This window comes from Mesorhizobium silamurunense (assembly GCF_014843905.1).
Taxonomy (GTDB): Bacteria; Pseudomonadota; Alphaproteobacteria; order Rhizobiales; family Rhizobiaceae; genus Mesorhizobium; species Mesorhizobium silamurunense.
In genome coordinates, this window is record NZ_LPVS01000039.1 from 1 (window position 1) to 50,290 (window position 50,290).

Consider the following 50,290-nt stretch of genomic DNA (forward strand, 5'->3'; position numbering starts at 1 on the left):
GGTGATTTCGCCGCCGCTACCGTTGACACAACTCGCCTCATATGAGGGGGCGGACCGAGACCGTCGGCCGGTAGCTGACCAATGAGTGCTCTTGGCGCGGAGGAGGCATTGGGTAAGCTAAGTTCGACTGTACGGTTCGCGGAACCATACGGAACGATACGGAAAGGATGTCTGACCTGTGCCCACAAAAAAGACAATAAAATCAAATATTTGAGGACGTCCTCCGGGCCCACCATTGTCGTTATTTATCAATCACTTAGCGGCTATTTCTCCTTCGGTTAACCAAGTCCGAGGTGGCGAACCTCCGCGCATCGCTTTGATTTTGTTGACTTACGGTGGGCTGCTGAAGCCCACCAAACGTCGTAGAAGGATCGCGGCGGGCACGCGGACCGCCACCGTGGTTCCTATCCCGTATGGAGGAACAGTCAGAACGTGCAGCGGATCGTCAACGATCTGCACGACGAGGGCATCGTCGCGTTCGAACCGAACCCGCATCACCGTCGCGCGCAACTCGTCGTCCTGACCGCTCGCGCCAGAGCGGCCTATGACGCGGCCTTGCGGCTGTGGAGCCCTCTGGTCGAGGAGCTTGCGGCAGGACTCTCCGCGAGCGAGGTCGCGGTCGTGCGCACGGGGATAATGGCGTTCCGCCAAAAGCTGGAAAAGCTTATCGGCGACGAACCCAATGAACTTCGGTGACACGCAGGGTCGTTTTGCGGGAGGCAGGTATGAGCGCGCGGTTGATCTTCAACATTCAAGCCATATTAGGGCCCGCTGCGCTGCCAGCAACGCAAGAGCCGTGAGTGCATGAGCGTCCAGCTATTCCACGCAACAGGAGAGCAGGCGCACACGATCCGGGTCCGGCGCCTGGTGAAGATCCACCGGGAAAGGCGGGTGACCTGGCGAGACGAGACATAGCTGAACGACTTGGGCGCCGAGCACCCAAGCTCGGCGCCGGCTTCGATTACCCGCGCACGTCAGCAAAGCGGCTGTCAGGCCATCTTTGCCAATATCTTGGTCATATCTGCCGTGTCGAATGCCCTCAGCGTCTCAGTTCTGATGTTGCCCATTGAAATGGCAGTTCGTTTCGCCCTGCCGCCCCGTCCAAGCGCAGCGTCGCGCGCATCGTAGCCAGTGATGGCAAGGCTGTGATACCATTGCACAAGGTGCGCCGCGGTTGGCAATTGCCACTCCCGCGCAGCCTGACACCGTGCAGTGCTGATCGGGTCGCGGGTCTCGTCCCGTCGAACGAGTGGCCTCGGATCATGGAACTCGTCGTTGCTCTTGGGCTGATCGTCTTCAAGGTCGCGTTGCTGATTGCGATCCTGCTGCTGCTGCCCTTGCCGCTGACGTGGCTGGAACGCAAGATCGCGGGGCACATCCAGCAGAGGATGGGGCCGATGCGTGTGGGATGGCATGGGCTGCTGCAGCCGGTGGCGGACGGGGTCAAGCTCTTGACCAAAGAGGACCACATCCCGGCCGAGGCCGACCGCTTCCTGTTCAAACTGGCGCCAATCCTAGCGCTCGCCCCGCCCTTCGTGGTGTTCGTCGCGGTCCCTTTCGGCGAATCCGTATCGGTCCTCGGCACCGAGATCACCCTCTACGTCTCCAACATGAACGTGGCGCTGCTTTTTGTCTTCGCGGTGATCGGGATCGAGGTCTATGGCGTCATCTTCGGCGGCTGGGCGGCGAACAGCAAATACGCTGTCCTGGGCAGCCTCAGGACCTGCGCGCAGATGATCAGCTACGAGATCCCGATGGGGTTCGCGGTCATCGGCGTGGTCATGCTGGCGCAATCCATGAGCCTGCTCGACATCGTGCGGGCGCAAGCCAATGTCTGGAACATCGTCTACCAACCGGTCGGGTTCTTCGTATTCTTCGTCGCCGGGCTGGCTGAATCTCAGCGCATTCCCTTCGACCTGGCGGAAGCGGAAGGCGATCTTGGGGCCGGGTTCCATACCGAATACAGCGGTATCCGCTTTGCGTTCTTCATGGTCAGTGAATACGCCGTCATGCTTCTGACGTCGGTCCTGGCGGTGATCCTGTTCTTCGGCGGCTGGAACGGCGTGCTGGTCCCGTTGCCACCGCTCCTCTGGTTCGCGCTCAAGGTCGCGTGCTTCGTCTATGTGTTTATCTGGTTCCGCTTCACTTTCCCGCGCTATCGCTACGACCAACTGATGGCGATCGGGTGGAAAGTCTTGCTTCCTCTGTCGATGGCGAACATAATCATAACCGGTGTTGCTTTCCTTTAGGGGCTGCAACGAGGCGACGATGTCGCGCGCACTGGACAGAACTGGAATATGGATCGGCTGGGCGTTCTTCGCCGATCTGGCGAACGCCTTGGCGCTGACCTTCGGCTACATGTTCTCCAGACCCGTGACCATGCAGTATCCGGACAAGGAAAAATGGTTGCCCTATTCGCGTTACCGCGGGCATCACTTCCTAAAGCGCGACGACGAGGGCGAGATCAAATGCGTAGCCTGCGAACTCTGCGCGCGGATCTGTCCCTGCGACTGCATCGAGGTCATCCCTTATGAGGACGAGAAGGGCAACCGACACCCGGCAAAATTCGAGATCGACATGGCCCGGTGCCTGTTCTGCGGGCTGTGCGAGGACGCCTGTCCGGCGGACGCGATCGCGCTTGGCCAACAGTACGAATTCTCGAGTTTTTCCTCGCGTGACCTGGTGATCGGGCGTGACGATCTGCTCGGCAAGCCGGGCAAAGCAACGACCGGCGGCGGCGTGGTCGCTGCACGCCTGAACACCGAGCAGGACGTGCTGGTCGAGACGAGCGAGCCACGGGGGTACAACTGGTGGCGGAATATCCGACGAACGTGAAGGCGCGCCAGCTGGCAAGCCGGAGCGCGCAGACAGGAGGCTCATATGCTGGTCTGCCAAATCTTGAGGACCAAGGCTCCCGAGGTCGTCACAGTCACTCCAGGTCAGACGATGGTGGAAGTGCTACGGCTGTTTAGGGAGAACAACATCGGCTTCGTGGTCGTCAGCCGTTTCCCCGGGCAATGCCTGGGCACGCTGTCGGAGCGCGACTGCTGCAATGCGGTGGCTGAACACGGAACCAAGGCGCCCATGATGCGGGTCGCCGACATCATGAACCGCAGTGTGGCGACCTGTTCGGCACAGGATTTGCTGCCCTCGGTGATGGCGACAATGACCAACCGGCGTACGCGCCATGTGCTGGTCATGGATGGCGACGCTACTGTCGGCGTGGTGAGCATCGGCGACGTGGTCAAGCACCGGCTCGACGAATTGCAGAACAACGAGCAGGTGCTGTACGATTACATCGCGGGGACCGGTTATCACTGACGACGTCGGCTGAAGGGTGCAGGGTCAGGGCAGGCTGCCACGGAGAAGTCCGTGGTGCCTCAGCCCAGATTCTCAGGCCGCGCCTCGACCCCGGCGACAGTGGCGATCTCGAAGGCCGCGTGCGCCATTTGAACTTCCACCGGACATGGGTATTCGCCCCGCCGCATCAGGCTGTTGAGACGCAAGGATTTGTAGTTCTCGGGAACGAACACGAGGCCCCTGGGAAAACGCTTGTTGACCTTGAGCTTCGCCGTCAGTTCGCCTTGGGCCGATCGCACGACCACCTGATCGCCATCCGCAAGGCCAAGCTGCACTGCATCCCGCGCGCTCATCTCGACATATGGGTCATCCGCGACCGTATTCAGGATCTCCGAGCGCTCGGAAAGATATCCGTTGTGGAACAGGCAGTTGCCGGTGACCAGCATGAGCCGGTCGGCTGCAATGGGGGCAGGCGGGAGGGCGAAGAACTCGCCAACGGGTGGCGCAAGGGCCGCCTTCGTGAAGGCTCCGTCGGCGCCAAGCCCATCCTGCGTCAACCCCTGGTAGGCCGGAACCAGCCGGGCAATCTCGCCGAAGATTTCGCCTTGGATCGACGGCCGCAACGCCTGCCCGCGAAGCGCCGCAACGAAGTCGAAAATCGACAGATTGTCCCGCGCCTCGAGCGCGGGTTCGCGGAATTTGCAGACCTTTTGGGCCCGGCCTTCGTTGTTGGTGAACGTGCCGGATTCCTCGCCATAGCTTGCCGCGGGCAGCACGACATCCGCCAGGCCCGCCGTATCCGTGAGGAACGCGTCCTGCACGATCAGGAGATCGGCGGCACCAAGCGCCCGCTGCACGAATCCCCGGTCGGGATAGGACATCACTGGATCGCTTCCGGCGATATAGAGCGCGCCCATTCGCTTCCTGTCGCAGAGTTCCAGCATGGCGTCGAAATCCACGCCCGGTTCAGACGGGATTTCGGCGCCCCAGGCCCGTTCGAGAGTTGTGCGCGCCGCATCATCGGCGAGCCCGCGCAGCCCCGGCAGCGCCGTCGGCAGAACGCCCATGTCCCAGGCGCCCAGTTGGTTGGCACGGTCGAAGAGGAACCGCATCGCCAGGCCCTTACCGAGCGCGCGCACAACCTGCAAAAGGTTGTTGAGTTGCTGCAACGTCGCGCGCGCCAGGGGCGATCTCAAGAGGTCAGCGCTGACAAGCACGGTGATGGTCCGGCCTTCCAGCAACGCTGCGGCGAGGCGGTCCGGACCGTCACCGCCGGTGACCGCTGCCGGCCGGCCGGTTGTTGCGCCGATGTCAGCAAAAACGTCGCCCGGCAATGCCTGACCAGCCGCCCCCAGTCCGGTCACCACCGCGGCAAGGCCCTGAGCCTCGCCGCCCGGCGGCACGCGAACGACCGCCCGCGCATCGGCGTCCAGACGGGATGGCCGCGCCGAGAGCATGAGCAACCTGGTCCGTCGCCGCCGTGCACAGTCCCGCAGCAAATATTCGGTGACTGGGTTTTCGTCCGTCACGTTGCCACCGACGACGAGCACACAGTCGTTGCCGATCACCTCCTCCAGCGGTGCGCGGGTGTAGAAGGCGGCCACCAATGGGCCGAGCGTATCAAAGGGCGTGGACCAGCGCGAGGAGCAGTCGATATTGTTGGTCCGGAATGCTGTCCGCATCAGCTTCTGGAACTGATAAAGCACCTCGTTGGGCAGGCGCGGCGAGGCTAGCCCGCCCGCAGCCTTGCTGGCAACGACCGACAGCCGCCGGCGGAAGTAGTCCCCCGCTTCGTCCCAGGAAACTGGGACCAGGACCCCGTCACGACGGATCATCGGCCGCTTGATCCGGTCCTGACTCCGGACGAAGTCGAGGCCGAAGCGCCCGCGCACGCAGAGCGTTTCGCGGTTTATGCCATGCTCCACCTTCGAGCGGACCCGCATGAACTCGCCCTTGCGTGTGCCGACGGTCAGTTGGCAGCCGGTGCCGCAATGCGGGCAGACCGTGTCGGTCTCGACCAGATCCCAGGGCCGCGCCTTGTAGCGATAGGGGAAGCTCATCAACGCGCCGACCGGGCAGACCTCGACGCAATTGCCGCATTGATCGCAACTCGCAAGACTGCCCTCGAAGCCAGTGACGGCAGTGTCCATGCCTTTTTCAACGGTGCCCAAGGCGACCGCGCCGACGACTTCTTCGCACATCCGGACACAGCGCTGGCACTGGATGCAGCGGTTGACGTTCATGATGATGACCGGGCTGAGACGGATGTCCTCGGAGTGGAACACACGCTTGGCATCGCGGAACCGGCTTGTACGGGGCCCGTATGCCATCACCATGTCTTGCAACTCGCACTCGCCACCCTTGTCGCAGATCGGGCAGTCGAGAGGGTGGTTGGCAAGCAGCATGTCGAGCATGGAAGAGCGCGTTTCGTCGATCAGCTGCGTGTTCGTCCGCACCACCATGCCGTCGGTGACCGCAGTGGCGCAAGAAGGCTGCAGCCGTCGCTGCCCCTCAATCTCCACCAGGCACATGCGGCAGGAGGCCAGCGCCGGCAGCCGCTTCAGATAGCAGAAAGTCGGGATGTTGATGCCCAAACGCTCGGCGGCCTGGAGCACCGTGGAGCCCGGCTCCACTTCCAGCGTTCGTTCATCGATTGTGACGCGAACCATTGGCTTCCTCGCCGTTCCCTTACAGCGTCCTCATCAGTGAAACGGGCACCTCCGCTCTTCGATGTGCGCGACGAATTCATGCTCGAAATGCGCCAGTGCTGCCCGCAGGCCCATCGCCGCGCCGTCGCCCAGAGCGCAGAACGTGTTGCCGAAAATGCCTTTGCAGAGCGCCTCCAGCTGTTCCAGATCGCCCGGCGCGCCCTGGCCCGCCTCGACCCGGCGCAGCACTTTCACGACCCAGTTCAGCCCTTCGCGGCAGGGGGTGCACTTGCCGCAGGATTCGTGGTGGAAGAACTCGATGATCCGCGTGGCGACTTTGACGATGCAGGTCGAGTCGTCGATCACGATCACCCCGGCCGAGCCGAGCATCGAGCCGGCGGCGGCCAGCGAGTCGAAGTCCATCCCCACGTCCAGCCCGCGCTCCGGGATCAGCGGCGCCGAGACTCCGCCTGGGATCACTGCCTTGAGCGTGCGCCCCGGCAGCGGCCCGCCGGCATAGTCACAGACCAGTTCGCGCAGCGGTATCCCCATCGGCAGCTCGTAAAGGCCCGGTTTCCGCACCTGTCCGCTGAGGCAATAGAGCTTCGGGCCGGGGCTCTTGTCCGGGCCGATGCCGCGGAACCAGTCGGCCCCTCGCACCACGATATGCGGTACGCAGGCCAGTGTCTCGACATTGTTGATCACGGTCGGGCTGGCGTAGAGCCCTTCGACCGCCGGAAACGGCGGTTTCAGACGCGGCTGCGCCCGCTTGCCTTCGAGCGAGTCGAGCATCGCGGTCTCCTCGCCGCAGATATAGGCGCCGGCGCCGCAATGGATGTGCACGACGAAGTTGAAATCCGAGCCCAGGATCCGTGTTCCCAGATAACCCTTCGCATAGGCCTCGGCGATCGCCTGCTCCAGCCGGCAGATCGCCAGCGTGTATTCCCCGCGGATGTAGACATAGGCGGTTTCCGCTCCTATCGCGTAGGCGCTGATCGCCATGCCTTCGATCAGTTGGTGCGGGTCACGCTCCATGATGATCCGGTCCTTGAAGGTGCCCGGCTCGCCCTCATCGGCGTTGCAGCACAGGTATTTCGGCTTGCCGGCGCGCTTGGGCACGAAGCTCCATTTCATGCCCGTAGGGAATCCGGCTCCGCCGCGCCCGCGCAGGTTGGATGTCTTGACGAGGTCGATAATCTCGTCGGGCGTGTGCTCCCGCAGCGCCTTGGCCAGCGCCCGGTAGCCGCCGCCGGCCTCATAGGTCGCGAGCAGATGGCCGTCCGCCACGTCAACGTTCCTGAGAAGGACCGGTTCGAACATGGCGCTATTCTCCCGGCGGTCCTGCGGCGGCAAGATCGGCGCCAGTCGCCTGCCGTACCGTCGCGCGCAGCCTGTCCAGGAGCGCATCGATCCGCGTGATGTCGAGGTCGCCGTGATAGTCGTCGCCAACCTGCATCACCGGGGCCATCTCGCAAGCGCCGAGGCATTCGACGGTCGAAAGCGTGAACAGCCCGTCCGGGGTCGTGTCGCCCTTCTTGATGCCGAGCACCTCCTCCAGGTGCCTCAGCAGCTCATCGGATCGGCGCAGCATGCAGGAGACATTGTCGCAGAGCTGCAGGTGGAAAATGCCGACCGGCTCGGTATGGAAGAGGGTGTAGAAGGTCGCCAGTTCGTAGACCCAGATGCGCTCGACGCCGAGGATGTCGGCGACCTCTTCCAACACCAGTCCGGGCAGATGGCCATGTTCCCTCTGTGCGATCAGAAGCGCGGGCATGATCGCCGAGCGCTGATCGGGATATCGCGCCGCCGCCTCTTCGATCTTTTCGCGCATGGTCATCGCGCCCAAATCCCTGCTACTTGTCCACCTCCGCCATCACGGGGTCGAGGCTGCCGAGCACTGCGATCATGTCCGCCAGGTAGCGCGCGTTGGTGACCCCGAAGAGCGCCTGAAGGTTGACGAACGAGGGTGCCCGGACCTTCATGCGGAACGGTTTTGGCGACCCGTCGCTGATGATGTAGAAGCCGAGCTCGCCCTTTGGCGCCTCGATCGCCGAGTAGACCTCGCCCTTCGGCACCTTGAAGCCATAGGCCGACAGGTCGAAATGCTGGATCAGCGCCTCCATCGAGCAGTGCACCCGATCCTTGTCCACCGGGAAGGCGATTGTCGGCATGTCGATCTGGAACGGCCCGTCGGGCATCTGGTCGAGACATTGCTCGATGATCCGGACGCTCTCGCGCATTTCCTCGACGCGGCATCGCCAGCGCGCGTAGCAATCGCCTTCATCGCGGGTAATAACGTTGAAAGCTAGCCGGTCATAGATCTCATAGGGCTCGTCGCGGCGGATGTCCCAGTCGACGCCCGAGGCGCGCAGGTTCGGGCCGCTCAGGCCCAGATCGATGCCGTCCGCGGCAGAGATCACGCCGATCCCCTGCGTGCGCTTCAGGAACACCCGGTTGTTATCGACCAGCCGTTCATAGTCGCGGATCCGGTTCGGGAAGATGTCGCAGAACTCCCGGATCTTGGGGAAGAATCCGTCGGGCAGATCCTCACGCACACCGCCGACCCGGCAGAAGGAGGTGTGCATCCGCGCCCCGCTGATCATCTCCAACAGGTCCATGATCATTTCGCGCTCGCGCATGGCGTAAAGGAGCGCGGTCATCGCGCCCAGGTCCAGCGGGAGTGCGCCGGTGATCAGAAGATGACCGGAGATCCGCGCCAGTTCGGCCATCAGCACGCGGATATATTGCGCGCGGATCGGCGCTTCGATGCCCAGGAGCTTCTCCACCGCCAGTGCGAAGGCTAGGTTGTTCGAGGGCGGGCAGAGGTAGTCGAGCCGGTCGGTCAGCGGGAAGATCTGGGTGTAGGTGAAGCTCTCGGCCAGTTTCTCGGTGCCGCGGTGGAGGTAGCCGATATGCGGGTCCACGCGTGCGACATATTCGCCGTCCAGCTCGAGGACGAGCCGCAGCACCCCATGCGTGCTGGGATGCTGCGGGCCGAGGTTGAGAAGCACCTCCTTGGTGTGGGGCGCATCGGCTTCCGGCCAGCTCAGTTCCGTGACTTCGGTCATCTCAAGTCCCCGGTGTGGAACGGCCTCCCTGTGGAATGTCCTCGGTGGCAAGGTCGGGCTGCGTCGGCGGCGGGCCTTCGGCGCCAAACGGGTTCAGCTTGTCCTTGTAGCCCCGCAGCGGAAAGTCCTTGCGCTGCGGGAAGCCCTCGAACCCTTCCCACATATAGATCCGGCGCAGGTCGGGGTGGCCCTCGAACCTGATCCCGTACATGTCCCAGGCCTCGCGCTCATGCCAATTGGCGGTGCGCCAGACCCCCGTCACCGACGGGACCCGCGGCGGATCGCCGAGGCGGCACTTGATCCGCACGCGCCATTTGTTCGGCAGCGAACAGAGGTGGTACACCGCCTCGTAGCGCGGCATCTCGGGGTAGTGATCGACCCCACAGATGTCGGACAGGAAATCGAACCGCAGCGCCGGGTGTTCCTTTAGGAACCGGCAAAGCTCGACGATCCTGTCAGGCGAAGCGGCGAAAGCGTGAACCCCATGCGAGAAGCCGAGCTCCTCGATTGCCTCCCCGAAACGTTCCGCGATCAGGGCGCGGATGAGGGACGTCTCCGCGCTCATGGCACCGCAACCCGATCCAGGGGTGTCCCGGCCAGCGCCCTGGATTTCTTGATCTTCTCCTGAAGCAGAAGGAAGCCGTGCATCAGCGCCTCGGGCCGAGGTGGGCAACCCGGCACATGCACGTCCACCGGCACGAAGGTCTCCGCCCCTTGCACCACGGCGTAGGTGTTGTAGACCCCGCCCGAGATGGCACAGGTGCCCATGGCGATGACCCAGCGCGGCTCCGGCATCTGGTCGTAGAGCCGGCGCACCACGGGCGCGAATTTCCGCGTTATGGTGCCGGCGATGATCATTACGTCGGACTGCCGCGGCGAAGGCCGGAACACCACGCCGAAGCGGTCGAGATCGTAACGGGCACACCCCGCCGAGATCATCTCGATGGCGCAGCAGGCGATGCCGAAGGTTTCGGGCCACAGCGCCGATCTTCGGCTCCAGCTGATCAGGCTGTCGGCCGTGGTGAACAGCACGCTGTCGCGGATCGCGTTGTTTACGCCTCCCATTCCAGCGCCCCCTTCAGCCAGGCGTAGGCGAAGCCCACGAGAAGCAGCAAAATGAAGACGAACATCTCGACATAGCCGACCGGCCCGATCTCTTTCAGGACAACGGCCCAGGGAAAGAGGAACATCGTCTCGACATCGAAGACGACAAACAGGATCGCGAGGATGAAGAACTGCACCCTGAAGCGGCCTCCGGCAGCTTCGCCCGCCGGGTCCATGCCGCACTCATATGGCATGTTCTTCGCGGGATAAGGATTGGACGGGCGCAGTAGCGAGGAAACAAAAAGCGTAACCATCGCCACCAGGACAATTCCGGCGACCATGAAAAGAACCGGCAGGAACTCCATTCCGGTCACGTCGCGTAGCCCCGGTCACCTGCCGAGGGCTTTGCTCAGGCCGCTACCGACCCCTTTGGGACCGGTGATGCGGGCGCCCTTGGAAGCAACTTGGGCATTCCTTTCTTGCACGGCAAGAGTATTCCGTCGGCCAGATCATTGCAAATCCAATCGATCAGCCGCCAATTGCGGCATGTTGAGCAAGCTTCAGAAACCACGCCGGAAACAGGCCGATGCCGATGGTGCCGGCAGCGGTGAAGGCGAGTGTGGCGCGGAGCGCGGGCGTCAGCGCCGGATCGAACGCGCCCTCCGGCTCGCGCATGTAGATCACCATCACGATGCGGATGTAGAAGTAGGCGGCAACGGCGCTCAGCAGCACTGCGATCACCGCCAGCATGACGAAACCCCGCTCGACGAGCGCGACCAGCACGTAGAACTTGGCGAAGAACCCGGCTGTCGGCGGAATGCCGGCCAACGAGAACAGATAAAGCAGCATCAGAAGCGCCAGCCCGCGATGCGACTTGGCAAAGCCAGCATAGTTCTCGATGACCTCGCCCGAGAAATCGCCGTTCCGCATCATGATGACGATGCCGAAGATGCCGAGATTCATGAACGCATAGATCAGCAAATAGAGCATCACGCTGGCGACCCCGTCCGCACCGCCGGCCGCCACGCCGAACATGGCGAACCCGGCGTGGGCGATGCTGGAATAGGCCAAGAGGCGCTTGAAATTGTCCTGCACCAGCGCCACGAAACTACCGAGCGCCATCGTCACTGCTGCAATGACCGCAACGATGATCCAGACGTTCGAGGCCGCGACCAGTGGGTTGAGGAACACCCGCAGGATCACAGCGAACCCCGCTGCCTTGGGCCCAACCGACATGAAGGCGGTGATCGTCGTCGGCGCGCCTTCATAGACGTCCGGCACCCACATGTGGAACGGCACCGCGCCGACCTTGAATACCAGCCCCGCGACGATAAAGACCACAGCCAGGAGCAATCCGGGATCGAGCGGATCACCGGTCACCGCCGCAGCCATCCTGTCCAACTGCGTCGTGCCGGTGAGCCCGTAGATCAGCGAAACGCCGTAAAGGAAAATCCCGGTCGAGACCCCGCCGAGGATCACGTATTTCAGCGCCGCTTCGTTCGACCGCTGCTGCTGCCGCAGGAAGCCGGTCAGCACATAGGTGCAGAGCACCGTCAGTTCGAGACCTACATAGATCGACAGGAGGTCGGTCGCTGAGGCCATGATCATCATTCCCGAGAGCGCCAGGAGCAGCAGTACAAAGTATTCACTGCTCCCGATCCCTTCGATCTCGGCATATTTTCGCGAAAGAAGGAATGTCAGAACTGTGACCAGGTAGAACACGACCTTGAAGAAGACCGCGAAGCGGTCGGCGACGAACATGCCCGAGTAGGCCGGCCGCACCTCGCCCGCCAGCATGAGCGTCCCCAAGGCGGCAATCAGCACGACCGCGACTGAAGCCCAGACAAGGAAATGTTGCTGCCCCTTCCGCACCAACTGCCCCAGGATCAGCAGGATACAGGCCCCGGTAACCACGACGATCTCTGGCAGGCTCGCCAGAATCGACTGGAAAAGCGCGGCGGCGGTCATTGGGCGCCCCCCTTACCCTGCACCTGCGCCAGTAGATGCTTCACCGAGGCGTCGATGATTTCGAGAAAGGGCTTCGGATAGAGCCCGATCCAAAGAACGAAGACGGCTAGCGGCAGGATCGCCGCCATTTCGCGGGCGTTCACGTCGCGGATCTTGAACCGCATGCCGATGCTGGCCGGTCCAAGCGCGACTTTCCTATACATGCCAAGCAGATAGGCCGCTCCCAGCAAGGCGCCCAGAACGGCAGCGGCACCGACAGCCAGGTTGGCTGCGAACGCGCCCGACAGCACCAGCAACTCGCCCACGAACGAATTCGTTCCCGGCAGCGCCATCGACGACAGGGCAAACAGTGCAAGAAACGCTGTATAGACCGGCGCCGCCTTCATCAGCCCGCCATAATCCGCGATGCTGCGGGTATGGGTCCGCTCGTAGATAAGGCCCACGGACAGGAACAACGCGCCGGTCGTCACGCCATGATTGAACATCTGCAGGATGCCGCCCTCGAGCCCACGCAGGTTGAGAGTGAAAATCCCCAGCGTCACCAAGCCCATGTGGCTGATGCTGGAATAGGCCACCAGCTTCTTCAGGTCGTCCTGCGCCAAGGCGAGCAACCCGCCATAGACGATGGCAACCGCCGAAAGGACCAGCATCAGCGTCGAATAGTGCACCGTCGCCTCGGGCAGCATTGGCAGCGAGAACCGCAGGAACCCGTAGGCACCCATCTTCAGGAGCACGGCGGCGAGGATGATGCTGCCGGCCGTCGGCGCCTGCACATGGGCATCCGGCAGCCAGGTATGGACCGGGACCATCGGCACCTTGACCGCGAAGGCGATCAGAAAGGCGAAGAACAGCCATGACTGGACCTGGAACGGCAAATCATGCGCCATCAGGGTGCGGATATCGAAGGTCTCGCCACCGTGGAGATAGAGCACGATGACGCCGATCAGGAACATCAGGCTGCCCGCCAGCGTGTAGAGGAAGAACTTGAACGCTGCATAGACCCGGCCGTCGCCACCCCAGACGCCGATGATCACATACATCGGAATCAGCATCGCCTCCCAGAAGACGTAGAACAGGAACAGGTCCAGCGCGCAGAACACACCCAGCATCAGCGCCTGCATGGCCAGCAGGCTGACCATGAACTCCTTCACCTTGCGGTCGATCGCGACCCACGAGGCGAGCACGCAGATCCAGCCCAAAAGCGCGGTCAGGAACACGAAGAGTGCGCTGATTCCGTCGACGCCAAGTGTGTAAGTGATCCCCAGCGCGGGCACCCACGGGTGCGTCTCGGTGAATTGCATCTCGTGGGTAGAGGTGTCGAAGCCGCCCAGCATGGCGATGCAAAGCGCGAAGTCGAGGATAGTGACAGCCAGTGCTATCCATCGCACCGCATCGTCGTTGCGGATAAACATCAGCGCCGCCGCCCCGACGGCTGGCGTGAAGACGATGAGGCTAAGCAGAGGGACCGCCATGGCGCCCCCTACTGCCACGCCACAGCGAATACGGCGATGGCCGCGATCACACCGGCGATCATAGCCAGCGCGTAGTGGGTCACGACGCCGGTCTGGAGCCGCCGCAACGCTCCGCCGCCGGCCAGGATCGTGCGAGCGACGGCGTTCACGAAGGCGTCCACGCCGTGCAGATCGATCCGCAGTCCTGCCCGTGCCATCCCGTGCAGAAAGGGCAGCGCCGCGGTCTCGGACACGTCACTCACCGCCTTCTCGTAGCGCGCCAATGGTTTTTCGGCGAGCCACATGAAGCGCCGCGCGCCCATGCGGTAGAACCAGTCGGTATCGATGCTGATCGTATTCTCGGGGTCGAGCGCCCTGAGGAAGATGACGAAGCCCAAGGCGGTGAACATCAGCACGCCAAGGCTCTCTGTGACATGGACGCCGGTGTAGGGTTCGAAGTCGACCGGGTAGGGCAGAAGCGCGTAGAGCGTCTGGGGGAACACTCCGATCGCAATGCAGAGCACGGCTGCCATGCCCATCGCAACCAGCATGTTGCGCGGCGGTTCTCGCGCTTCCAGCCCTTGGTCCGTGCCGAAGAACATGTAGTACGGGAGCTTGAGCCCGGTGTGCAGGAACGTCCCCGATGACGCCATTGTCAGCGCCAGCACCACCAGCGCGCGATGATCCTGTCCGGCGGCAGCCACCACCATCGACTTGGTGACGAAGCCTGATAAGAACGGGAATGCCGAGATCGCAAAGGCGCCAACCATGTAGAGCGCAAGGGTTACCGGCAGGGTTTTGTAGAGCCCTCCGAGTTCGGTGAGCTTGCGCCGCCCGGTGACGTGGATCACCGCCCCCGCGCCCATGAAGAGGAGCGCCTTGTAGAGGATATGCGCGAAGGCATGGCTGACGGCGCCGTTCACCGCCATCTCGGTCCCGATGCCGATGCCCGCCACCATGTAGCCCACCTGGCTGACGATGTGATAGGCCAGGAGCCGCCGACAATCGTTCTCCAGCACCGCGTAGATAACGCCGTAAAGCGCCATCACTGTGCCGAGCCAGACAAGAAGATCGGTCCCCGGAAACGCCCGCGCCAGCACATAGACGGCGGTCTTCGTGGTGAAGGCGCTCATGAACACGGCCCCGGTGACGGTCGCTTCCGGGTAGGCGTCGGTCAGCCAGGCGTTGAGTGGCGGCACCGCGGCGTTGAGCAGGAACCCGGCAAGGATCAGGCCGGTGGCGAAGCCCAGCCCGCCCTCGATCGGGCCGAAGAGCAGCGAACCGGTGGCGAACCCATGGAGAATGATGCCGCCGAGCAGGGCAACGCTGCCGGTGATATGGACCATGAGGTAGCGGAACCCTGCGCGGAGTGCCTGATCGCTGCGCTGGGCAAAGACCAGGTAGGCAGAGGCAAACGTCATACCCTCCCAGAACAGGAACAGGGTCAGGTAGTCGCCGGCGAACACCACTCCGAGCGCGCTGCCGACGTAGACGAACGCCGCGACATGCTGTCCTGCGTGCGTCAGATGCAAGGCATAGACCATGCCGATCAATGCCATGATGCTGAAAACGGTGGCGAAGAGGATGCTTAGCTTGTCGACCTTCGCCATCATGATTTCCTGCCCAATGAACCGCGCCGCGCCGTAGCCGCCAGGATGCATCGTCAGCACGGCCAGGATCGCCAGCGTTGGGATCAGCAGCACATAGGCCTTGCGGACAGGCCCTTTCAGGAAGGGGATCGGAAGAGCGCCGAGAATGAACAGCAGGCCGGGATGGACGAAGTCAGTCATAATAGCCCTCGCGTCGCATCAGCCCGCATTGATGGCCAAGAAACTTGGACACGAAGATTAGAAGCACGCAGGAGCCGAAGCCGTAGAGGGCAGACCAGCCAGGCAGCCGCTCCCACAGGTATTCAGCGTGTTCGCGGAAGACCAGAACGTCGGCGATAACGATCAGGCCGAGCACCAGATAGAATAGCCGGCGACGCTTTCTCGCATGTCTCTCATCGCCAAAGAAATCGACGACACGCTTGATCATCTGACGACTCTTTCCGCCAGGGCGAGGAAATAGTCCGGGAAGATGCCCATCGCCACCGACAGGATGGCGGTCGCGACCAGCGGGATCGTCAACATCGGAATTTCACGAACGGTCGCCGGGCTCTCCTGCGCCTCCGTCCCGAAGAAGGCGGCATAGCTGACCGGGAGGAAATAGGCGGCGTTCAAGACCGAACTTATCAGGAGCACGATAAGGAACGGGGTCTCCCCGGCCTCCACCGAGCCGAGCGCCAGATACCACTTGCTGATGAAGCCCGCAGCCGGTGGCACCCCGATCATGCTGAGCGAGCCGACGAAGAACGCTCCCATTGTCCAGGGCAGCCTGCGGCCGATGCCGGCCATGTCGCTGATGTTGCGCTTGCCGGACGCGCAATAGATCGAGCCGGCGCAGAAAAAGAGCGTGATCTTCGAGAATGCATGCGCCGCGATGTGGATGATCCCGCCGACCATCGCGACGGGCGACAGCAGAACCGCGCCCAGCACGATGTAGGAGAGCTGGCTGACCGTCGAATAGGCGAGCCGCGCCTTCAGGTCGTCCCGCGTCAGGGCGTAGATGGACGCCATCAGGATCGTGAACGAGACCACATAGGCCGTGGCGATGCCGAGCCCCAGCCCGCCCACCAGCCCTGCGCCGAAGACATGGAACACCACGCGCAGCACGCAGAACACACCCATCTTGACGACGGCCACCGCATGCAAGAGCGCACTAACCGGCGTCGGCGCCACCATCGCAGCCGGCAGCCAGGCGTGCATCGGCATCACCGCGGCCTTGGCGAAGCCGAAGAGATAGCAGAAATAGACGACGGTCAGCAGCGGCGCCGACGCGTCGACCCCCGCCAGCAGCCCCCCCGGCACAAAGTCGAGTGACCCCGCAATGCTGTAAGTCAACGCCAGCGCGGCCAGAAGCACGCTTTTCGACGCTCCCATCAAATAGACGAGGTATTTGCGGCTGCCCGCCCATCCCTCCTCGTCCTCATGGTGGTAGACAAGCGGATAGGTAACGAGGCTCAGCGCCTCGTAGAAGATCACCAACGTGAACAGATTGGCGGCAAAGGCGCCCCCGGCGGCGGCCGCGAGGCTGGCGGCGAAGCAGGCGAAGAACCGGGTCTGCGCATGCTCATTCAAGTGCCGCATGTAGCCGATGGAATAGATCGACGCCACGATCCACAACAGCGACGATACGGTGGCAAAGACCATGCCGAGCGCATCGACACGGAAAGCGAAGTCGATCCCCGGCAGAATCTCGAACAGGCGCAAATCGACTGTCCCGCCCGCCAGCACCGTGGGCGCCATCGAGGCGACAATTGCGAACATGGCGATCGCGGCCAACGGCGAGACGGCATCGCGAAGTTTCTCGCGTTTGTTCAGAAGGAGGACTGCCAGGGCCGCCAGAACTGGGACGGCAACGGCAAGCAGCGGCCGGATCGATATCACCGGCTATCCTTTCATCATGGTCACTTCGTCGACCTTGAGGGTGGACTTGTTCCTCGCCAGGGCGACCAAGATGCCGAGGGCAACGGCAACTTCCGCCGCAGTGATTGCTATGACGAAGATTGCAAAAATCTGCCCGCGGTAGTCGTCGTAGTAGTGCCCAAAAGCTATGAAGTTGATGTTGACCGAGTTGAGCAGCAGTTCCAGCGACATCAGCACGACCAGGATATTGCGTCTGAGCAGCACGCCCGCCGCACCGATCACGAACAGGACCACTCCGAGCACGATATACCACCAGAGCGGCACCATCACCGCGGCTCCTTCCGCGCCAGCACGATGGCGCCGATCAGGGCCGCCAGCAGGATGACGGAGGCGACTTCAAACGGCAGGAGATAGTCGGCGAAAAGCGTCGTGCTGAGTTGCCTGACCTCACCGCCGGTGCGCATTGCGACGGGCTCCGCGACCGAAAAGCGGTCGCTCCTGAGCACCAGTACAAGCATCTCGACCCCAAGCAGGACCAGCAGCACCAGAACAGGCAGGTTGCTACCCGGCAAGAACCGCTGCAACACCGCTTCGCGTACATCAATCATCATGATCACGAATAGGAACAGGACCATGATCGCGCCGACATAGACGAAAATCTGGATAACCGCGAGTAACGGCGCCTCGAGCAAGACGAAGATCGCCGATACCTGCAGGAAACACGCCATCAGCGCCAACGCGCTGTGAACAGGATTCCGCGCCAGGACCAAGGTCAGGGCCGCGACCACGGACGCCGCAGCGAACAGAAGAAAGAACCCCTGATCCATCGACGCCGCTCCTCCGACGCGAACTGTCACTCGGCGCGACAGGGCCGGACTTGAGATAGCTGTCCACTTCCGTTCACAAATTGTGCCCTAATATCCGATTTTTCTCAAGATTATCGTGGTTTAGTGCTGCGCTAAACTCACTACTCATATTTGAGAGCGAGGCGCACTTCTCGGAAAAGCCTTGCTGATCCGTGACAGGTTAGGCTCGGTTGAAGCGGGGCTTTCAGGCGGGACGGAAAGTCCCGAGCGGGAAATGGCTCTAAGCTCCGGAAGGCCGTCCTTCGGTTCCTGATTGGCCTTCTGCCTTCGCCAAACTGACCTCCAGGCGCTCGATCAGCGCCCGATAGCGCGGATGATCGCGCAGAGGATTCATATCCACGTCCTGCGCCATCCAGTGCACTTGCTGCAATCCAAGCTGCGGCACGCAGTGCTCCAGCGTATCGATCGCCTTTTCGACGGCGCCGATCGCCGCCAGGAAACACGCGACATTGTAGTGGCTGTTATAGTCCTCCGGGTCGATGGTGATCGCGCGCTCGGCCCACTGGAGGGCGCGTTCGTCCAGGCCGAGATTGTGGAGGATGTAACAACCATAGGCATAGGCTGCCCCATCGTCCGGATAGAGCTGCATGGCTTTCTCGATGCGGGTAAGCAACTCCCCTGAAAGCCTGTGGGCTTCCTCCTCGTCGCCCAGCGTCTTGCGGCAATCCCAGAGCATGCACATCGCACCATAGCTGTTGCGATCAACCTCCGCCGCCTTCTCATAGGCGGCCGCGGCCTCGGCAAACTTGCGCTCCATGCGCAGCACGTCGCCCAAGGTCCTGTGCGCCTCGTAGAGATCGGGATCGAGCGCGATTGCTCGCTGGCAGGCGGCGCCTGCGAGCTCGATTTGCTCCTTCTGGAAATGCGACATCGCGTGGGCCACGTGAGCTTCCGCCAGCGTCGAGTCCAAGGCCAGCGCGCGCTGCGCCTCGGCGCTCAAGGTGACAAGGTTTGCGCTGGGATCTCCGGATCTCAGCAACATGCCTTCAGCTAGCGCCAGCCCGGCCCGCGCCAGCGCGTATTCGGGATCGATCTCGAGCGCCCGCTGGTAGAGGCGTCGGGCGGAAAGGTGATTGCGACGGCCCAGGCGCAAGAAATGCTGCCGTCCCATGAGGTAATATTGATAGGCTTCGACGTTCTCGGTCGTGCGCTTGCCGATGGCAGCATACTCGGCCGGCATCAGCCGGATCTTCAGGGCATCGACGATGGCCCGCGCGATCTCGTCTTGGAGCGCAAATATGTCGTTGAGATCACGGTCGTAGCGCTCGGCCCACACATGATGCCCACTCATCCCGTCGATCAGCTGCGCGGTGATGCGAACGCGACTACCCGCCTTGCGTACGCTGCCTTCCAGCACATGCGAAACGCGCAATTGCCGCGCCGCTTCGCTGACGTCCATCGACTTGCCTTTGAGGGCAAAGGTCGTGTTGCGCGCGGTGACTGCCAGCGCCCCGACCTTGCTGAGGTCCGTAATGATGTCCTCGGTGATGCCGTCAGAGAAGTATTCCTGCTCTGGGTCGCCGCTCATGTTGGTGAAAGGCAGCACGGCGATCGATGGTCGGTTGCGGAACGGAAGCGCATCCTTGGCCGACGGCACGGACGAGCTGGGGAGGGATTGCTCAATGGACATGACACGGTAAGCGCGTACCGGCTCCGCAATGTTGTGAACCCGTTGCTCGCCGATATCCGTATAGACGTATTCGAGTTTGCCTTTTACTTGATCGTAAATGGCGCGCCCGATGCAAACGCCGCCAGGCTCCGCGAGCTTTTCAAGCCGTGCCGCGATGTTCACCCCGTCTCCGTATATCGTGTCGTCTTCGACGATCACGTCGCCGAGGTTTACGCCCATACGGAACGCCATACGCCGGTTTTCGGGGAGCCCGGCGTTCTCGCCGTCCAGCTCGCGCTGCAGCTCGATCGCACACTGCACGGCGTTAACCGCGCTCCCAAACTCGATAAGCAGGCTGTCCCCGGCCGAGCCGACGATGCGTCCGTGGAACCGGGCGATTTTGGGCTCGAACACCTCAGCTCGGAGCCGCCGCAGCCGTCCCAGCGTTCCCGACTCGTCGGCCGCCATCAGCCGCGAGTAACCTGCCACGTCGGCAGCCAAGATCGCCGCAAGCCTGCGTTGCTCTTCTCGCAAGGAACGGACCTCCCGCCAGTTGGAACAATCTTAGCCTAAGAAACGGCGAGAGCGAGCCCTTGTTCGGATGCCTGGAATCCGAAATTGGCGTTAAGGAAGCATATCGTAGCGAAATTCGACTGCGCGGCAGGTCGCAGAACCATACGAAATGATGCGGGAAGATTTCTGATTGAAGCCCACGAAATAATCAATGAAATCAACAACTCGAGCACATCCTCCGAGCCCACCATTGTCGTTATTTATCAATGCTTTATAGGGTGGTTCGCCACGAGGTTCGCCAATAGGTTCGCCAAGCAGCGGCTTGCGCGTGACGAGGCGTACGACTCGATCCGTCCCCTGGACGGCCAGGCGAACCTGCGATGCCTCTCGCGAATAGAGTTCGGCATGATCGATATCGTCGTGCCTCAGTACGTCCATAAGCTATCCGGTCAAGGCCTCGGCCTCCGCCAGATAAACACCGAGCGACTTCCTTAAGCCATTCGGCGGCAGAAACCGTTCCGTAACAGCCCTCATGCTTCGGGGACCTTCCGGGGAGAGCTCAGCCGCTGGCAATAGATCGGGAAGTTGTGTGCTTCCTTGCCGCTGGCCGGAAGCCAGTCGCGATAGAGGTAGAGCGCGGCGGGCTCCAGATTGTCGGTGTTGCCGACGACGCTTAGAACCGCGCAGCGTCCGCCAGGGATCTCGCCGGTCGATCTCTCCCCCGTTCGCCTCGGTCGGTTGGTCGTCTCGATACAAAGGTCACAGAATCGCCTCATGGCACAAGGAGCTGACTGCCTCGTTGGTCTAGTTGGTCTTCAATTGACCAACCCGATTCTCCGCGATCCACCGGGCTGCGAGCACCAGTGCGCCCATGCTGAAATCCTTGCCGTGGTTGGCCACCATTTCCTCCGACAGATTGGCGAGCCGTTCGAAGAATTCGTCCTTGCTCTTGTCCTCGGCGGTGGGTTCGGTCTGCATCTTTTCCTCCTGTGTCATGCGGCCTGGCTCTAGTGTTTGAACATCTGGGCGGGAAAGGTGATGATTCCGGCGGTGCCATCGACGGCACCCACCGCGAGGTGCCGTCCGTCGCCGGACCAGGCAAGCGCGGTCACTGCGCTGCCCAATGGCCTGACGAGGAGTTCGTCCCGCGCGCCGATCTGGGCGATGGTGATCCGGCCGTTGGCATAGCCGGCAGCAATCAGTCTCTTCTGCGGATGCGCGGCCACTGTCTCGACCGGAACCAGCCCGGCGCGACCAGTCTCCAGCGCGCCAGAGGTTTCTCCTTCAAGTGGCGGCGCGGCCATCGACCAACCGGCGATCCGGAAGGCGCCCGATGCAAACAGAGCGTTCTCCGGCACGCTCCAGCACACCGTACGGACCGGCGTTGGAAATCCCGTGACGATCTCAGCTCGGCCATCAGTCATGCTGACCAGAGCAAAGCCTCCGGTTTCGAGCCCGCAGGCCAGCCAGGTGCCGTCGCCGCTCCAGCGGATCGATACGGGGCGCGCTGAAAGGGAGATCTCACATAGGGGGCCAGCGTCGTTGTCTATCGGCCAGATCGACAGTCCGTTGTCCCCGCCGCAGGCAAGGCTCCTTCCGCCCGGTGAAAAGGCAAGCGAATCGGTGGATGGTATTGCATCCTGTCGCAGTCTCACCGCGTCGCCTCCGCCGCGCGACAGGAAGATATCCTGCCCGTTGCTGACGGCTGTCATGGCTGTCCGGGGGCTATGGTCGATGGCGACGGCCGGTCCGTCGATCTTGACCAGCGTCTCCCTCTCATTGCCGTCCGAAGTCAGGTACACCACTTCGCCGGCCGCCGTTCCGACGAGGAAACCGGACCCAAGGTAGTTTGCGATCGGGACGTCACCCTCTCCGAGCGCGGCGGTGGCTATCAGCGGCGCCGGCTGCCTTTCCCTTGGGCGAATCGTCGTCTGGCCGAGATCGCCGCTCACCCTGATCCGCGATTCCGGCGGCTCCTGGTCCGCGACCGCGGCTAGGGCAACCGTGCCATCAACGCCGGTGAAGGCGACAGACGAGCCATCGGCGCTGAAGCGCAGATCGGCGATCGCCGACGGGCGGCGCCAGCTTCTGGCCAGCAGGTCGAACAAGGTGAGGTTCTGTATCGCGTGCTGGTTCATGGCCACTCCCTTCGTCAGTTTCCGGTCTCCGCCAGGCTGCGGTCGACGTCGTCGATCTCACCTTCGGCGGCGGCGATGCGTTCCTCGTGCGCGGCGCATGCGTGCCTGAGCGTCGCCGCGCTCTCCTCGGCTTCATGCAAGTCCCGCACCAGTTGCGGGTTTGTGCCGTTCCTGCCGATCTCGAGCTCTAGGCGAAGCACATCCATCTCGACGCCGGCGAGCTTCTGGTTGAGCCGCTGCGCCTCGGCGGTGAGCGCGGAGACGTTGGCGACAAGATCGAGGCGGCGCGCGAGCAGCGCGTCACGCCTGGCTATTTGGCTCATCGGGTCCTCCTGTCATTTCGTCTCCGGGCGTCGGTCCGGGCGGCTTCTCGAAGGTCGACAGCAGTCTGGGCAATGTGCCGGCCTGCGACCGGAACTGCTTTTCGGCGGTCTCGATGTGGCTCTTGAGCTGATCCCAGATGTCGACGCGCATCACCGATGTCGTGTCGCCGGTGAGGCGCTCTATCTCTTCGACACGGAACTGGCGCGACAGCGAAACGCCGGAAAACACGAAGTCGCGCAGCAGGATGGCGTGGTTCTCGATGAACAGATGGATCATCGGATGGGTTTCCGCGGTGACGCCGCCGGCAGCAAGTTCGGCCCGGATGAAATCCTGAAAGTGGCTCTGGAGGCGAAATTGGCTCTCGCCCAGGAAGCGCATGACGAAGACCAAATCGCGAGGCATCAGCCTGACAAGATCGCCGGCGATGTCGTCTGGCAGTCGGGATATCGGCGATGGCAGGCCTTGGCTGTCCTTTTCGTTAGGCATGGCTCTCTCCAATGCTGAGCCGCATGGGTCGCCTCTTCAAAATAATAGAGAGAGGGTAGAATTGAATAGATGAAATCTGTTTTATAAATGCTGCGTGTGCTAAGTAAGCATTTCGCAATTGCGAATAGAGTATAAATATTACAGGCGTAATTTACATCTGTAAAATAACGTTACAGTTGGCGGATTCGTTTCCCGCCCAAGTGAACTGCGATTGGTTTCGAGCGGCCGGTATGGCTCATTTTTCAGAACTGGCACGACGCTTGCTTCGTTCATTTCCATAAGAGGCCCATCGCGTTTCGGCGCGGTGCCAAAAGAACGAAGGAACGGAGGAGACAGGTCAGGTCCGCTTCGGTACGCCCATCGCAAAAGCGGTTGGCGCTGGAGCCCTGCCGACACCTCGGAACCTTTGCCGCGATCCACTCGAACAGCCCGACGCTAAGTCGCGCCTGAACGCGCAACCCTTTGTCGTGCCGTTCGCACTCTCACTGGCGGCGTTGATTGCCGTCTCACGCCCGGATCAAGGGATCCGCGGCTCAAACCTGGTGGAGGCTTATGACGATGTCGTCTTTGACGCTCAACAAGATCACCTCGCAACGCGGCATTTCCGTAGGCGAGGCGACGAAGAAGATTTCCGACCTCGGTTGGAACCCGACCTACGTCCAGGAAGCGATGACGTTTCCGACCGACTACAAGATCGCGAAGGCGCCGCGCGATCCGATGAAGCAGGTGCTGCGCTCCTATTTCCCGATGCAGGAGGAGAAGGACAACCGCGTCTATGGCGCGCTCGACGCCGCCCTTCGCGGCGACATGTTCCGCAATGTGGAGCCGCGCTGGGTGGAGTGGATGAAGCTGTTCCTCGCCATCATTCCCTTCCCGGAAATCTCCGCCGCCCGCTCGATGGCGATGGTGGCGCGACTGGCGCCGGGCGAGGACCTCAGGACCGGCTTCACCATGCAGATGGTCGATGAGTTCCGCCACTCCACTATCCAGATGAATCTGAAGAAGTGGTACATGGAGAACTACATCGACCCGGCGGGCTTCGACATCACCGAAGAAGCCTTCGGCAAATGCTACGCAACCACCATCGGCCGCCAGTTCGGCGAAGGCTTCATCACCGGCGACACGATGACGGCCGCTTGCATGTACCTGACGGTCGTCGCCGAGACGGCGTTCACCAACACGCTCTTCGTCGCAATGCCCTCCGAGGCGGCGCGCAACGGCGACTATGCGCTGCCGACCGTCTTCCTGTCGGTGCAGTCCGACGAGAGCCGGCACATCGGCAACGGCCATTCGCTGCTGATGGCGGCGCTGAAGGAGCCCGAGAACCATCTGCTGCTCGAACGCGACATGCGTTACGCGTTCTGGCAGAACCACGCCATCGTCGATGCGGCGATCGGCACCTTCATCGAGTATGGCACCACCAATCGCGACAAGTCGAAGGAATCCTACGCGGAGATGTGGCACCGCTGGATCTACGAGGACTACTATCGCACCTACATGCTGCCGCTCGAGAAATACGGCATCAAGATCCATCATGACGATGTCCAGGCTGCCTGGGAGCGCATCACGAAGAAGAACTATGTCCACAAGGTCGGCCAGTTCTTCGCGGTCGGCTGGCCGGTCAATTTCTGGCGCATCGAAGCCCAGACCGACAAGGACTTCGAGTGGTTCGAACACAAATATCCGGGTTGGTACGCCGAGTTCGGCGACTTCTGGAAGTGGTACGCCAAGCTCAGCCACAAGGGCGAGAAGGTGCTGCTGTTCAACAGCGACGTTGGCTACGTCTATCCGCACCGCTGCTGGTCCTGCCTGGTGCCTTGCCTCATCCGCGAGGACATGGTGGTCGACGAGATCGACGGGCAATTGCACACCTTCGCCCACGAACTCGACCGTTGGACCGCCGTCGAGGCCTTTGCCGATGAGTATCAGGGCCGTCCGACGCCCGCGATGGGCCGCTTCAGCGGCAAACGCGAGTGGGAGACGCTCTATGACGGCTGGGACCTCGCCGATGCCATCAAGGATCTCAACTTCGTCCGCTCCGACGGCAAGACGCTGATCCCGCAGCCGCACCTGCGCTTCGGCGCCGACGAGCAGTGGACGCTCGACGACGTGCGCGGCAACATCCTCGGCTCGCCGCTCAAGGCGCTTCGCGGCATGTCTGCGGCGGATCGGGAGAAGCATCTCGCCGAGTATCGGGCCGGCTTCACCATCACGCCGTTCAACTGACCATCCGAGCGCGGGGGCCGGGTTCCGACCCCCGCGACATTCCAGAGGAAGGCATCTCCTGTCCTGCGGACGGGCCGGAGAGGAATTGGGAGGTTATCGATGGCTGGTGCTCACACAGTGCGCCTGGAGCCGGTCGGCGTCGAGTTCGAGGTCGAAAACGGCGAAACGGTCCTGAACGCGGCATTCCGACAGGGCATCGCGCTGCCGCATGGCTGCAAGGAAGGGCAATGCTCGGCCTGCAAGTGCGTGCTGCTCGAAGGCGAAGTCGACATGCTGAAATACTCGACCTTCGCCCTCAACGACATGGAGAAGGACGGCGGACACATCCTGTTGTGCCGATCCATCGCCTATTCCGACATGCAGATCGAGCTTCTCAACTACGACGAGGAGGTCCTGGCGAAATCGATCGCGGTCAAGACGTTCAACGGCCGGATCTCGAAATTCGAGCATCTGACCCATGACATCCGCGGCATCGAGATCGAACTCGGCTCGCCGATAAAATTCTGGGCTGGGCAATATGTCGACATCACGGTCACCACGCAAAAAGGGGAGACGATTACGCGCTCGTTCTCCATGGCAAATACGCCGGACCAAACCCAAAAGCTTTCCTTCATCATCAAGAAATATCCCGAAGGAAAGTTCTCCGGAGAGCTCGATTCCGGAGGCATCCGCGTTGGAGCCGAGGTCACCGTCGTCGGACCCTATGGAACCTGCTTCCGGCGGGAAGAACGGCAGGGTCCCCTGATCCTGGTCGGCGCCGGCTCCGGCATGTCGCCGGTCTGGTCGATCCTCAACGATCACCTGAAGAGCGGCGAGAAGCGGGACGTCTATTTCTTCTACGGCGCGCGGACGCCCAGCGACCTGTTCTACCTCGACAGGATCGCCGAGCTCGCCGGCAGCCACCCGGAGATGAACTTCATCCCGGTGCTTTCGCACGTCAACGGCGAGGCGTGGGACGGCGAGCGCGGCTTCGTTCACCAGAGCGTCGATGCCAAGCTCAAGCAATTGGCGGTCGACGGGCAGGGCGACGTCTACGCCTGCGGTCCGCCGCCCATGATCGATGCGCTGCAGCCGGTTCTGTTCATGAACGGGTTCGAGACCGAACGCATCTTCTTCGACCGGTTCACCACGTCGTCCAGCGCCACCCCTGCCCATTGAGACGGGCCGGAGCCAGCGACACCAAACCAACTGCAACAAGGGAGTGAAGACAATGGTAGCAACGTCGAGTTCAGTCGGATCGGGAGCCGCGGGAGCCGCGATCTTCGCCGATTCGGACAGCCGCAAATATCGGTACTTCGAGCCGAAAGGCCAGCGCGCCACCCACTACGAGGATGTCACGGTTGACGTGCAGCCCGACCCCGAACGCTACCTGATCCAGGACTGGATCATCTCTTTCTCGAACGGCAAGGGCGCCTACGTCAAGGACAACACGGCTGCCAAGAGCTCGAACTGGCATGCCTTCCGGGCTCCCGATCAGGAATGGGAGCGCACCCACTACCAGCGCCAGTCGAAGATCGAGACGATGGTGCAGAGCGTCATCGCCAATGCCCGCCGCGCCGGCGCGCCGAAGACCTTCGACAAGGTCTGGTCGAAGCTGCTGCAGGCGCATCTCGGAGCATGGAAGCATGCCGAGTTCGGCCTGGGCACTTCGCTCATGCAGGCGCAGCGCTACGGCTACACGCAGATGATCAACAATGCCACGCTGACCAATTCCTCCTACAAGCTCCGGCTGGCCCAGGACATTACCCTCTATCTCGCCGAGATCGGCATGGACATCACCGGTTGGGACGACGAGCTCGGCAAAAAGCATTGGCTCGAGGACGGCGTGTGGCAGGGCACCCGCGAGGCGATCGAGACGATCATGGGCACGGCCGACTATCTGGAACAGTACTTCGCCATCAACATCGTCTTCGAGCCGCTGGTTGGCGAACTGTTCCGCTCCGGCTTCCTGATGCAGGCGGCGGCGGCCAACCACGACTTCATCACGCCGCCGGTGATTTCGGCGGCCGAAGCCGACTACGAGCGCAACCTCGCCAACACCATCGACCTGATCTACCTGCTCGCCAACGACGAGAAGCACGGAGCGGCCAACAGGAAGCTCTTCCAGGGCTGGGTGAGGAAGCACCGCGCGCTTGCCGACAAGGCAGCCATCGGCCTGCAGCCGATCTGGTCGATGCCGCATTCCAAGCCGATTTCGTTCACCGACGTTCGCGCCCAGTCCGAGGAACGGATTGGCCAGATCCTCGGCGAACTCGGCCTCAAGCGCTGAACAAGGGAGAAGACATCATGTCAGTAGCAGCACGCGACGCCTCGCAATCCAACATCTTCAAGTCGATGAAGGACATCACTTTCGAGCAGACGATTTCACACCAGTGCGGCGTCACCATGAACGACTCGGTCGAGGCGCGCGCCATCGCCGAGTTCATGGGCAAGAAGCCGGGGGTCATCGTCACCTACCAGCCGGCCATGATCCGCATCGACGGCGACGGCAAGCTGATCTTCAAGATGGACGAGATCAGCGAATATCTCGGCCGCGAGATGACCGCCGAGATCTTCGAGGTCAACACCTCCACCCACTACGGCCGCATGGTGCGCATCGACGACAACACCGTGATCCTGTTCGGGAACATGGACGAGGTCTTCGAATACATCTGAGCAAGCTCAAGGACCCGGCACGCCGCCCGGAAGCGGCGCGCCGGCACCCTCAATACGACGCCCCACCAACACGACGATTGCGGAGGCAAGAATGTACAGGACACCCGACGGCAAGGATATCTTCGTGGTCGATGGCCACACCCATTTCTGGGACGGCAGCCCGGAGAACCAGAGGAACATCCACGGCAAGCAGTTCATCGACTGCTTCTATGCCTATCACACGAACCTGAGCCCGAAGGAGCAGCTGTGGCCGAAGGGCAAGTTCGAGAAATACAGCGCCGACGATCTTTATCGCGACCTGTTCATCGACGGCCCGGACGATGTCGCGATCGTCCAGTCCACCTACCTGAAGGACTTCTACAAGGACGGCTTCAACACGATCGAGCGCAACGCCGAGGTCGCCAAACGCTACCCTGAGCGGTTCATCGTCAACGGGTCCTTCGATCCGCGCGATGGCGAGAAGGCGCTGGAATACATCCACTTCATGAAGGAGACCTACGACGTCAAGGGCGTGAAGATGTATACGGCCGAGTGGAACGGCGCCTCCAAGGGCTGGAAGCTCACCGATCCCGATGCCTACAAGTGCTTCGAACTCTGCGAAAAGCTCGGCATCAGGAACATCCATGTCCACAAGGGCCCGACGATCATCCCGCTCAGCAAGGACGCGTTCGACGTTCACGATGTCGACCACGCGGCGACGGATTTCCAAGGCCTCAACTGGATCATCGAGCATTGCGGCTTGCCGCGCCTCGACGATTTCTGCTGGATCGCGACGCAGGAGACCAATGTCTATGGCGGCCTGGCGGTGGCGCTTCCCTTCATTCACTTGCGCCCGCGCTATTTCGGCGAAGTCATCGCCGAACTGCTGTTCTGGCTCGGGCCGGAGAAGCTCCTGTTCGGTTCCGACTACGCGATCTGGACGCCGCGCTGGCTCGTCGAGAAATTCTGGGCCTACCAGATCCCGCAGGACATCGCTGCAGAACGCGGTGTGCAGCTGACCGACGAGATCAAGGAGAAGATCCTCGGCCTGAATGCCGCGCGCCTCTACAACATCGACATCGATGCCAAGAAGAAGGCGCTCGCAAGCTCGCCCTTCAGCATCGCGGCGGAGTAGGGGCCATGGCCACCGCCAGCGTTTCCGGCAGCCGCGAGAAGGAGCTCTGGCGGCGCCTTGGTGAGGTCAACGACCCGGAACTCGACGAAGCGATCACAGAGATGGGCTTCGTCGAGCGGGCCGAGGTGATGGGCGATGGCAGCGTGGAGGTCGACTTCCGCCTGCCGACCTACTGGTGCTCACCCAACTTTGCCTTCCTCATGCTCGACGGTGTCCGCAAGGGGCTCGACCGGCTCTCCTGGGCGCCCGCCTACCGCGTGAAACTGCACGACCACATGTTCGCCGAAGAGGTCAATCGCGGCATCGAGGCGGGCAGGACGTTCGGCGACATCTTCGCCGAGCTTGCCGGGGACAAGGATATCGCCGCCTTACGCGAAACCTTCAGCATGAAGGCCTTCAAGCGACGTCAGGAGGCGGTCTTGCGCGGCCTGCGGGAGCACGGCCTCACGGATCGCGAAATCCTCGGCATGGACCTGGCGGCCTATGATGCCGCCAGGTTCGAGCCGGGCGAGGCGGCCGCACAGAAGCCGCGATACCGCGCGGCTCTGCTCGAGCGGTTTCCCGACCGCCGCGCAGGCGATCCCGTCTTCGTGACCTGGGAGGGACGGCAAATCCCGCCTGCCGCGCTCAGTGCCCATCTCGCCGAGCTGCGCGGCGTGCGCGCCAACATGGAGTTCAACGGCGCGCTGTGCCGTGGGCTGAAGCAGACAAGATACAAGGAACTGTGTGTGGTCGACGGCGAACCGACGCTGGTCGACTTCATCATGGACCGCGTGCCGGCGCGAAACGCGCCGGCCGTCTAGCAGCGTCGAAAGCAACGGCCTCCCTCGCACGAGGCCCCCAACCAACAAGCCGCCCGTAAGGCGGAAGGAGGAGTCATGCCTAAAATAATGCTTCACAATTCGCAGGCGCGCCGGGCCCTTGCCCGTGGTGTCTTCAGGCTGGCGGCGGCCGTCGAACCGACGCTCGGCCCCAAAGGCATGAACGCCATGATCGACCGGCCGATCGGAACGCCGATGGTGACCCGCGATGGCGTCAGCATCGCCTCCGAGATCGAACTGCATGACCGTTTCGAGAACATGGGGGCGCAGGTCGTCCGCGAAGTGTCGATGCAGACCAATGAGGTCGCCGGCGACGGCACGACGACCGCCATCGTGCTCGCCAACGCACTGATCCAGGGCGGCATCGAGGCGAATGAGCGCGGCGCCAAATCGGTCGATCTCTGCAAGGGCATCGATCGCGCGGTGGCGGCGGTGGTGGCCGCCCTCAAGGCTTCGGCCAAGCCCGCCAAGGGCAACGGCATCCTCGCCTCGGTCGCCAACATCGCCGCGACCGACGCCAGGCTTGGCGCGCTGGTGGCGGAAGCACACGAGCGCGTCGGCGCGGAAGGCGTCATCACCACCGACTTCAGCGTCACCACCGAGACCACGCTTGACGTGGTCGAGGGCATGTCGTTCGACCGTGGCTACCTCTCGCACCACATGGTCACCGACCAGGAGAAGATGGAGGCCGTGCTCGAGCGGCCCTTCATCCTGATGACCGACCTCAAGATCAAGGAGCCCAAGGCGCTCGAGACCGCCCGCCGCATCGCCGACGAGGCCGGGCGGCCGCTGCTGATCGTATCCGAGGAAGTGTCGCCGGAAGTGGTGGTGACGCTGCTCGGCAAGCAGGAACCCGGAAAATACCTCATCGTCCATCCGCCGGAATACGGCCATTGGCGCAAGGCGATGATGGAGGATCTGGCGATCATCACCGGCGGTAAGGTGATCGCCCGCGATCTCGGCGGCCGGCTGGAGGACATCACGGCCGAGGATCTCGGGACGGCCGAGCGGGTGAGGACCAGCGCGTCCTACACCTCGATCATTCGGGGCGGCGGCGACCATGCCGCGATCGCGTCGCGCCGCGCCCAGGTGCAGCGGCAGTATGAGGCCGCGCCGCCCAACATCGAGCAGGACAAGCTGCGCGAGCGCCTGGCCAAGCTTTCCGGCGGCACTGCCATTCTCTACGCCGGCGGCGTCACGCCGGTCGAGCAGAAGCGGACCATCCAGCTGATCGAGGATTCGCTGAATGCTGTGCGCGCCGCTTCCGAGGAGGGTGTGGTCGCCGGCGGCGGCTCGGCGCTGGCCCAGATCGCGCCGCTGCTCGACAAGGTGGCGGCCGAGGCGGAGGGCGACATCGCCGAAGGCGTGCGCCTGGTGCGCTCGGTGTTGTCGCGGCCGCTGTGGCGCATCGCCGCCAACGCAGGCGCGGATCCCGAAACGGTGGTGGCCGAGGTGACTCGCGTCAATGGCGGCCACGGCTACAACGCGTCGGCCGGCAGCTACCAGAACATGTTCGAGGCGGGGATCATCGACCCGGTCCGTGTGACCTACACCGCGCTCGCTAACGCCGCCTCCGTGGCGACGCTGATCCTGACCACCGAAACATTGATCGGCGATCTCGCCGAGGACGAGGACCCGACCGCCGGCCCGGCTCGCGGCGGCGGTTCGGAAAAGCTTGGCCGCGCCTGACACGGCATTCCACCAGATATTTCGAAAGGACACGACGATGAAAGCCGCCAGACTCTACGAATACGACCCGCACATGAACGTGAAGCTCAAGATGGAGGAGGTCGCCGCGCCGACGATCACGGCCCCGGACGAGGTGATCGTGCGGGTCGGCGCCGCCGGACTGTGCCGCACCGACCTCCACATCATCGAAGGCGTGTGGAAACCGACGATGGACCCCAACGGCAGCCTTCTGCCTTACATCATGGGCCACGAGAATGCCGGCTGGGTCGAGGAGGTCGGCAGCGGCGTCCGGTCAGTCAAGCGCGGCGACGCCGTGATCTGCCATCCGTTCCGCTCCTGCGGCATATGCCTCAACTGCCGGCATGGCGAGGACATGTATTGCGATAATGGCCAGTTCCCCGGCCTCGGCATGGACGGCGGCTTCGCCGAATATTTCATCACCAGCGAGCGCTCGCTGATCAAGCTCAACGCCAATGTCACGCCGATCGAGGTGGCGCCGCTGGCCGATGCCGGCATCACCGCCTATCGCGCCGCCAAACGGGCAGCGAAGCTGTTGCGGCCGGGCAGCTACTGCGTGCTGCTCGGCATCGGCGGGCTTGGCCACATCGCGCTGCAGTCGCTGCACGCGATTTCGGGCTGCCGCATCATCGCCGTCGATCGCGAGCCGGCCGCGCGCGTGCTGGCCAAGGACCTCGTCGCCGATTTCGTCCTCGACGGCGGGCCGAATGTTGTCGAGGAGGTCAAGCAGATCACCGGCGGCGGCGCCCATGTCGTCATCGATTTCGTCGGCGAGCTCGGCGTCGAGAACATCTGCTGGAAGATGGTGCGCAAGGGCGGCCAGCTGTTCGTCGTCGGGTATGGCGGCGCGGTCAACGTGCCGACCGCGCATCTGGTCATCGAGGAAATCAACATCGGCGGCAGCCTGGTCGGCAATTTCACCGAGCTCGTCGAGCTGATGGAGCTCAACGCCGACGGCAAGGTGAAGATGCACTACACCGAATACAACCTCGCCAGCATCAATACCGCGCTCGACGACTTCAAGAACCGGCGCTTCACCGGCCGCGGCGTCATCGTGCCCTGAAACATTTGGACCGAACTTCGCGGACGAGTGCGGCGTCCGGTCCTCCCCATCATCCTTAGGGAGAAGAAAATGAACAAATACATCTGTGAATTCGTTGGCACCTTCGCGCTGGTCTTCTTCGGCTGCGCGACGGTCTTGTTCATGCGCTCAGAGGTCGGCCTGCTCGGCGTCGCCATGGCCTTCGGCCTGTCGGTGGTGGCGATGGCCTATTCGATCGGGCCGATTTCCGGCGCGCATCTCAATCCGGCGGTGAGCCTCGGCGTCTTCGTTTCCGGCCGGATGAAATCCAACGACCTTATCGGCTATGTCGTCGCGCAATGCGTGGGGGCGATCGTCGCATCGGCGGTGCTCTACGTGATCGTGGAAGGCAAGGGTGGCGGCTATGACGTGGCCGCGAATGGTTTTGCCCAGAACGGTTGGTCGGCCTATTCGGTGACTTCTGCGTTCCTGTTCGAAGCGGTCGCCACATTCCTCTTTCTGCTTGTTATTCTGCGTGCCACCGCCGAAGACGGCGCGGGTGCCCTGGCCGGCCTGGCGATCGGATTGACGTTAGTGATGATCCATCTCGCCGGCATTGCCGTGTCCGGATCGTCGGTCAATCCGGCGCGCTCACTAGGCCCCGCCCTGTTTGCCGGTGGGACCGCGCTGTCACAGCTCTGGCTCTATATCGTGGCGCCTTGCCTCGGCGCTGCGGCAGCCGGACTGGCGCTGCGTGTTGGTGTCGTCGGCGTCGGCGAAACGGCACCGCAGCCGGCCTGATCGGCTGCCCGCCCTTCTGTCGGCTGAGATTCCCCCGACCCATGGCGCGAATGCCATGGGTTTCCTTTTTGCCGCGTGTCAGACGAAGCCGCGTCGGATGCCGTATTGCTCGAGCTTGCGGTAAAGTGTTGGCCGCGAGATGCCGAGCCTCTGCGCGACGCGGCTGAGATTGCCGCCTTCGGCGGCCAGCGCGTTTTTCAACGCCTGGCGCTCCGCCTCGGCCAGCGTGCCTTCAGGCACCTCCGGTGAGACGACCGCACCGTCACTCGGCTTCGCGCTCTGTCCGGAATCAGGAGCGGTGATTTCCTCGGGAAGATCGTGACGACCGATATCCCGGCCGCGCGCCAACACATGCAGACGTCCGACAAGGTTCTTCAGCTCGCGCACATTGCCCGGCCAACGATAGGCCAGCAGCGCCGCGAGCGCCTCCTGCGAGAATTCGAGCGGCTCCTCGCCTGAGGCTGAGGCGATCTTCCGGTTGAAATGTTCGACCAGCAAAAGCACATCCTCGCCGCGCTCACGCAGCGGCGGCACTGTGATCGAGACCGCGCCGATCCGATAGTAGAGGTCGCGGCGGAAGCGGCCCGCGGCAACTTCCTGCTTGAGGTCGCGATTGGTCGAGGCCACAAGCCGGACATCCACCGGCCGGCCCCGGCTGTCGCCGATGCGGTGGACCACGCGCTCCTCCAGGACACGCAGCAGAAACGGCTGGATCTCGAGCGGCATTTCGCCGATCTCGTCGAGGCTGAGCACGCCACCATTGGCAAGCTCGAAAACACCCGGCTTGCCGTCGCGCGAGGCGCCGGTAAAGGCGCCGGCGACATGGCCGAACAGCTCGCTGCCAAACAGATCCCTGGTGATTGCACCGCAATTCATCGCGATGAACGGATCGTTTGGCGTTCTTCGGTTGCCGGCATGGACAAGCCGCGCAAACAACTCCTTACCAACGCCCGTCTCACCTTCGACCAGCAGCGAGGCGACGCTGTTCGAGCGGGCGACGCGACAGGCGACGTCGACGGCGGCGAGCAGGGCCTCGCTTTCGCCGACGATGATGGCGGCGGCATCTTGAAGGTGCTTGTCCGCTTCCCGATGGACCACCGTCACGCCGGAGGCCGCCGGCGCCGAGGGGAACACCAGTGCCGCACCGCGCAGATCGCCGTCGAGCTTGAGCGGCGTGATGTGGCAGGAGCGCAGATGGGCCGGCAGCGCCCTGGCGATATCGGCTTCGGAACCTGACGACGGAAGGTTCATCAGCCAGCGGCCGCGGCCCGCTTCCGCCGGGCCATCGGCCATTTCGGAGGCTTCGCCGTCGGGCACGTTGTTGCGGAAGATGGCGCGGCCCCGACGATCCAGGATCACCAGCCCGTCTTTCCGACGGTAACTGGGAGCAGAGGAAATGAAAGCTTCGAGCAGACGTGTGCGTTGCTCCTCCTGCTGCTCGGCCAGCGCCTTTTCGATCTCCCGGGCCGTGGCGGCGACAAGGGCGGTGTTGTGCGGCCTGAAGATCGGCGAATAGCCCGAGAGGTCGACGACCCCGATGATCTTGCCATCGAGAGGATCGCGGATCGGGGCGCCGGCGCAGGTCCAGGATTTGATGCCGGCACAGAAATGCTCGGCAGCATGGACGAAGGTCGGTTCCCCGGTCCAAAGTGCTGTGCCTATGCCATTGGTTCCGACGGCGCCCTCGTTCCATTTGCCGCCGATGGCGAGGTGGATATCCATGCCATCATGCAACGTCTTTTTGTCGCCGATGGCGTCGATCAGCACGCCGTCGCTGTCGGCCAGAACCAGCATCGCGCCTGTTCCCTCCAGCAACTGGCCGATGGAGGCGAAAGACCGGCGCGCAGCGGCGAGCAGTTCGGCATTGGTCCGGGTCAGAAATTCGATCTCGTCGCGATCGCCGTTCAGCGGCGCTTCATGCCCTTGCGCGTTGATGCCGCCGGTTGCGCTGCGATACCAGGACTCGTGGATGAGGGAGCGAACGTGGCTTGGGTTGATTGCATCGCGGGCACATTTGGGTTCGTCCGCCAGAAAATCTTCCCAGGCGCGCATGGTGGCGCGCTCGTCATAGTCGATGTTGCCCAGAACCATCTGCCTGCTGGCTAACGGCGCCCGCGCCGGAAGAGCATCGACCTTCATCTGATTGGGACCCGGATCGCGTTTCATTCAGTCATCACTAAACCTTTGGGGTATGCCATGGCTGTATGCTGTTGCGGATTGGACGTGTTGAAGCCGGTCCAATCGCCTGCCGGTCAGTTAATGCCGAGTTTCGCGCCGATGTCGCCGGCAAGCTGTTCTTCGGAGTAGGTGGCGGTGACGCGGGATCCATCCATGTCGGCAAGTTTCGCGGCGACAGTTTCATCGACCGGCGCGAAGTAGCCGTTCTGCTTGGTCGCCAGCACGAAAATCTGTTCTCCGCCGCGATTGCGGATATCGCCGATGTGATGAAGTTGGCGCCCTGTATCCTGATCCTTGGAAATCACGCGGCCGTTGATGGTGACCTGAATGGACGGTTTAGCTTCGGCCACTGTCGCAGTACCGCCGCCAACATGGATGATCAGACCCTCCGCCTTCGGTTGCTGGCGAGGCATCCTCGAAGCCGAATAGCCGCCGCCGCTGATCTGGTCGGCAAGGCGAACGATGGTGGAGCGGTTCTGCTCGATCAGTCGTTTGACCTGTACGTCCTCGCGCCGCGGGCCATCGCGCTTGGAGATGATCTCGACCATGAATCCTCCCAGATTCGTTGGCTTGGCAGTGCCGTCGCAACGGCTCATTCTTCTTCTTTGCAGCGAACCTTACACTGCCATAACTAGCTCCGCCATTCACATTAGATAGCGCCGAAACTCGTGCCGTTGGTAGCAGGTGGCTGCTACACGAGATTGCATGCAGTGCCCTTGGGTGCGACATGGCCGCAGATGAAGGCTTCGATCATGGCATGTGCGCTCCGCTCATTATCCTATTGAACGGAAGCGGCGGTCGCCGGCCGGTTTCAATCTTCATACTCCCCTCCATTCGAGATCCAGCCTTTGGCCAGGAAATCGGCGCGCGGAGGGCAAAAGATGTCGAGTAGGATATGGTAGCCTTCAAGAAGGGCAAATACGTCTACTATCACTGCACCGGACATCGACAAGGTCGTGGCGGCTATGCCGATTGTCGCCGTAAATATGTCAGAGAAGAAGTGCTCAACGACACGTTCGGCACGCTCCTCGACCAACTCCATTTCGACGAAGAGGTGCTGGACTGGCTCAAGACCGCGCTCAAAGCCAGGCATGCAACGAGCAAGCGATCCATCGTTGCCAAACCGAGTACAAACGCCTCGAAGACCGTCTGCAAGCCATCTATCTGGACAAGCTCGACGGCCGCTTCGACAACGTCTTCTATGACCGCATGTCGGCACAGTGGCGAACGGAGCAGGCGCGCCTATTACGCGAGATCGAGCGCCATGGTCAGGCGGAAGACATGGATGACGGCATTCGCCTGCTGGAGCTGGCACGCGACGCTCGTCGCCTGTTCATAAAACAGCCTGCTCACGAGAAAAAACGTCTTTTGAATCTTGTACATCGAACTGCGAGTGGAACCGAGGTGAGATTCGTGCGGCTTTCAGGCAGCCGTTTGATTTGCGGAAACCGTGGCGACAGCTGCAATCGAGGAGGCGCGTCAAGGGAAGTTATCCGCAGGGCATCCAGTTTGGCTGGGCAACCTATGCCGGTCACCGTTTCGCCCGCGAGTTGGACGAACCCGATATCGGCGATGCGTTGCCTTTTCGGCGGGAGGTGACCGCGCTGGCGGTCGATTAGACGCCGTGTTCATCCGACCGCTGTAGCCGGATGGTCGTCAATTCCGGGTCCGGACGGACATGGTGGCAGCACGGATTATGCGAAGGTTTTTAGCGTGAACCTGCATTATAAGGAGCACGCAGTGTGACCTCCCGGCGACCGGTCGCGTTGACCCCAAGGGAAATCTCAGCAGCCTTGCCAATCTGCACGGCATGTTGCGTGAGTAGCCTCAATGCCTCGGACGCATCCTCCTCGGTCAATTTGCTTTTTGCTCCTCGCAGCCCCTGTCCGCGCCTAAACTCCCCGGGGCTGCAGCCGAAGCGGGCTCTGAATTTGTTGTAGAAGACTGCCGGGTTACCGAAACTGTTTCGCTCCATGATCATGCTGATCGTATGATCGGTAATGCGAAGTTCGTGCGCGGCGGCGTCCAGGCGCTGGTTCAGGCAATAGTCGCGATAGCCTATTCCCAAATGACGTTTGAACAGGCGTGAAAGATGGCTCAGCGTCAGACCTTCCGCATCCGCGATCTCGCTCAAGGTCTGGTTGTCGTCCTGTCCTCCGACCGCGTCCATGATCTTTAGGATGCGGTTGCGGCTGGCGGAGCGGAGGGGAGCCTCACCCCCCTCAGATTCCTGGTATGGGATCGCGCGGTAGATGAAGCAGGCAAGGAGATTGGCGGTGGTGTCTCGCACCATCATCTCCTCGAGATGCCCGGTCTGATCGAGGACCAGCCGCGCCATCAGCGCCTTCATGGGGGCGATCCTGTTCATGAAAGAACGGCCGTGCAGGAAGGTGCGGCACAGATAGTGCCGGGACGAAAAACCGGGCAGCCCCAGCCGCTCGAAGTATGCGCCGTCGAGATGCACGCCGCAGATCAGCGCATCGGGCGAGACCGACGTGGAATTGTGCGGCACGTCCGAATTGATGATAATCACGTCGTCCGGGTTCATCTCGCAGAGCTGTCCGTCAACCACAAGTCGAAACCTGCCTCGCAGCACAAGAAGTATCTCCATTTCGCGGTGCCAGTGATAGGGAACGTCGATGGCGCCGTGGACGAATGCCCAAAAATGCCGTGTCGCCGTGGGCGCATGGTTTTCAAAGCCGGCATCCTGTTTGCCGCGCAGCTCACCGGGGCTCAAATAGGCGATGTTCATCTCTCTTCCTCCGTGAAGGCGTCATGCAGTAAGCATCAAAAACTGTCGTACTTCCAGTACAAGTTTCGCGGCTAGATTTGCGGCCCCCCAAGTGTCATCAAATTGTCGTCCTGGAAGAGACCGGACGCCCAGGCGCTGCCCGGCAATTCGCGGGCGGCGAACCGATGGCGCGTGGCAAAGCGGATGAAATGTGCATGAGCTGGAATGTTTCCGATAGGCAGTTGGCTGCCCTCGTCGCGGAAATGACCGTCGAGGAGAAAGCTGCTGCGGTCAGTGGTCATGGATTGTGGCGCACTGCGACCAACTATCGCCTCAACATTCCCGAATTGCTGATGACGGACGGCACCTACGGGGTCCGTTATTCGATCGATCAGATCGACGGCATGCAGGATGGCGACGGGCAACTCGCAGCGTTCCTCGGCGTCGTCAATACGGATCTTTCGACGGGCGTCGAAAGCGCGTTCGGCTCCACTCGTCCGGCAACCTGCTTTCCGAACGGTTCCTCGCTGGCCTGCTCGTGGGACGTTGATCTGGCCTATGAGCTCGGCGAGGCGCTGGCTGCCGAATGCCAGGCTTTCGGCGTCAACATCCTGCTCGGCCCCGGCATCAACATCCGTCGCACACCGCTCGCCGGCCGGAGTTATGAATATTATTCCGAAGACCCCGTGCTTAGCGGGGAGGTTGCCGCGGCCGTTATCAACGGTCTGCAGCAAAACGGCGTCGGCGCTTCGCTGAAACACTTCGCCTGCAACAACTCCGAAGTCCAGCGCACGACGATGAGCTCCGTCGTCGAGGAACGCGCCTTGCGCGAGATCTATCTCGCGGGCTTCGAGCGGGCCATCCGCAAGGGCAACCCCTGGACGGTGATGAGCTCCTACAACCGGCTGAACGACATCCAGGCAGCGGAAAATCATTGGCTATTGACCGAGGTGCTGCGCGACGAATGGGGCTACGACGGTGTTGTCGTTTCCGATTGGCATGGGATCAAGAACCGTCCCGCGTCGATGAATGCCGGCAACGATCTCGACATGCCGGAAAGCGGCGCGCGCAAGCAGGAATTGATCGACGCGGTCAAGGACGGCCGGGTGCAGATGGACGCGCTCGACCAGTCTTGCCTGCGCATCCTCAAGCTTGTCCGCACGGCGCGCAACGCCATCCGGCCGAATGCCGAGGCCGAGTTCAAGAAGCATCACGCGCTCTCGCGGCGCATGGCGGCGGAATCGATCGTGCTCCTGAAAAACGAGAAGGCGATCCTGCCCCTCGACGCAGCGAAGTTTGGCAAAATCGCTGTCGTCGGCGCGGCCGCCGTCGAGCCGGTCATCCAGGGTTCCGGTTGTGCGACGACACGTCCAACCGAAATGGATATTCCGCTGGACAAAATCCGCGAGCTTGCTCCCGGCGCCGCGGTCAACTTCCATGCCGTGGCCGATTTCGAAGCCGGCAGCGTGTCCGAACAATCGGCTCTTGCGGCAGTCGATGCGGCCGATGTGGTGCTGTTCTTTGGCAATACCGAGGTCGGCTACGACGGCGAGGGCTCCGATCGTACTCATCTCAATCTTCACGCCAGCCAGGATGAGCTGATCGAGCGTCTCGGCAAGCGTAGCGGCAAGCTCGTTGTCATCCTGTCCACTCCGGATGCCGTGGCCATGCCGTGGATCGAAAGCGTTCGGGCTGTCATTGCCGCCTTCTTCGGCGGGCAGGGCGTGGGCATGGCCATCGCCGATGTCCTGTTCGGCAAACAGAACCCCTGCGGTAAGCTGACCGTGACATTCCCGGTCCAGATGGAGGATATCCCCGGCTATCTCACCTATCCGGGTGAGAACGGCCGTCATGTCTACAGCGAGGGCATCTATGTCGGCTATCGCCACTATGACAAGCGCAAGCTCGCCCCGCTGTTTCCATTCGGCTACGGGCTCAGCTATTCAACCTTCAGCTATTCCAACATCTCCACCAGCACCGACCGCATCGAAGCTTCGGGCACGATCCGCGTATCGTTCGACGTCACGAACACAGGCAGCGTCGCCGGCAAGGAAATCGCCCAGGTCTATGCGCGGCCGCACGGTCCCCGCCTGATCCGGCCGATCCGCGAGCTCAAGGGCTTTGCGAAGGTCGAGCTGCAGCCTGGCGAGACCAAGCGCGTCGAAGTGACGATAGACAGCCGGGACCTGCGCTACTACGACCCTGCCTACCGGCAATGGCTCCTCGATGCGGGCCAGATAAGCTTCGAGGTCGGAGCATCCTCGCGCGACATCCGTCTCGAGAAGACGGTCATGGTGGACGCGCCGGCACTCCCGTCCACGATCCTCGACGTGGAGAGCCAGCCTTTCCTGGTGCTGGAGCAGGACTTCGCCCGTCGCCGCTTCCACGACTTCCTCAAAGCCCAACTCGATCTCGACGACGAGGAGGCCGAGAAGATGATGGAGTACTGCGCCAGCTCCTTCCTGGGGATCTACAAGACCGTGTCCTGGGTGGCCGGCGAAAAGATCTCCAAAGCCACGATGGCGGCATTTCTCGACAGTCTCAACAAGGAGATCGGCGAGACAGTCAGCAAGGCAGCATGACGTGATGACGGCGCCGTTCGACGCTGACCGAACACGGCGACCCGATCACCCGGGATGTTCCGGGTCTTGAGATCAACCAAAGCATCAGGGGAACTGAGATGAATTTGCGACGCTTTACTTCCACGATATCCGTACTCGGCCTTCTCGCCGGTTCCAATACCGCGCTCGCGCAAACCGTCGATGTGCAGCATTACTGGACGAGCTCCAGCGAATCCAAAGCGATGAATACGGTGGCCGACGCCTTCAAGTCTAAGGGGGGCAAGTGGATCGACAGCCCGTCCGCCGATTTCGACGCCGCGCTTGCGGCCGCCACCAGCCGCATTGCCGGTGGTGAACCTCCCTCCGCCATCCTGATGACGCCGAATTCGGCCTTGCGCGACCTTGCGGGTTCCGGCCAGCTTCGCGATTTCGACGACCTGGCTGCGGAAGGAGGCTGGCAGAAGGTGATGTCGCCGCTCGTGTGGAGCAAGCTGAACGTAGGTGACCACCTCGTTGCCCTGCCTGTAGGCATCCATGCGCAGAACTGGGTCTGGTATTCCAAACCCCTTCTGGAAGAACTGAAGATCGAGGAACCCAAGACCTTCGAAGAGCTCTTCGCGGCCGCGGACAAGATCAAGGCGTCTGGCCGCATCGGCATAGCGATTGGCGGCGAGCCCTGGCAGGAGGTCGGCATCCTTTTCAGCTCGATCCTTGCTCTGGGCGGTCCGGACTACTGGAACGAGCTGATCGTGAAGCGCTCCCCGCAAGCGCTCAAGTCGCCTGTCCTGCCGCAGGCCTTCGACATCTTCCGCAAGGTATCGACCTATGCGGACCCTGCCAGCCCGGGTCGTTCATGGAACGACACCACCAACCTGGTCGTCACCGGCAAGGCCGGCTTCCAGTTTATGGGTGATTGGGCGCGCGGTGAGTTCCTTGCCGCCGGCAAGGTCGCCGGCAAGGATTTCGGCTGTTTCCTCACTCCCGGCGAAAAGCCGAGCTACGCGATCCTGATCGACGTCTTTGCCTTCCCCGTGAACAAGGATGACGACCGGATCAAGGGCCAGACCCTGCTGGCCCAGTCGGTCATGGACCCCGCCGTCGAGGAGCAGATTGCCGAGGTCAAGGGATCGGTGCCCTCCCGCACGGATGTCGATACGTCCAAGCTTGACGTCTGCGCGCAGCTCGGCGCCAAGACGCTCGCCACGCCGGGCGCCGCGGTGCAGGCGGCCTATGATGCGCTGGCAGGCGACTTGAATGGACAGGTGACCGATCTTGCCACCCAGTTCTGGACCGACAAATCCATGACGACGGAAGCCGCGGTCGAGAGCTTCTCGAAGATACTGCAGAGTGAATGAGCGCCGAGCCGGGCCGCGGTTTCGCGGCCCGGCTTGCTGCTGTTGTTGAGGAACCACCAATGCGCGGAAGCCAGGATGGCCAAACAGGAAAGGAGTTTCATGAACGCCACCTCGCCATCGATACGCGACCTGGAGGGAGAATGAAGACCTGGCTGCATAGGCAGACCTTCAATCCGGATATCACGGTTGCCGTGTTCTTCGGCGTCGTCGCGATCTTCTTCTACGGGTCGATCCTTTGGACCGGCTACATGTCGCTGACGCGCTCGACGCTGATACCCAGCTACGAGGTGATCGGCTTCGATCAGTACGTCAAGCTGTTCACCAATTATCGCTGGCTCGTGTCGTGCCTGAACATGGTGATCTTCGGCGTGCTATTCATCGTCGGGACCCTCAGCTTCGGCACGATACTGGCCATCTTCGCGGATCGTCGCATTCAGGCTGAATCGCTGTTTCGGACCATCTTTCTCTATCCGCTCGCGGTTTCGCTGATCGTCACCGGGCTTTCCTGGCGATGGGTGCTCGATCCGGTGAACGGCCTGCAAGGCCTCATGCGAAACGCAGGATGGGAAAGCTTCACCTTCGATTGGCTGACCAATCCCGACCGCGCCATCTATACGCTCGTCATCGCCAGCATCTGGCATTCGTCAGGCCTAGTGATGGTGATCGTCCTGGCCGGTTTGCGCGGCGTCGACAATGACCTCTGGAAGGCGATCCGCATGGAGGGCATTCCGCTCTGGCGCGCCTATCTGCAGGTGATTTTTCCCGGAATGCGGCCGGTGATTGCTTCCTGCGTCGTGCTGCTGATGTCCGAGGTGATCCGGGGTTACGATCTGGTCATCGCTATGACCAAGGGCGGGCCTGGCATCGCTACCGAAATGCCGGCGAAGTTCGCTGTCGATTTCTACTTCGCCCGCGTCAACCTGGGCCTCGCTTCAGCGGCGTCGATCGTCATGCTGCTGCTCTCGCTGCTGATGCTCTTGCCCTATTTCTACAGCGAATTCAGGAAGCGCACGTGAGCCACGGCATTCAAGTCAAAAGACCGGCGTTTGGGCCGCGCGTCGCGCGCATCGGCCTCTACGCGTTTCTCATCGTGTCGGCGGCGTTCTTCCTGCTGCCGTTGCTGCTGATCATCAGCAATTCGCTCAAGCCTCTGGAGGAGATCCGGCAAGGCAATCTGCTCGCCTTGCCAGTCAGGCCGACTTTCGATGCGTGGATCACGGCCTGGAAAAGCGCCTGTACCGGCCTCGAGTGTGGCGGGGTTCGTCCCGGACTGTGGAATTCGATCAAGATCGCGGTGCCGAGCGTGGCGATCTCCACCCTCGTCGGCGCGCTCAACGGTTACGCCCTGGCGCAATGGAAATCGCGCCGCGCCAATCTGATTATGCTGCTGGTCACCATAGGCTTGTTCATTCCCTATCAGGCCATGCTCTACCCGACGGTCAAGATTCTGAGCAGCATGGGGCTGTTCCGTACCTACGCGGGCATCGTCCTGGTGCACGTGATCTACGGCTTGCCTTACACGACACTGCTCTTCCGCAACTTCTATGTCGGGGTGCCCGACGAGATCAGCCGGGCGGCCCGCATGGAGGGGGCTAGCTTCCTGAGGACATTCTGGTCCGTCATCCTGCCGATTTCGACCAACATTCTCGTCGTCGTAGCGATCCTGCAATTCACCGGCATCTGGAACGACTATCTGCTGGGTTTGATCTTTGCCGGCAACGACAATCTGCCGATGACGGTGCAACTGACGAACATCGTCAACAACGCCCGCGGTTCTGTCTCGCCCAACGTCAACATGGCCGCGGCCGTCATCACGGCTATTCCGACGCTCGTGGTCTACTTTCTTTCAGGTCGCTATTTCGTGCGCGGCATCGCCGCCGGCGCGGTCAAGGGATAGAAATGTCAAGCGTATCCATCCGCCAGATCAGGAAATCCTTCGCCGGCCTTACAGTGCTGGACTCCGTCGATATGGAGATTGCGCCGGGCGAGTTCGTGGTCATTCTCGGCTCTTCCGGTTGCGGCAAATCCACTTTGCTCAACGTGATCGCAGGGCTGGACGATTGCGACTCCGGCCAGATCCTCATCAATGATGTCGATGTTAGCAGCCTGGAGCCAAGCCAGCGCGGCCTTGCGATGGTGTTCCAATCCTACGCACTGTTTCCGGCCATGACGGTCCGGCGCAACCTGTCCTTCGGCATGGAAATCGCCGGCACACCCAAAGCGAAGATCGCCGAAAAGGTCGCATGGGCTGCTAGGCTGCTCCAGATCGAGGCGCTGCTCGATCGTAAGCCAAGCCAGCTTTCGGGCGGCCAGCGTCAGCGTGTGGCGATAGGCCGGGCGTTGGTCCGCTCCTCCAGCATCTGCCTGTTCGACGAGCCGCTTTCCAATCTCGATGCCAAGCTGCGCGCGGAGACGCGGGTGGAACTCAAGCAACTTCACGCGACGCTAAAGTCGACGATGATCTATGTGACACATGATCAGATCGAAGCCATGACCATGGCCGACCGCGTGGCGATCATGCACAAGGGCAGGGTGGAGCAGTTCGCGGAGCCGCAGACGGTCTACGAGAAACCGGCCAGCCTGTTCGTCGCCGGCTTCATCGGCTCTCCGGCGATGAACTTCCTCAAGGGGCATCTTGAAAGGACGCGGCGGTTCAAGACGCATGATGTCTGCCTTGATGCGTCGTCCTATGATTTCGCGACCGAGCCGACGGCGCCGGAGGCGATATTGGGAATCCGCTGCGAGGACGTGAACGTCGTCGAGCGCGGCACGCCCGACAGCATGCCAGCAACGCTCGCCTTCACCGAGCTTCTGGGCGCCGACGCGCTCGGCTGGTTCGACTGTCTCGGCCAGCGGTTCAGCGTCAAGCTGACCGTCGATGCCGCTCGGACGATGCAAAAGGACGTTGGGTTTCGTTTCAACATGTCCAAGGCCTCGTTCTTCTCGGCGGCGACGGAACGGAGGCTATGACGGCGTCGCCGCGGCCGCGCCGGAGCAACGCGCGACCCTGCCGATCTTGTTCCACGGTCATTCCCGGAGACTTCAAATGACGAATGAAAAGTTCATGGCCGGCGACTTCGCGGCCCTGGTGGCGCAGATGACGGACGAGGAGAAAGTCTCGCTGGTCGCCGGCCATCACATGTGGAAGACGCAAGAGATCGAACGGCTGGGTATCCCGCACATCGTGATGACCGACGGCACCTATGGGGTGCGCTACTCGATCCCGCAGATTGACGATGATCAGGCCGGCGGCGTGGATTTCGCTGCGTTTCTTTCCGTGGTGAACCAGCGGGCGGACCACGTACAGACCGCATGGGGGCAGATGAAACCCGCCACCTGCTTTCCGAACGGAACCAGCCTCGCATGTTCCTGGGACGTCGACCTCGCGCACCAACTGGGCAAAGCGCTGGCCCGGGAGTGTCAGGAATTCGGCGTGCACTTGCTGCTGGGTCCGGGGATCAACATCCGGCGCACGCCGTTGGGCGGACGCTCCTATGAGTACTACTCGGAAGACCCGGTATTGAGCGGGGATTTTGCCGCTGGTGTCATCAACGGCCTGCAAGAGAACGGTGTCGGTGCTTCCCTAAAGCACTTCGCCTGCAACAATTCGGAAGTCGAGCGAACCACGATGGATTCCGTCGTGGAGGAGAGGGCGCTTCGCGAAATCTACCTCAGGGGCTTCGAACGGACGATCCGCCAGAGCGAGCCGTGGACCGTCATGAGCTCCTACAACCGGCTCAACGGCGTTCAAGCCGCCGAGAATTCCTGGCTGCTCACCAAGGTGCTGCGCGAGGAATGGGGTTACGACGGTCTGGTCGTCTCCGACTGGCACGGCGTCAAGGACAGGCCCGCCTCCCTGATCGCCGGCAACGATCTGGATATGCCGGAAAGCGAAACCCGCAAGGCCGATCTCCTCGCGGCAATCAAAACGGGCGATGTCGGCCGGGCGCTGGTCGATCGCGCCTGCGCGCGGGTTCTCGAGCTGGTCCGCAAGGCCAAGCAGGGAGAGAACCGGACAGTGACGTTCGATCGGGCGGGACACCACGCACTTGCTCGCCGTCTGGCCGCGGACTCCATGGTCCTGCTCAAGAACGAAGGCGGCCTCTTGCCGATCTCGACAGTCAAGGTGAAACGGATCGCAATTGTCGGAGAGGGCGCCGCGGCGCCCGTCATCCAGGGCTCGGGCTGCGCGACGACGACACCGACATCCAAGGACGTTCCGGTGGACGAAATCCGCAGGCTTGCGGGCAGCGGCGTATCAATCGATGTCTTCCAGGGAACGAGCGAGATCGCGTCCGAGCGCGAAGCACTGATCAGCGAGGCGGAGCAGGGCGTGGCCGGCGCCGATATCGTGCTGGTTTTCGTGAACACGGAAAATGGCTATGACGGCGAGGGGTCCGATCGCCGCTCGCTCGACCTCGCGCCAGGCCACGATGCGCTGGTGGAACGGCTTGTCCGTGCCAATCCGAACATTGTCGTCGTCATATCGAGCCCCGATGCGGTCGCCATGCCCTGGATGGGGAAGGTGCCGGCGGTCGTCGAGATGTTCTTTTCCGGTCAGGCGACCGGCGGCGCCGTCGCCGACATCCTGTTCGGCCGCGTGAACCCGTCGGGCAAGCTGACCACCACTTTCCCGAAACGCATGGAGGACATGCCGACCTATCTCACCTATCCCGGCGAAAACGGGCGGCACATTTATAGCGAGGGTATTTTCGTTGGCTATCGCTGGTACGATGCGCGCGGCATCGAGCCGCTTTTCTCGTTCGGCTTCGGGCTGAGCTACACCGAGTTCGCCTACTCGAATCTGGCGCTTGACCGAACGGTCCTGCAGTCCGGAGAAAAGGTCGCGGTCAGCTTTGCGGTGACGAACACCGGAAAGGTCGGCGGCAAGGAAATCTGCCAGGTCTACGCCCGCTATGGCAAGCCAAGGCTGAAGCGCCCGGTGCGCGAATTGAAAGGGTTTGCCAAGGTCGAATTGGAGCCGGGCGAGAGCAGGACCGTAATGGTGGAAATCGCGGCAGAAGACCTTTGCGTCTACGACACTGCGCTTCAGGCCTGGACACTCGACAATGACGCGATCGCCATCGAGGTGGCGGCGTCGTCACGCGACATCCGTCTAAGCGCCGAATTGCAGACAGTCTCCGCCGTCGCGGTTCACCGGCGCATCGAACGGGATACGCAACCGATCTTCATTTTGGAAAATCCGGCCGCTCGCGGTGAGTTCAATCGTTTCCTCCAGAAACAGCTCGGCATTTCTTCCGAAGATGCGGATCGCATGCTGGACCATTGCGCCAACTCGTTCGTCGGTATCTTCACCACCTTCGACCGGCGTTTCCGCCACACCTTCCCGAAGGCCGATGTCGAGGCGCTTCTAGCCGAGATCAATCGAGAAACATGCGGACAAGAGCGTCACGCCGCCTAGATTCCTGCAGCGTTGACCGTTGTGATGAATATCGTTGGCGCAAGCACTTCCGGCTGCCCTCGACGCCACAGGTGCGGGACCTTCGGTTCGCTCGGCGGCAACGACAGCCTGCGTCGCACCGAGCCACGGCCTGTCCCACGCCGTCGCCATCGGCTACAGCATCGTCGGCACGACAGCAAACACCACCGGGCAGTCGTTTGAAGCGCTGACCATCCTGACCACCATCTGTCTGGCAATCAACCTTTCGGTGTCAGCAGCCATGAATATCTACAACCGACGCGTGACGCTGCGGCATTTATCTTATGCCGATTGGCAACTTTGCGCCTCATGCCGGCTGTAGAACCCAGTCCTGCCAACCGCTGAAAGCAGACACTAGCGGCAACCACGCTGGAGGTCGCAGTTGCGCCTCATGTCAGCCGAAGAGGCAGGCGGTTGCTCGAACCGGCAGCCGCGGCCTTTGCCGCAACCAATGCCAGCGCAACCGAACTGAACGCGGTTCGCAAAGCGCATCAGAGGGTGAGCGACGCCAGGGACATGCCAGATTTCGAGCATTGGCACGCCGAATTCCATCACCGAATATTCGCGTGCTGCCGCAACGACTTCCTTAAAGAGATCCACAACCTCATGCGCGCCATTCGCAACCAGTCACCCTGGTTCGAAATGAAGAAGCGCTCGTTCTCGGAGGAACGCCGCCTGGGGTATCGCGACGAGCACAAGGCAATCCTGGAGCGTCTGGTTCGCCGCGATGCGGAAGGTGTGAAAAATGCGATGCTGGCGCATCTTAGAACCGTCGAAAGAAATCTACTGGGGCGGTGAGCCCGCACATCGCCGCAGAGCTGCAACAATAGGCTGCTAGCCCGCACGCGGACGCCGCTCGGCTCGCGCTGGTAGCAAGGCGGCTGGGCGACCGCCCCCCGGCCCCTCCGGGGTTCATCGGCAGGCGGGAGCGGTGCCGATTGTGGGGCCCGTATCAGGCGACAGCCGCAAACTTCGCGTAATCCTGCGCCCAGCCCCACTACCGAAGCTGCGCCTTACCTTCCGATTTGTGACGCTGCCGACATCAGCTCCTGAGTGTTCGGGGCGCCGAATAGGCCGCCATCAAGTACCTCATTGGAAGTCCAGCGAACGACACCATCGCGGTCCAGCAAGAACTGGCCGACGAGCTGCCCAATGCCGGTGGCCATCATCTGTTGATCCGCTTCCGTGATTTCGTAGCTGTCCTTCTTGTTCAGATATTCGAGCGCCGCAAACGGGTCCATCGGTTCCGGCATTTCGCCCGGCAAGTCGACCCGCATCGACTTCACATCGCTCATCGAAACCTTTTGCGGCCATGCGCTCTCGTCTTCGGTGATCTGCATATTCGGCAATCCAAAGGCGCGGTGTGAAGTCCGCTCCGGATCGGATGCCGCGAGCAGGCCGAGCATCGGATGGTATCGCAGATACAGGCGCGCCCGCTCGATGGGCGTGTTGACCACCGTCAGGCTTTCGATGCCCTTCTCCTTGAGGGCTGGGGTGAGTTGCGAAAGCATGGCGATATGGCGCCTGCAAAAAGGACAATGGAGACCTCGATACAGCCCAACCAGAACTGGTTTCTCCCCTCGGAAATCGTCGATGGCGATCTTGCCCTCGCGGGTAATCGCGTCGAGCACGACATTGGGCGCCGTTTCGCCAAGTTGCAGCGGGCCTATGTTGAGACGTTCTGACATGCTGGGCCCTCCTCGCGGGTCAATCCACAACGGATGTGCGGGCGGATGGCTTGAGCCCATGTGCGGCACATACGTCCTTGGGCATGCTGAAATGGCGGTCGGCCTTAGGACAGCGTCGAGGTCGGCGTCGATAGTTCATTTATAAAGCACGGAGAGGGCGGACGCTAGTTCTTACGGAGGGCAACGCTTTTACTAGATGGCGCCCCACGAGCCGAGCAGGCTCTTCATACCCAGGTGCGCCAAGGTCTGGAAGTGCCCGACTTTGCTGAGGCTGTCCTCAAGTCTGACAGGTCGCGCTTCGTTGGCTGAAATTGGGTCGCCGAATTGCAAGAGAGATTTGTGGGCCGACATGATAGACGACGGAGCAACGCCCGCCGCCAGGGCGCGGACGGCTCATCCCACCAAAACGTAACCTAAGCGGCGCGTCGTTGAGGGAAATGGAGACCCAAACGGGCCCGACGAGGGTCCACGGCGGTCACAATGTTGTGGTGGTGATCGCAGTAGACGCGATCCGGCGAAGTTGGCCCAGCACAAAAACGGTAACCGCCGGGTACTGACGGGTCTTCGCTCACCGGGAAGCGGCACTGATAGACCCCTAGCTGAATGAGGGGGACGTCTCTCGAAGTTGATCTGATATTTTCAGGCATGATGGTTTTCAGGTTCCTAGTTCATAGCCTTTGCCGGCCGACGGCCGCAGTGCGACCCCGCCGGGGCAAGCTTCTCTCGTTTTGGAGGGCTATAGACCAGCATATGGTGTTGGTCGCGGCGTCAATGAAGCCCGAGGCCCTGCTTCTAAAGCCAATAGTTTGCGACTTAAGGCCACACCTAGGCGGGTTGGAACTCACAAGCAATGCGCCATCGTAGGTTGCCTCGGGCACCGGCCCCGCCTGGGTTTGTTGGTGGCGGGGGCGGGGGTGGCTTGTGGGGCCCTTGTCAGGTGTGCACCCAGCCGACGCCCATGCTCACAGTTCAGCTCAGGGCCTGCCGCTCTCGCCCCCAAAACCCAAATCGCTCCGAAGACGGAGCATTGGCCGCATTGCGAATGGCAGCAATGCGCCTGATTGTGTTGAAAAACTCCGGCTTGAAGCAGCTCTGAAGCACTGATTCAAT

The 50,290-nt window shown here is 62.1% G+C and carries 46 protein-coding genes and 2 pseudogenes; 22 read left to right on the plus strand and 26 right to left on the minus strand.

From position 1 onward, the window contains the following. Window positions 1–432: 432 nt before the first annotated feature. From AU465_RS11350 to AU465_RS11365, 4 genes are all read left to right on the plus strand, one after another. Window positions 433–696 carry a winged helix DNA-binding protein gene (locus AU465_RS11350; RefSeq protein ID WP_192246924.1) on the plus strand — a complete coding sequence of 88 codons (264 nt, stop codon included), beginning with the start codon at window positions 433–435 and terminating at the stop codon, window positions 694–696. 566 nt (window positions 697–1,262) lie between these two features. Beyond that, the gene (nuoH, locus tag AU465_RS11355) at window positions 1,263–2,249 is read left to right on the plus strand and encodes an NADH-quinone oxidoreductase subunit NuoH (RefSeq protein WP_192247009.1); all 987 of its coding nucleotides are present in this window, start codon (window positions 1,263–1,265) and stop codon (window positions 2,247–2,249) included. 19 nt (window positions 2,250–2,268) lie between these two features. Beyond that, window positions 2,269–2,835 carry an NADH-quinone oxidoreductase subunit I gene (locus AU465_RS11360; protein WP_192246926.1) on the plus strand — a complete coding sequence of 189 codons (567 nt, stop codon included), beginning with the start codon at window positions 2,269–2,271 and terminating at the stop codon, window positions 2,833–2,835. Window positions 2,836–2,880: 45 nt separating this feature from the next. Next, window positions 2,881–3,321 carry a CBS domain-containing protein gene (locus AU465_RS11365; RefSeq protein ID WP_192246928.1) on the plus strand — a complete coding sequence of 147 codons (441 nt, stop codon included), beginning with the start codon at window positions 2,881–2,883 and terminating at the stop codon, window positions 3,319–3,321. Between the two features lie 59 nt (window positions 3,322–3,380). On the opposite strand, the gene nuoG is transcribed toward AU465_RS11365, so the two are convergent. The 21 genes and pseudogenes from nuoG to AU465_RS11470 all read right to left on the minus strand — a co-directional run bounded on the left by nuoG (window position 3,381) and on the right by AU465_RS11470 (window position 22,882). Continuing rightward, window positions 3,381–5,969 (minus strand): NADH-quinone oxidoreductase subunit NuoG, encoded by a 2,589-nt coding sequence (gene nuoG, locus AU465_RS11370; RefSeq protein WP_192246930.1) that lies wholly within the window; start codon window positions 5,967–5,969, stop codon window positions 3,381–3,383. Window positions 5,970–6,002: 33 nt separating this feature from the next. Next, window positions 6,003–7,268: an NADH-quinone oxidoreductase subunit NuoF gene (gene nuoF / locus AU465_RS11375; protein WP_192246932.1), complete on the minus strand. Its 1,266-nt coding sequence runs from the start codon at window positions 7,266–7,268 to the stop codon at window positions 6,003–6,005. A 4-nt stretch (window positions 7,269–7,272) separates the two neighbouring features. Beyond that, window positions 7,273–7,785, minus strand: a complete 513-nt coding sequence (gene nuoE / locus AU465_RS11380; RefSeq protein ID WP_192246934.1) for an NADH-quinone oxidoreductase subunit NuoE — start codon at window positions 7,783–7,785, stop codon at window positions 7,273–7,275. A gap of 16 nt (window positions 7,786–7,801) precedes the next feature. Further along, entirely contained in the window at window positions 7,802–9,016 is a 1,215-nt protein-coding gene (nuoD, locus tag AU465_RS11385; RefSeq protein WP_192247011.1) for an NADH dehydrogenase (quinone) subunit D, read from the minus strand. 1 nt (window position 9,017) lies between these two features. After that, a complete protein-coding gene (locus AU465_RS11390; RefSeq protein ID WP_192246936.1) occupies window positions 9,018–9,581 on the minus strand; it encodes an NADH-quinone oxidoreductase subunit C in 564 nt (187 codons plus the stop codon). Next, on the minus strand, window positions 9,578–10,081 hold the full coding sequence (locus AU465_RS11395) for a NuoB/complex I 20 kDa subunit family protein (RefSeq protein WP_111547966.1): 504 nt from the start codon (window positions 10,079–10,081) through the stop codon (window positions 9,578–9,580). Before AU465_RS11395 ends, AU465_RS11390 begins: the two co-directional genes overlap by 4 nt. Beyond that, window positions 10,069–10,434: an NADH-quinone oxidoreductase subunit A gene (locus AU465_RS11400; RefSeq protein ID WP_192246938.1), complete on the minus strand. Its 366-nt coding sequence runs from the start codon at window positions 10,432–10,434 to the stop codon at window positions 10,069–10,071. Before AU465_RS11400 ends, AU465_RS11395 begins: the two co-directional genes overlap by 13 nt. Window positions 10,435–10,588: 154 nt before the next feature. Continuing rightward, window positions 10,589–12,028 (minus strand): NADH-quinone oxidoreductase subunit N, encoded by a 1,440-nt coding sequence (locus AU465_RS11405; protein WP_192246940.1) that lies wholly within the window; start codon window positions 12,026–12,028, stop codon window positions 10,589–10,591. After that, window positions 12,025–13,500: an NADH-quinone oxidoreductase subunit M gene (locus AU465_RS11410; protein ID WP_192246942.1), complete on the minus strand. Its 1,476-nt coding sequence runs from the start codon at window positions 13,498–13,500 to the stop codon at window positions 12,025–12,027. The genes AU465_RS11405 and AU465_RS11410 overlap by 4 nt, the downstream gene beginning before the upstream one ends. A gap of 8 nt (window positions 13,501–13,508) precedes the next feature. Further along, a complete protein-coding gene (locus AU465_RS11415; RefSeq protein WP_192246944.1) occupies window positions 13,509–15,269 on the minus strand; it encodes a Na(+)/H(+) antiporter subunit D in 1,761 nt (586 codons plus the stop codon). Then, window positions 15,262–15,516, minus strand: coding sequence for a hypothetical protein (locus tag AU465_RS11420; protein WP_192246946.1), 255 nt, complete (start codon window positions 15,514–15,516; stop codon window positions 15,262–15,264). Before AU465_RS11420 ends, AU465_RS11415 begins: the two co-directional genes overlap by 8 nt. Further along, window positions 15,513–16,967, minus strand: coding sequence for a monovalent cation/H+ antiporter subunit D family protein (locus tag AU465_RS11425; RefSeq protein WP_192246948.1), 1,455 nt, complete (start codon window positions 16,965–16,967; stop codon window positions 15,513–15,515). The genes AU465_RS11420 and AU465_RS11425 overlap by 4 nt, the downstream gene beginning before the upstream one ends. A 3-nt stretch (window positions 16,968–16,970) precedes the next feature. Further along, a complete protein-coding gene (nuoK, locus tag AU465_RS11430) occupies window positions 16,971–17,273 on the minus strand; it encodes an NADH-quinone oxidoreductase subunit NuoK (protein ID WP_192246950.1) in 303 nt (100 codons plus the stop codon). Next, window positions 17,273–17,773 (minus strand): NADH-quinone oxidoreductase subunit J, encoded by a 501-nt coding sequence (locus tag AU465_RS11435; protein WP_192246952.1) that lies wholly within the window; start codon window positions 17,771–17,773, stop codon window positions 17,273–17,275. The genes nuoK and AU465_RS11435 overlap by 1 nt, the downstream gene beginning before the upstream one ends. Before the next feature lie 259 nt (window positions 17,774–18,032). Next, window positions 18,033–19,955, minus strand: coding sequence for an adenylate/guanylate cyclase domain-containing protein (locus tag AU465_RS11440; protein ID WP_192246954.1), 1,923 nt, complete (start codon window positions 19,953–19,955; stop codon window positions 18,033–18,035). Window positions 19,956–20,045: 90 nt separating this feature from the next. Further along, on the minus strand, window positions 20,046–20,372 hold the full coding sequence (locus tag AU465_RS37775) for a hypothetical protein (RefSeq protein ID WP_376774846.1): 327 nt from the start codon (window positions 20,370–20,372) through the stop codon (window positions 20,046–20,048). A gap of 3 nt (window positions 20,373–20,375) precedes the next feature. Then, a pseudogene (locus AU465_RS11450) lies at window positions 20,376–20,749 on the minus strand (GyrI-like domain-containing protein); the annotation flags it as partial. Continuing rightward, window positions 20,739–20,912, minus strand: a complete 174-nt coding sequence (locus tag AU465_RS11455) for a hypothetical protein (protein WP_192246956.1) — start codon at window positions 20,910–20,912, stop codon at window positions 20,739–20,741. The gene AU465_RS11455 and the pseudogene AU465_RS11450, both read right to left, overlap by 11 nt. A gap of 29 nt (window positions 20,913–20,941) precedes the next feature. Beyond that, window positions 20,942–22,072, minus strand: coding sequence for a WD40 repeat domain-containing protein (locus AU465_RS11460; protein WP_376774847.1), 1,131 nt, complete (start codon window positions 22,070–22,072; stop codon window positions 20,942–20,944). Between the two features lie 14 nt (window positions 22,073–22,086). Next, entirely contained in the window at window positions 22,087–22,395 is a 309-nt protein-coding gene (locus AU465_RS11465; protein WP_192246960.1) for a MotA/TolQ/ExbB proton channel family protein, read from the minus strand. Beyond that, the gene (locus AU465_RS11470) at window positions 22,373–22,882 is read right to left on the minus strand and encodes a hypothetical protein (protein WP_192246962.1); all 510 of its coding nucleotides are present in this window, start codon (window positions 22,880–22,882) and stop codon (window positions 22,373–22,375) included. Before AU465_RS11470 ends, AU465_RS11465 begins: the two co-directional genes overlap by 23 nt. Before the next feature lie 552 nt (window positions 22,883–23,434). Between AU465_RS11470 and AU465_RS11475 the strand changes: the two genes are divergently transcribed. From AU465_RS11475 to AU465_RS11515, 9 genes are all read left to right on the plus strand, one after another. Next, window positions 23,435–25,108, plus strand: a complete 1,674-nt coding sequence (locus tag AU465_RS11475) for an aromatic/alkene/methane monooxygenase hydroxylase/oxygenase subunit alpha (RefSeq protein ID WP_210325069.1) — start codon at window positions 23,435–23,437, stop codon at window positions 25,106–25,108. Window positions 25,109–25,207: 99 nt separating this feature from the next. Beyond that, complete coding sequence (locus tag AU465_RS11480) at window positions 25,208–26,266, plus strand: NADH:ubiquinone reductase (Na(+)-transporting) subunit F (protein WP_192246967.1); 1,059 nt, start codon at window positions 25,208–25,210, stop codon at window positions 26,264–26,266. A gap of 52 nt (window positions 26,267–26,318) precedes the next feature. Further along, a complete protein-coding gene (locus AU465_RS11485) occupies window positions 26,319–27,377 on the plus strand; it encodes an aromatic/alkene monooxygenase hydroxylase subunit beta (protein ID WP_192246969.1) in 1,059 nt (352 codons plus the stop codon). A 17-nt stretch (window positions 27,378–27,394) separates the two neighbouring features. Next, window positions 27,395–27,763 carry an MmoB/DmpM family protein gene (locus tag AU465_RS11490; protein ID WP_192246971.1) on the plus strand — a complete coding sequence of 123 codons (369 nt, stop codon included), beginning with the start codon at window positions 27,395–27,397 and terminating at the stop codon, window positions 27,761–27,763. A 91-nt stretch (window positions 27,764–27,854) separates the two neighbouring features. Beyond that, on the plus strand, window positions 27,855–28,877 hold the full coding sequence (locus tag AU465_RS11495) for an amidohydrolase family protein (protein WP_192246973.1): 1,023 nt from the start codon (window positions 27,855–27,857) through the stop codon (window positions 28,875–28,877). A gap of 5 nt (window positions 28,878–28,882) precedes the next feature. Next, window positions 28,883–29,680 (plus strand): iron-sulfur cluster assembly protein, encoded by a 798-nt coding sequence (locus AU465_RS11500; RefSeq protein ID WP_192246975.1) that lies wholly within the window; start codon window positions 28,883–28,885, stop codon window positions 29,678–29,680. A gap of 75 nt (window positions 29,681–29,755) precedes the next feature. Next, window positions 29,756–31,387 (plus strand): molecular chaperone GroEL, encoded by a 1,632-nt coding sequence (locus AU465_RS11505; protein ID WP_192246977.1) that lies wholly within the window; start codon window positions 29,756–29,758, stop codon window positions 31,385–31,387. Window positions 31,388–31,424: 37 nt separating this feature from the next. After that, on the plus strand, window positions 31,425–32,468 hold the full coding sequence (locus AU465_RS11510; protein ID WP_192246979.1) for an NAD(P)-dependent alcohol dehydrogenase: 1,044 nt from the start codon (window positions 31,425–31,427) through the stop codon (window positions 32,466–32,468). A gap of 69 nt (window positions 32,469–32,537) precedes the next feature. Beyond that, a complete protein-coding gene (locus AU465_RS11515) occupies window positions 32,538–33,227 on the plus strand; it encodes an MIP family channel protein (RefSeq protein ID WP_192246981.1) in 690 nt (229 codons plus the stop codon). Window positions 33,228–33,305: 78 nt separating this feature from the next. On the opposite strand, the gene AU465_RS11520 is transcribed toward AU465_RS11515, so the two are convergent. Next, a complete protein-coding gene (locus AU465_RS11520; RefSeq protein WP_192246983.1) occupies window positions 33,306–35,393 on the minus strand; it encodes a sigma-54-dependent Fis family transcriptional regulator in 2,088 nt (695 codons plus the stop codon). Between the two features lie 86 nt (window positions 35,394–35,479). Then, window positions 35,480–35,953 carry a hypothetical protein gene (locus AU465_RS11525; protein WP_192246985.1) on the minus strand — a complete coding sequence of 158 codons (474 nt, stop codon included), beginning with the start codon at window positions 35,951–35,953 and terminating at the stop codon, window positions 35,480–35,482. Window positions 35,954–36,300: 347 nt separating this feature from the next. Here AU465_RS11525 and AU465_RS36485 point away from each other — a divergent pair. Beyond that, window positions 36,301–36,375 (plus strand): annotated as a pseudogene (locus AU465_RS36485) (hypothetical protein); the annotation flags it as partial. Window positions 36,376–37,113: 738 nt separating this feature from the next. Here the strand turns inward: AU465_RS36485 and AU465_RS11535 are convergent. Continuing rightward, window positions 37,114–38,157, minus strand: a complete 1,044-nt coding sequence (locus tag AU465_RS11535) for a helix-turn-helix transcriptional regulator (RefSeq protein WP_192246989.1) — start codon at window positions 38,155–38,157, stop codon at window positions 37,114–37,116. A gap of 194 nt (window positions 38,158–38,351) precedes the next feature. Here AU465_RS11535 and AU465_RS11540 point away from each other — a divergent pair, with 194 nt between their 5' ends. The 8 genes from AU465_RS11540 to AU465_RS11575 all read left to right on the plus strand — a co-directional run bounded on the left by AU465_RS11540 (window position 38,352) and on the right by AU465_RS11575 (window position 48,290). Continuing rightward, complete coding sequence (locus AU465_RS11540) at window positions 38,352–40,718, plus strand: beta-glucosidase (RefSeq protein ID WP_192246991.1); 2,367 nt, start codon at window positions 38,352–38,354, stop codon at window positions 40,716–40,718. A 98-nt stretch (window positions 40,719–40,816) separates the two neighbouring features. Continuing rightward, window positions 40,817–42,052, plus strand: a complete 1,236-nt coding sequence (locus tag AU465_RS11545; RefSeq protein ID WP_192246993.1) for an ABC transporter substrate-binding protein — start codon at window positions 40,817–40,819, stop codon at window positions 42,050–42,052. A 140-nt stretch (window positions 42,053–42,192) separates the two neighbouring features. After that, a complete protein-coding gene (locus tag AU465_RS11550; protein WP_192246995.1) occupies window positions 42,193–43,068 on the plus strand; it encodes a carbohydrate ABC transporter permease in 876 nt (291 codons plus the stop codon). After that, window positions 43,065–43,949, plus strand: coding sequence for a carbohydrate ABC transporter permease (locus tag AU465_RS11555; RefSeq protein ID WP_192246997.1), 885 nt, complete (start codon window positions 43,065–43,067; stop codon window positions 43,947–43,949). The genes AU465_RS11550 and AU465_RS11555 overlap by 4 nt, the downstream gene beginning before the upstream one ends. Before the next feature lie 2 nt (window positions 43,950–43,951). Continuing rightward, complete coding sequence (locus AU465_RS11560; protein ID WP_192246999.1) at window positions 43,952–45,022, plus strand: ABC transporter ATP-binding protein; 1,071 nt, start codon at window positions 43,952–43,954, stop codon at window positions 45,020–45,022. Between the two features lie 76 nt (window positions 45,023–45,098). Beyond that, window positions 45,099–47,474, plus strand: coding sequence for a beta-glucosidase family protein (locus tag AU465_RS11565; RefSeq protein ID WP_192247001.1), 2,376 nt, complete (start codon window positions 45,099–45,101; stop codon window positions 47,472–47,474). 34 nt (window positions 47,475–47,508) lie between these two features. Continuing rightward, window positions 47,509–47,814, plus strand: coding sequence for a hypothetical protein (locus AU465_RS11570; protein ID WP_192247003.1), 306 nt, complete (start codon window positions 47,509–47,511; stop codon window positions 47,812–47,814). Window positions 47,815–47,906: 92 nt separating this feature from the next. After that, a complete protein-coding gene (locus AU465_RS11575) occupies window positions 47,907–48,290 on the plus strand; it encodes a FadR/GntR family transcriptional regulator (RefSeq protein WP_246506030.1) in 384 nt (127 codons plus the stop codon). Between the two features lie 215 nt (window positions 48,291–48,505). Here AU465_RS11575 and AU465_RS11580 read toward each other — a convergent pair whose 3' ends face one another. Both AU465_RS11580 and AU465_RS37780 read right to left on the minus strand, forming a co-directional pair. Then, entirely contained in the window at window positions 48,506–49,180 is a 675-nt protein-coding gene (locus AU465_RS11580) for a peroxiredoxin-like family protein (RefSeq protein WP_192247005.1), read from the minus strand. 413 nt (window positions 49,181–49,593) lie between these two features. Next, complete coding sequence (locus AU465_RS37780; protein ID WP_192247007.1) at window positions 49,594–49,827, minus strand: GcrA family cell cycle regulator; 234 nt, start codon at window positions 49,825–49,827, stop codon at window positions 49,594–49,596. Window positions 49,828–50,290 lie beyond the last annotated feature (463 nt).

Coding starts and splice junctions, on each gene's coding strand:
- AU465_RS11420 (WP_192246946.1), bottom strand. CDS start 15,516: ATGATCAAGCGTGTCGTCGATTTCTTTGGCGATGAGAGACATGCGAGA.
- AU465_RS11490 (WP_192246971.1), top strand. CDS start 27,395: ATGTCAGTAGCAGCACGCGACGCCTCGCAATCCAACATCTTCAAGTCG.
- AU465_RS11410 (WP_192246942.1), bottom strand. CDS start 13,500: ATGGCGGTCCCTCTGCTTAGCCTCATCGTCTTCACGCCAGCCGTCGGG.
- AU465_RS11565 (WP_192247001.1), top strand. CDS start 45,099: ATGACGAATGAAAAGTTCATGGCCGGCGACTTCGCGGCCCTGGTGGCG.
- AU465_RS11550 (WP_192246995.1), top strand. CDS start 42,193: ATGAAGACCTGGCTGCATAGGCAGACCTTCAATCCGGATATCACGGTT.
- AU465_RS11515 (WP_192246981.1), top strand. CDS start 32,538: ATGAACAAATACATCTGTGAATTCGTTGGCACCTTCGCGCTGGTCTTC.
- nuoE (WP_192246934.1), bottom strand. CDS start 7,785: ATGACCATGCGCGAAAAGATCGAAGAGGCGGCGGCGCGATATCCCGAT.
- AU465_RS11415 (WP_192246944.1), bottom strand. CDS start 15,269: ATGACTGACTTCGTCCATCCCGGCCTGCTGTTCATTCTCGGCGCTCTT.
- AU465_RS11505 (WP_192246977.1), top strand. CDS start 29,756: ATGCCTAAAATAATGCTTCACAATTCGCAGGCGCGCCGGGCCCTTGCC.
- AU465_RS11365 (WP_192246928.1), top strand. CDS start 2,881: ATGCTGGTCTGCCAAATCTTGAGGACCAAGGCTCCCGAGGTCGTCACA.
- AU465_RS11535 (WP_192246989.1), bottom strand. CDS start 38,157: ATGAACATCGCCTATTTGAGCCCCGGTGAGCTGCGCGGCAAACAGGAT.
- nuoK (WP_192246950.1), bottom strand. CDS start 17,273: ATGGTGCCGCTCTGGTGGTATATCGTGCTCGGAGTGGTCCTGTTCGTG.
- AU465_RS11390 (WP_192246936.1), bottom strand. CDS start 9,581: ATGAGCGCGGAGACGTCCCTCATCCGCGCCCTGATCGCGGAACGTTTC.
- AU465_RS11510 (WP_192246979.1), top strand. CDS start 31,425: ATGAAAGCCGCCAGACTCTACGAATACGACCCGCACATGAACGTGAAG.
- nuoG (WP_192246930.1), bottom strand. CDS start 5,969: ATGGTTCGCGTCACAATCGATGAACGAACGCTGGAAGTGGAGCCGGGC.
- AU465_RS11525 (WP_192246985.1), bottom strand. CDS start 35,953: ATGGTCGAGATCATCTCCAAGCGCGATGGCCCGCGGCGCGAGGACGTA.
- AU465_RS11485 (WP_192246969.1), top strand. CDS start 26,319: ATGGTAGCAACGTCGAGTTCAGTCGGATCGGGAGCCGCGGGAGCCGCG.
- AU465_RS11540 (WP_192246991.1), top strand. CDS start 38,352: ATGAGCTGGAATGTTTCCGATAGGCAGTTGGCTGCCCTCGTCGCGGAA.
- AU465_RS11435 (WP_192246952.1), bottom strand. CDS start 17,773: ATGGATCAGGGGTTCTTTCTTCTGTTCGCTGCGGCGTCCGTGGTCGCG.
- AU465_RS11460 (WP_376774847.1), bottom strand. CDS start 22,072: ATGAACCAGCACGCGATACAGAACCTCACCTTGTTCGACCTGCTGGCC.
- AU465_RS11470 (WP_192246962.1), bottom strand. CDS start 22,882: ATGCCTAACGAAAAGGACAGCCAAGGCCTGCCATCGCCGATATCCCGA.
- nuoH (WP_192247009.1), top strand. CDS start 1,263: ATGGAACTCGTCGTTGCTCTTGGGCTGATCGTCTTCAAGGTCGCGTTG.
- AU465_RS11495 (WP_192246973.1), top strand. CDS start 27,855: ATGTACAGGACACCCGACGGCAAGGATATCTTCGTGGTCGATGGCCAC.
- AU465_RS11520 (WP_192246983.1), bottom strand. CDS start 35,393: ATGAAACGCGATCCGGGTCCCAATCAGATGAAGGTCGATGCTCTTCCG.
- nuoF (WP_192246932.1), bottom strand. CDS start 7,268: ATGTTCGAACCGGTCCTTCTCAGGAACGTTGACGTGGCGGACGGCCAT.
- AU465_RS11360 (WP_192246926.1), top strand. CDS start 2,269: ATGTCGCGCGCACTGGACAGAACTGGAATATGGATCGGCTGGGCGTTC.
- AU465_RS11465 (WP_192246960.1), bottom strand. CDS start 22,395: ATGAGCCAAATAGCCAGGCGTGACGCGCTGCTCGCGCGCCGCCTCGAT.
- nuoD (WP_192247011.1), bottom strand. CDS start 9,016: ATGACCGAAGTCACGGAACTGAGCTGGCCGGAAGCCGATGCGCCCCAC.
- AU465_RS11405 (WP_192246940.1), bottom strand. CDS start 12,028: ATGACCGCCGCCGCGCTTTTCCAGTCGATTCTGGCGAGCCTGCCAGAG.
- AU465_RS37780 (WP_192247007.1), bottom strand. CDS start 49,827: ATGCCTGAAAATATCAGATCAACTTCGAGAGACGTCCCCCTCATTCAG.
- AU465_RS11480 (WP_192246967.1), top strand. CDS start 25,208: ATGGCTGGTGCTCACACAGTGCGCCTGGAGCCGGTCGGCGTCGAGTTC.
- AU465_RS11455 (WP_192246956.1), bottom strand. CDS start 20,912: ATGCAGACCGAACCCACCGCCGAGGACAAGAGCAAGGACGAATTCTTC.
- AU465_RS11560 (WP_192246999.1), top strand. CDS start 43,952: ATGTCAAGCGTATCCATCCGCCAGATCAGGAAATCCTTCGCCGGCCTT.
- AU465_RS11500 (WP_192246975.1), top strand. CDS start 28,883: ATGGCCACCGCCAGCGTTTCCGGCAGCCGCGAGAAGGAGCTCTGGCGG.
- AU465_RS11580 (WP_192247005.1), bottom strand. CDS start 49,180: ATGTCAGAACGTCTCAACATAGGCCCGCTGCAACTTGGCGAAACGGCG.
- AU465_RS11545 (WP_192246993.1), top strand. CDS start 40,817: ATGAATTTGCGACGCTTTACTTCCACGATATCCGTACTCGGCCTTCTC.
- AU465_RS11395 (WP_111547966.1), bottom strand. CDS start 10,081: ATGGGAGGCGTAAACAACGCGATCCGCGACAGCGTGCTGTTCACCACG.
- AU465_RS37775 (WP_376774846.1), bottom strand. CDS start 20,372: ATGGACGTACTGAGGCACGACGATATCGATCATGCCGAACTCTATTCG.
- AU465_RS11475 (WP_210325069.1), top strand. CDS start 23,435: ATGACGATGTCGTCTTTGACGCTCAACAAGATCACCTCGCAACGCGGC.